This is a genomic window from Stenotrophomonas sp. 3(2025) (genome assembly GCF_052665395.1).
Map to the genome: position 1 here is coordinate 1 of NZ_JBQOIF010000003.1, position 56,363 is coordinate 56,363.

Sequence of the window (56,363 nt, forward strand, 5' to 3'; positions counted from 1 at the left end):
TCTGCAAGATGGACAATCATCCTTCCTGCAGGCGCCTTCACAAGATACCTGCGCATACTTTCAAAGATCAGGGGAAGTGGCCTCAGCGCCATTCCCGTGTGCTGCGAAGTTTCCTTCGTAGCGAGCCGCCCATTATAGCCGGCTTTTCTGCTTCGTCAACACCTTTTTTCAAGGCCGTCTCACCGAGGTGGACGTTGTTGCCGATGCTGCTTCGTCGTTGGACCCGAGGGTCTTTCGTCGTTGCGAGCCGCCTATTATGCCGGACTTTTCGAGTCCGTCAACACCTTCGTTCGATGATCTCGTTCGGCGGTGGTGGCGTTGCTGTTCGCGTTGCCGGCTTCCGAAGAAGTCGCCGCGCTGCAGCAAGGGAGCGAATTCTAGAGATCCTGCAGAATTCGTCAACACATTTTTTTCAGGAGCATGACAACGCATCGGCTCCTGCATGCACAACGGGCGTGCAACGATCACGGCGGCGTTGCCCGCGCGTTGCGCGGTCAACGCCGCAGGCGCTATCTATAGCCGGATGCATACAGGAAGGAAGACGATGGACACGACGGTACGACAGGGATGGTGGCGCGATCTTTCGATGCCGGCGATCGTCGCCGGCTTCATCACCGTGCTGGTCGGCTTCGCCAGCTCGGCAGTGATCGTGTTCCAGGCCGCGCAGGCCGTGGGGGCCGACCAGGCCCACATCGCCTCGTGGATGTGGGCGCTGGGGCTGGGCATGGGCGTGACCTGCATCGGCCTGTCTCTGCGCTACCGGGTGCCGGTGGTCACCGCATGGTCGACGCCTGGGGCGGCGATGCTGGTCGTCGGTGCGGGTGGCGCCTCTCTGTCCGAGGCCACCGGTGCGTTCCTGCTTGCGGCAGTGCTGGGCATGCTCGCCGGCTTCTCGGGCGTGTTCGCCCGGCTGATGAAACGCGTGCCCATGGCCCTGGCCGCGGGCATGCTGGCCGGTGTACTGCTGCGCTTCGGGCTGGACGTGTTCGTGGCGATGAACACCCAGCGCGTGCTGGCATTGGCCATGTTTGCTACCTGGCTGCTGGGCCGCCGCCTGTACCCCCGCTATGCGGTGATCGCCACCCTGCTGGTCGGCATCGCCATCGCTGCCAGCCAGGGGCTGCTGCATGCACAACAGGTGCACCTGCAACTGGCGGTACCGCAATGGGTCACTCCCTCGCTGTCGTGGACGGCGATGGTCGGCATCGCCCTGCCCCTGTTCGTGGTCACCATGGCGTCGCAGAACATCCCCGGTGTGGCGGTGATGCGCGCCTCCGGCTACGACGCGCCGGTGTCACCGGTGATCGGCTGGATCGGCGTGGTCAACACGCTGCTGGCGCCCTTCGGTGCCTACGCATTGAACCTGGCGGCCATCACCGCGGCGATCTGCATGAGCCGTGATGCCCACGAAGACCCGGCACGGCGCTACACGGCGGCGATTGCGGCCGGCGCCTTCTATATCGTCATCGGCCTGTTCGGGGCCACCGTAGCGGCCCTGTTCGCTGCCTTTCCCAAGGAACTGGTGGCCTGTGTGGCCGGCATCGCCCTGTTCGGCACCATCGGCAACAGCCTGGCCAGCGCATTGGCAGTGGAGCGCGACCGCGAGGCCGCGCTGGTCACTTTCCTGGTGACCGCCTCGGGCATGACGCTGGCCGGTGTCGGTTCTGCGTTCTGGGGCCTGGTCGCCGGAACGCTCTGCCTGTGGGTGCTGCGGCCGCGGCGGGCGGGCTGAAGGGATCAGCCGGTCAACACGGCGCCGAGGATGCCCAGGCCTACGGAAACGGCAATGGCGATCACCGCGCCGATCACGCTGGTGTCGCCACGTGCCGCCAGCGTACTGCGCACCGCAGCTTCATCGTCGCGGTTGAGCGCCTCGGCGCGCGCGATCTCCCGCTGGCAGTGCTGCAGGTACCAGCTGTTGGCGAGGACACCCACGGCGATGCTCATACCCAGGTTGATCACCAATGACAGGGCTTCAGGCACATCGAGCAACGCCTCGATCACGCTGGAAGCCAGCAGTACACCTACCCAGATGGCGGCCATGCGATACATCTTCCGGTACATCATCCAGATCACGCCAAACAGGAAACCCGGCCAGTGCCAGGTGCCTGCCGCGTTCGCGGTGCCCTGATCCAGGCGCCAGCGCTTGCGGTAGATCGGGAAGTTGCCGCCGACAACGGCTGCATAGAGCGCCATCCGGCCAGTCAGTCCGGCGCCCAGTGGAACGGCATCGGGCGTGGCGGGCGCAGCCGGTGCACGGTAGGGATCATCGCTGGCCGCTCTGGCAACGGCGGCCTCACCGACAGGCGGTGCTGCCCAGCCATCTGCGATACCGTTGCCGTCCGACGCAGGCGTTGCGGTCTGCAGCGCCTGCAATGGCTGCCAACCAGCCATGCCCTCGCACCAGATCAGCGTGTGCCCGGCGATGACACCGTCCTGCTGCAGCTTCTGCAGGCCGGCCAGGTCCACTGGACCTTCACTGCTGCCATTTCGAGCGTAGTACCACTGTGCTTCCTGCATTGAAGATCGTCCTGTGTAAGCGTTTTTCGGGTTACAGGGATGCGCTGGACAGCGTCTGCACCAGCGTGTGGCGACCGCCTGGTGCCACGGTGACCACATCGGGTCCGGCGTTGGCCGCTTCCAGGCATACATAGTCGCGCCAGCCATCGCCGACATCGGCCATTCTGGCGGCAGCTTCGGCGCCCGGGTTCCATGCCACCAGCGAGCGGCTGCCTTCGGTGCGGAGGTCGATGCGGCGCTTGAGCACCGGGTCGCGCAGCACATAGTGTCCGCCGGCCTGGGTGTAGATGCGGTCGCTGCGGCCCGGGTCACGCGGATCGCGCAGCGACCAGGGGCCCTGCTGGTGGCGCGGCTGGGCGTAGTTCTCGAACTTGTCGAGGTAGTCCAGGCCGTCGACGCCGTCGACATCGACCTTGCTGGCGTCACCGACACGGAAGTAGTTGTGCAGCGCCTGGGTGATGGTGGCCGGAGCCTTGCCGGTGTTCTCGGTGACCAGCTGCTGGCGCAGTTCACGGCCGACACGGACGGTCATGGTCAGGCGCAGGCCGAGGTTGTCCAACGCCGGCGGGGCCAGGGTCAGCTCGATGCTGCCATCGTCGAGCCGGCGCGCCTGCTGCAGTTCCCAGGGCAGGGTGCGCACGAAACCGTGGGCGGGCACGTCGTCGCCCTGCCCCTGGCGGCCGAAGTAGGGCCAGCACACCGGGCTGCCGCCACGGATCGGCGTGGGCAGCGCAGCACGCTTGGGCGAGAGCCACATCACATCGGGCTGGCCCTTGGGCACGAACGAGAGGAGTTGGCCGCCGAACACGCTGATTGCGGCGGTGGCCTGGGGAGTTTCCACCAGCCAGGCGTCGAGTCCCTGGAACTGGCCACTGCTGACACCTTGGATCTGTTGCACGCTGGATCGACTCCGGATGGCCGGCGACTGCACGGCACTGTAGTTGTTGGGAAGGCTGAAGCGGGTCGGCGCGGCTGGCGCCTGTGCCTGCGGTTGTGCCTGCAGCGCGCGCAGGATGCGCTGGCCGGCGCGACCGTCGGCGTCGGCCCATCCGAGCCGACGCTGCTCGACCTGGATGGCGCGACGACTGGCGGTACCGATCATGCCATCGGCGGCGCCGATGTCATGGCCGCGCGCGAGCAGCAGGGTCTGCAGCTGGCGGCGCTCGTCGCGGCCAAGGCCAGGATCATCGGTTGGCCAGGCGGTGACCAGGCCGTTGCTGCCACGCAGGCGGTCGGCCAGGGTGGCGATGGCCAGCGCATAGCTCTCGGCCGCGTTGTAACTGTAGATCGCGTCGTAATTGCGGAACACCAGCAGCGCCGGGCCTTTTGTCCCGGCCGGCAGCAGCAGCGCGGCGCGGGCATCGGCGGGCAGGCCGGACGGTGCCAGCGCGCTGCCGTCCAGGCCGGTCACGCCCAGTGCGCGCCAGTCGGCCAGTGACCGGCGCTGGGTGCGGCCCGCCTGGCTGGCGTTGAAACCGGCGGGGACACGGACTTCCATGCCCCAGGGTTCGCCGGTTCGCCAGCCGGCACGCTTCAGATAGTTGGCGGTGGAAGCCAATGCATCGGGAATGCTGCCGACCAGATCGCGGCGGCCGTCGCCATCACCATCAACGGCAATGCGTGCGTAAGTGCTGGGCATGAACTGGGTGTGGCCGAAGGCACCGGCCCAGGAACCGGTCAGGCCCTGCGCCTGCAGGTCGCCCTGGTCGATGAGCTTGACCAGCGCCAGCAGTTCGCCGCGGAAGAAGGGTTGCCGGCGGCCGGCACAGGACAGCGTGGCCAGCGACTGCAGCAGCGGGCGTTTGCCGAACACGCGGCCGTAGTCGCTCTCCACACCCCAGACGGCGACGATGGTGATGGGATCGACACCGTACTGCGCCGATACACGCTGAAGCAGGTCACGGTGCTGCTGCAGCATGGCGCGACCGTCGTCCACGCGCTGGCGATCGACCAGTGCGGCCAGGTAGTCCCAGATCGGCGTGGTGAACTCCGGCTGCGCATCGAGCAGCGGCAGCACGGTAGGGTCGGGCTGCAGTCCGGCGGTGATCGCATTGAAGCGGTCAGCGGCAATGCCCTGGCTGGCGGCCGTCGCCTGCAGGCCCGCCATGCAGCGGGCGAACGCGGGATCAGCGGTTGCCGCTGCTGCCGGCGGCGCGGCCGCTGGCATGGCAAGCGCGGCGGCCAGGCCGAGCGTGGTCAGAATGGGCATGGCGTCCTCCGTGTTGCCGGTGCTGCAGCCATGGTAACGCGGAGGGGCGACAAGGTTGGTCGAGATTGCCGGCCAGCGACCGGTACTACCTGTGCCTAGGGTGAGGGGCGCAGGAGGCGCAGGCCATAGGCGGGATCGTCCGCGTTCCAGGATGCCGCCACCTCCAGCCCTGCCTGCTGCAGCAGGTGGCCGAAGCTGGCATCGGTGTACTTGTGGCTGTACTCAACGCGGATCGGTTCGCCAGCGCTGAAGTGGAAGGTACGGCCGTCGATATGCACGTCCTGCTCGCGCTGGCTGACCAGATCGGTTTCGATGCGCAGGCGCGCGGTGCTGTAACGGGCCCGGTGACGGAAACCGTCGAGATCGAAATCGCTGCCGACCTCGCGGTTGAGACGCGCCAGCAGGTTCAGGGTGAAGGCGGCGGTGACACCGTCGGCGTCGTTGTAGGCGGCTTCGATCAGTGCCGGGTCCTTGTGCAGATCGATGCCGACCAGGGCCAGGCCGTGCTTGCCCATGGTCTGGCGCATTGCGCGCAGCAGCGCGATCGCATCCTCATCGGCGAAGTTGCCCAGCGTGGAGCCCGGGAAGAACAGCAGCCGGCGCGCGGCAGGCCGCTCTGGCGCGGGGACCTGCACAGGGCGGGTGAAGTCGGCACACACCGGCAGCATTTCCACGTCCGGCAGCGCCGGGGCCAGGTGGTCGATGCTGGACAGCAGGGCCGCGCGCGATATCTCGATGGGTGTGTAGGCCACTGGATCCTGCAGGGCAGCCAGCAGGCGCGCGGTCTTGCGGCCGCTGCCGCTGCCCAGTTCGACCACATGCACGCGCGGCCCCACCGCCTGGGCGATCTCCGGCAACACCCCATCCAGCAGGGCCAGTTCGGTGCGTGTGGGGTAGTACTCGCGGGTATGGGTGATCTGCTCGAACAAGCGCGAGCCGCGCGCGTCGTAGAAGTACTTGGAGGGCAGCTGGCGAGAGGCGTGCGACAACCCCGCCACGGCGTCGGCAAGGATCTGCTGGCGGCCGGGGGTAAGGTCGGTCAGCGCCTGCAGCGCATCCTGGACGGTACTCATGAAAGATCCCTTGCCAGGCGCACGCCTGAGAACTGCCAACGCGCCGGTGGCATGAAGAAGTTGCGGTAGCTGGCCCGTACATGGCCGCGCGGCGTGGCGCAGCTGCCACCGCGCAGGACCCACTGGCCACACATGAATTTGCCGTTGTATTCGCCGAGGTTGCCGGCGAAGGGACGGAAGCCGGGATAGGCGCCATAGGCGCTGCTGGTCCATTCCCACACGTCGCCGAACAACTGGCGCAGTCCGTCGCCCTGCCCTGCCATCGGGTGCAGATGGTCGTCATCGGCGAAGTGGCCTTCGACTGGCTGCGTGGTGGCGGCCGCTTCCCATTCGAATTCGGTGGGCAGGCGGGCACCGGCCCAGCGTGCGCAGGCATCGGCTTCGTAGTAACTGAGGTGACAGACCGGCGCATGCGGATCGAGCTCGCGCCAGCCACCGAGGGTGAACTCGCGCAGCAGGTCGTCATCCCAGTACAGCGGATGCTGCCACTGCTCGGCCTCGCGCAGCGCCCAGCCTTCGCTCAGCCACCAGCGCGGATCGCGGTAGCCGCCGGCGTCGATGAAGGCGCGGTACTCGGCGTTGCTGAGCGGGCGTTCGGCGATGGCATGCGCGGGAAGCAGCACGCGATGCACGGGCGATTCATTGTCATAGGCGAAGGCCGCGTGCTGCGGCCAGGCGGACGCACCGATACTGACGATGCGTTCGCCCTGTTCCACCCAACCCTGCGTGCCGAGGGCGCTGACGGGGATGGGCAGGTCTTCGCGGTACGGCGGCTGCAGCGGATTGCACCAGAAGGCGTGCTTGATGTCGGTGAGCAGCAGCTCCTGGTGCTGTTGTTCGTGCTGCAGCCCCAGCTGCAGGTGCTGCAGGGCGTCGCTGCCGAGATCGCCATCGCGCAGTCCTGCCAGCACCTGCTCATCCACATGCTGGCGGTAGGCGTGGACCTGCTGCAGCGAGGGCCGCGACAGCAACCCGCGCTGAGGCCGTGCGTGGGCGGGGCCGAGACTCTTGTAGTAACTGTTGAACAGATAGTCCCAGGCCGGATCCCAGGGGGTGTAGCCGGGCTGGCTGGCCAGCACGAAGCGTTCGAAGAACCAGGTGGTGTGGGCCAGATGCCACTTGGCCGGGCTGGCATCGGCCATGCTCTGCAGCAGGGCATCTTCCGGGCTGAGGGGTGCGGCCAGCTGCACGCTGCGCCCCCGCACATGGGTGAAGTGGCGGGCGAGGTCACGCTGCGGGGCAGCGACGGCGGCGGGTACGCTGTCCATGCCACCAGCTTCGACCGCAGCCGGTGAGCGCAATGTCATGGCCCGGTGCCACGGTGTTCACATCAGGCTGCGCCTATTCAAGAAGGTCGCTGCTGCGCCGCTAACGGCAGTGCTGCGGCCGCGTCGTGACCGCGCTGGAATTCCGTGTGTCCCATCATCCGCTTCGACAGCCTGTGCACTATCTGTTCGTGCTGCCCGCCGTGCTGGTCGCGCTGGTGCTGTGGGCGAGCCTGGAAAGCGATGATGTCGGCCGCGCCGGGCAGCGCATCCTGCCGTGGTTGCTGGCCTGCCTGGGTGCAGGGCTGGCGCTGCTGTACAACCAGGTGCGCACGCTGTGCCTGTTGCTGCTGGTGGCGCTGGCCTTCGCGGTGCTGCACCAGGACCTTGGGCACTACCTGCGCGAGGGCCGGGTGACGGCGTTGACGCCATTGCGCTTCCACGCGATCTCGACCTGGCTGCCGTTGCTGTTCGCCGTCCATGCGTTGTGGCCCGAACGTGGCCGGCGCCGCCAGGACCTGCTGCTGAGGGCCACGATCAGTGGTGTTGCGGTGGCGATCTTCATCCTGCTTGCCGCACAACAGCCACAGGGCATGCACGACCTGCTGTCGAACCGGCACTTCCCCTGGATACCGAGCGACTGGAACGCGCTGGCGCAGCTGCCTGCCGTGCTGTTCCTGCTGGCCACCGCGGCGCTGGGATGGCAGGCCTGGCGCCAGCCGCGGCCGCTGCACACGGCGATGCTGCTGGCCCTGCTATGCCTGTGGTGGATGCTGCCGCGGATCTTCCTGCAGCCGGTGCTGCTGCCGGCGCTGAGCGTGGCGGCACTGCTGCTGATGCTGGGCGCGACCCTGCAGGAATCCTTCCACATGGCCTTCGGCGACGAGCTGACCGGCCTGCCCGGTCGCCGTGCGTTCAACGAGACCCTCAAGCGCGCCACCGGCACTTACAGCATCGCGATGATCGACGTGGATCATTTCAAGAAATTCAACGACACCCACGGCCACGACACCGGCGATGACGTGCTGAAACTGGTGGCCTCACGGCTGTCGCGGGTCGGCGACGGCGGCCGCGCGTTCCGCTATGGCGGCGAGGAATTCGCCGTGGTGTTCCTCGACCGCCCGGCATCGGCCTGCGTGGATGCGGTGGAGGCGCTGCGACAGGGCATCGAACAGAGCCGCATGCAACTGCGCGACCGCAGCACGCGCACCCGCGACGATACGCTCGGCCAGCAGCAGCGCGGGCGCGGCGGTGGCGGTGCGGTGGTGCAGGTAACCGTCAGCATCGGCCTGGCCGACAGCCGGGTCGATCGGCGCCCTGCCGGGGTGGTCAAAGCGGCCGACCAGGCGCTGTATGCGGCCAAGGAGGAAGGCCGCAACCGCGTGTGCGCGCATGGCGGCCAGCGCGTGCTGGCCGTGCGCGGCAGCCAGGCTCAGACGGCGTCGAGGTAGTACCAGCGACCCTCGACGCGCAGGAAGCGGCTGTGCTCGGTCATTTTCACCGCGCTGCCGCCGCCGACGCGGTAACGGGCGGTGAAACGGACCTCGGCACTGTCGCTGCCGGTCGCCCGGTGGGCCTGCACGGTCAGGCCCAACCATTGGGTACGCTGGCCGGGGGCATCCTCGAGCGACAGTTCTGCCGGACGGGTGTCCGGGTGCCAGGTGGCACGCAGGTAGTCCGGCAGGTGGCGCACATAGGCGCTGTAACGCGAGCGCATCAGGCGCTCGGCGTCCGGCGCGGCGTCGCCGGCATGGAAGCGCCCGCAGCAGGCGGCGTAGTCGGCGGCCAGGCCACAGGGACAGGGATCGGGGGCGGTTCGGCTCATGCGGGTATTGTCGCGTGGGCGGCGGCAATGTGACAGGCGTATGCTGTCGCGCCCCCACTTCGATCGATCGCCGTGCTGGAACTGATTCCTCCTGAGTTGTGGTGGCTGGTGGTGATCGCCTTCATTGCCGGCCTGGTCGATGCGGCCGTGGGCGGCGGCGGACTGGTGCAGCTGCCCGGCCTGTTCACGGTACTGCCGCAGCAGACCCCGGCGATGCTGTTTGGCACCAACAAGTTCAGCTCGATGTTCGGCACCGGCGCAGCGGCATGGCGCTATGCGCGCAACGTGCGCTTCCCGTGGAAGCCGGTGCTGTTCGCTGCCGGTACGGCCTTCGTGTTCTCCTTCCTTGGCGCTACGGCGGTCAGCCTGTTGCCCAAGGACGCAGTGCGGCCGCTGGTGCTGGTGCTGCTGGTGGCGATGCTGGCCTACACGCTGTGGAAGAAGGACTTCGGCGCGCTGCACCGGCCGCAGGACATCGGCCGCCGCGAGCTGGTGATCGCGCTGGCGATCGGTGCGGCGATCGGCTTCTACGATGGCTTCTTCGGGCCCGGCACCGGCAGCTTCCTGATCTTCCTGTTCGTGCGCTTCTTCGGGCTGGACTTCCTGCGCGCGTCGGCCGCGTCGAAGGTGGTGAACCTGGCGACGAACGTGGCGGCGATCTCGTTCTTCGTACCGACCGGCAACATCCTGTGGCTGTTCGCGCTGCCGATGGCGGCGGCCAACATCATCGGTTCGGTGGTGGGCACGCGATTGGCGCTGAAGGGCGGCACGCCGTTCATCCGCAAACTGTTCGTGGGCCTGGTGGTGGTGCTGATCGCGCGGATGGCGTGGGATACGTTCCGTAGTGCGTAGACGCGGTTGCCGGCCAGCGGCCGGCACTACCACTATCGGGGTTCATGACCCGGTAGGTGCCAACCTTGGTTGGCACAGCGTTTCCAGAGCGGTCAGGCTTCGGCTTCTTCCGGTTCGTCGGCCTGCTGGCGGCTGCGCTCCGGCAGCTTCAGGCGCTTGCCTTCTTCGTCGTACTCGATGAGCAGCACGCCCGAATCGTGGCGGCCACTGATCTCGACGAAGCAGGCGCCACCGATGAACGGTTCCAGCGTCATCACCGATTTCAGCGGGGTGGCCACCACCATCTGGAAACCGAAGTTGTCGAAGATGTTCATCGCCAGCGCGGTGAACTCGTTGTCGGCCTTGTCGAAGGCTTCGTCGAGCACGACTGCGGCATAGCTGGGCAGCTGGCTGTCGGCGCCGCCGAGCTGGTAGCGCAGCGCCGCCGCCAGGCAGGTGGTGGCCAGCTTCTGCCGCTGGCCACCGGATTTGCCGGCGCCGCTGCGGTAGATCTCGACCTGCTGGCGCGTTTCCACATCCAGCTCCACGCCGATGAACTCCACGTGCAGGCGTACGTCCAGCACCACTTCGCGCCAGCGCTTGTCTTCGCCTTCCTGCGATCCGAGGCGGTTGACCAGCTGGCGCAGGACGGTGAACTGCGTTTCGGCAAGGTCGCGCTGCTCGGTCTGCTGCTGCGACAACACCTCGCGCAGCTGCTGGTGGAACTCCTGCACTTCCGGCAGGCGCCGGTCGTTCAGTTCGATGGTCAGCAGAGTGCCACGGTTGAAGGGCACCTGCTCCAGGCTGGCGTTGACTTCGTCCAGGCGCTGGCCAATCGACTTGCGGGCCTCGGCGCTGTGACGCTGCAGCGCGAGCAGGTTGTTCTTGCTCTGGTTCTGCAGCAGGTCGAAGAAGCGCTCTTCGTGCTGCGGCAGGCCATCGCGTTCAAGGCGTTCGAGGCGGGCCAGGAAATCCTCGGCCGAGGCCACCGACACGGTGAAGTCGCCCGATTCTTCCGGCCACTGCTGGATGAAGCGACGGAAGCAGCCCAGCAGCAGGTTCTCGATGCGGTTGACGTCCTGCTGCGAAGACGACAGCTGTTCGTTCAGCGCGTTGCTGACCTGGCGCATGTGCGCTTCCAGCGTTTCCAGGCTGAGCGGGCCCTGCTCCTGCAGGCGCTCGGCCAGGCCGGCTTCCTGGTCTTCGGCCAGCGCTGGCAGGACCAGTGCCCGGCTCTGCTGGCGGGCACGGTCCAGGCGGTCGCGTTCGCGCACCAGCTGGCCGCGCTCGACGCGGGTGTCTTCGTAAGTGCGGCGGGCCTGCTCGATATCGGCGCGGGTGGCGTCGATCTGCTGGGCGATCCTGGCCAGGTCGGCATTGCCTTCGCGCAGGGAGTGCAGGCTGGCCTCGATGTCGGCCAGGCGCTGCTGCGGCGCGGCGACGTCGATTTCGTTCCAGCTGATGCCGACCAGCTGGTGGCATGCCAGGCGACGTTCGTTGTCGCGGTCACGCTGGCTGCGCAGGCGCGCGATGTCGGTATCGCAGCTGGCGATACGGGCCGCCAGCTCCTGGGCTTCCTTCTCGAAAACGGCGAGCTTGTCGCGGTTGCTGAAGCCCAGCAGCCAGCGGCGGCGATCATTGACCGCACTGCGGTCGTCCTTCTCGAAGCGATCGCCCGGATGCTTGACCTGGCCTTCCCGGGTGATGCCGCGGTCGACGTTGCGCAGCTGCTTGGCGTCCACGCATTCGTAGTCGAAGCGCTTGCCCAGCTCGCGACGCAGCCAGCTTTCGAACACGTGATCGCGCAGTTCCAGCTTGTGCAGCAGCGACTTGGCGGACGGTTCGCGGGCGAACGCATCATCATTGCGACGCACGCGGTAGTAGGTGAAGCGCATCCCCAGGTGGGTGCGGTTCACCCACTCGGCGACGTCGTTGTAGTGCTTGTCATCGACCAGCAGCGATTGCGCGAAACCACCGAGCACGCGCTCGATCGCGCCCTGCCAGCTCTGCTCTTCCGAGCGGACCTGGATCAGCTCGCCGACGAACGGCAGGGCCGCTTCGGAGATGCCGGTTTCTTCGGCCAGGCGTGCGCGCAGCTTCTGCATCGGCGCCGGAATGCTGGAGGGCGTGCGCTGCATCGCCTCCAGTTCGCCGCGCACTTCGGAGAAGCGGCGCTCGTCGTCGCGCTTGCCGCCCAGCCGTTCGCTGATGGCATCGTCCAGGGCGCTCGACGCACGCTGACGGTCTTCCAGTTCGGACTGCGCCTGCTCGACCAGCTCGGCGAAGCCATGTGCATCCTCGGGCAGCGCGGCCTGCAGCTTCTGTGCGGCGTCACGCGCCTGCGCCTGCTTGGCCAGGCGGCGGTCGCGTTCGGCTTCGGCGCGGCCCTGCTCGCGCTCCAGTTCCTCGATGCGCTCGCCACCCTGCTGGCGGCGCTGCAGTTCCAGCTCGGCCAGGCGTTCGGTGTGGTTGTCCAGCGCCGCGCGACGCTGCGCTTCTTCGCCCAGCAGGCCACGGTCGCGCGTATCCATTTCACGCAGGCGCGCTTCGATCAACAACTGACGGCGGCTTTCGCGGAAGCTGTCGATGCCGAGCTTGAGCGCCTCGTCGTCGCCGCGACGGCGGCTCATCGCCTGCAGGTCACGGTAGTGGTCGCGCGCCGGCTGCAGGGTTTCGACCTGGCGCCGCGCAGTGACCACGGCCTGGTGCGCGCCATCAAGTTCGGCGAAATCGCTGACCAGTCGTTCGGCAGCGTCGAAGGTCTTCGGCGTGTCGAGCATGAAGTCGCGCAGGAAGACGTTCAGGTCACCCAGGTTCTTCGCCGACTGCGTCTTGTGCAGCAGGCGCAGCGCCATCTCGTTGTCGATGCCGAGCAGGTGGCGGAAGCGTTCGGCATAGCCGGAGAACGTGTCGAAGTGATGGACGTCGGCCAGCTTCTGCTTGAGCTTGCGCAGGTCCAGATCGAAGCCGCCCAGATCCTTGGCGATGTCGAACGGGCGCTCGGCGATCATGTAGTGCTTGCGCACGTCACCGGCGGAGGTGCTGCTGCCGGCGATCCACAGCAGGCGCACCAGGCTGACCACGCGGCCGTCGCCGGCGCGGTACTCCAGCACCAGCGCGGTCCAGGTCGCGCCCTTGCGCAGGTACTGGGTGGCGATTTCACCGGTGCCACTGTCCTGCTGGTCGGCCCACGCGCCGCGCACGTAGGACACCAGGTTGCGGTCGCGGCCGCTGCGTTCGGCTTCACGCGCTGCGGCGTTGAAGTCGACGATGGCCGGTGGCGTCAGCAGTGCGGACATGGCGTCGAGCAGGGTCGACTTGCCCGAACCGGAGCGGCCGACGAACAGGAAGCCGCGCTCGGCGATCGGCACTTCGGTCAGGCCGTTGAAGGTGCCCCAGTTGTGCACCTGCAGGCGGCGCATGCGGAACTGCTGCAGGCGCGGGTCCGGCAGGCCTTCGTTGAACAGGGCGGGAGTGTGCTTGGAAATGGCCATGCGGTGCTCGGGTCTCTCAGGCTTCAGCGGCCGGGGTTTCGCGCAGCTGGCGGTAAACCGCCGACAGCTGGGATACGTCTTCGGCGGAGAACAGCAGCTTCAACGCCGGCGAGACTTCGTGGCGGTCTTCCTGGCCGCCGAGGCGGGTCAGGATGTGGTTGTCCTTCATCTTCTGCACCGCCGAGGCGACACGGCGATTGAAGCCGGCGCGGTCGGTGGACAGGTTCTTTTCGTAGATGGCCAGTGCTTCGGCCATTTCAGCATCGGCGACCACGGCGCGGTTGCCACGCGCATCGGCTTCGCCCAGCTGCTGGCGCAGGTACAGCAGCAGCACCGAATCGATGAAGGTCAGCGGCGAGGTGCGCAGCAGTACCGGTGCATCGACATCTTCGGTGTCGGCCTGGCGGGTGAACGCCACGCCACTGTCACGGTCGAGCACCAGTTCCAGGAACAGGTCCGACAGCGCCGAACGGATACCGGCTTCGCTGCGGATCAGTGCCGGCCACAGCTTGGCGTGACGCAGCTGGTCGATGCTGGGGCCGATCAGCAGCTGGCACAGCGCGCGGCGCGCATCCAGCGGCAGGCGGCCGGTATCGCCCATGTAGTAGACGTCGTTGCCGCGCCGGGGCTGGGCCACGGTCGCCACCGGTTCGGACGGGTAAGCGTCTTCGGCCAGGTCGGCATGCGGTGCGTCGATGGGGTCTTCATGCCAGCTCATGGCGTCTCTCCTGGGTAAACCAAACCAGCGGGATGCGGGCACGACGGATCTGTCCGTCGCCACCTCGCCATTCGGCAAGCTCCTGTTCGCCGGCGATCACGCTGCCAAAGCGCGTGCCCAGCGAGAGGTAGCCGATGACACTGCCCAACCCCTGCGGCGCTTCGCGCTGCGACAGGGCCTGGGCGATGCTGAGTTTCGGCTGCCTGTCGAGCAGGTCGTGCAGGTCGCGGCGCAGGGTGCGGAAATCGATTTCCGACGACGCCACCAGATCGCCGACGCTTTCCAGGCTGATGCTGGCCGCATCGTTGTATTCGACGTTGCCATCGACCTGCGCGCTGCGCGGGTCGTGCAGCTTCCACTGCGACCACGAGCGCAGGCGGCTGGTGGTCAGCTGCAGGTCGCGGCCAATGGCGCGCTGCGCCGGGAAGTCATCGCGCAGTGCCAGTGCTTCGGACTGCGCCTGCTTCAACAGCTGGTTGAGGCGGCGCTGTTCCAGGTAGCCACGGCTCTGCACGAAACCACGCAGGCTGCGCGCGAAGTTCTGCAGCACGTCATGCACCTGGCCACCACGTTCGAGCATGGTGCTGGTGAAGCCGCGCAGGAAGTTGCGCTCGTTGCGATCCAGCCGCCGGGCAAAGCCACGGGCCAGCAGCGTCTCCAGCGCGGCATCGAGCTGGGCGCTCTGTTCGGCGTCGTTGAGCAGGCGCCAGAACGCCTGGAAACTACGGCCCGCGTCGCTCTCGCCGATCACGTCCACGCCTTCGAACAGCTTGGACAGCACGTCGCCGCGCTCGCCTTCGTCATCGATGATGCGTTCGCGGAAATCACGGTTGAGCTGTTCGAAGTCGTCGCGCACGCGGCGGAAGTCTTCGGTCAGCTCGTCGGCCAGGCCGATGATCTGCCGCGTACGTTCCAGTGCGCGCTTGCCGTCCAGGGCCGTCACGCGGCCAGCGCTGACACGGGCGATCTCGGCATCGATGCGGTCGCGCTCGTCGCGTAGTGCGGACAGGCGTGCGTCCGGGTCGGCCTCGGTCTGCGCGGCCAGCTGCGACAGCTGTTCGATCACCAGCGCCAAGCGGCTCTCGGTGGCGGCCACGCGGGCCTGCTCCATGCTGTCGGCGAAGCGGATCGCCTGCAGCGCCTGGGTCGAGAGCTCGTACTGCTCCTGGTCGGCGCCTTCAGGCAGCCGGCGTTCCAGCCAGCCCTGCGCGAGCCAATGGGCGACGTAGGCCTGCGCGGTCCGCGGCAGCTCGCGCGACAACTCGTCGCCGTTGAGCTGGTCCAGCGCACGCTGCAGGCGCTCGTTGAGGACCGATGCCGGCAACGTGCGATCGCCGTCCATCAGCAGGCCCTGCAGCAGGCCGATGATTTCCGGTGCGTGGTCGGCGGCGAGCAGCTTCCATTGCGGCTGTTCGCGCAGGTGGCGATAACGGGTGATGCGTTCGCGGTGCTTCATGCAGCGAGATCGGTCGGAAGGGCGCGGCGGCCAGCGCGCGCGCAAAGGCGCGGCGCAGGCACGGCGAAAGCGGCGGCCACGCGCGGCCGCCACCGGGAGGCGACGGCGCTCAGCGCTTGCCGCCCACTTCGATGAAGCGCAGGAACTCGGCGCGGGTGCGGGCGTCCTCGCGGAAGCTGCCCAGCATCTTCGAGGTGACCATGCTGACGCCGCGCTTGTGGATGCCGCGGGTGGTCATGCACTCATGGGCGCCTTCGACAACGACGCCGACACCGACCGGCTGCAGCACGTCCTGGATGCACTGGGCGATCTGCGCGGTCATCTTTTCCTGCACCTGGAAGCGGCGGGCGTAGGCTTCGACCACGCGTGCCAGCTTGCTGATGCCCACCACCTTGCCGGCCGGCAGGTAGCCGACGTGCACGCGGCCGATGATCGGCGCCATGTGGTGCTCGCAGTGGCTTTCGTATTCGATGTCGCGCAGGACGATCAGTTCGTCGTAGCCGGCCACTTCCTCGAAGGTGCGTTCCATGTAGGCGCGCGGGTCGTCGCGGTAGCCGCTGAACCAGTCGCCATAGGCTTCGGCCACGCGGCGCGGGGTATCCAGCAGGCCTTCGCGGGTCGGGTCCTCACCGGCCCAACGCAGCAGGGTGCGCACGGCATCCTCGGCCTGGACCTGGGTCACTTCGCCCTGCGGGGCGGCCTTTTCGTTGTTCTTGCTCATTGCATACAGCGCCCGAACGGGGGGCGAGCATCGTACCCGACCGGGGGGTGGGTCGTCCTCTGGGGACGGTTCATCGGGGGTCGTCGTGGTGCGTCATTGCTATCGGTCTGGAGGGGGTGAGGGGGCTGCGCAGGACACGCCGTGAACCCGTCCATGGGGGCTCGATGGCGCCATCCCTGGCGCCAACGGTCCTGCGCAGCCCCCTCACCCCCTCCCCGACAGTTTCCTGCGAGCGCGGCCGGACCGCCCGAAAGCGGGGGTCCAAAGCAGGGGTTCATGGCTTCGGAGAGTGCTCTGGTAGCGCCGGGCCATGCCCGGCGAGCGGAGCGGTGCCACCAGGAGCCGCCGGGCATGGCCCGGCGCTACCGCTCTTGTTCTTGAGGAGCCAACCCTCCGCCATCCCAACCGATGCCAGCAGGCGCAACGCTTTCCTCAGCACCCCACCCATTCAGCAAAATCTATTGATAGGAATGAAATTAGTAGTATCCTATCTATTACTTATGGACCGCCCCCTCGACGAGCGCACCGTGCTGCAGATGCAGCTCAGCTCCGGCCTGCTGTACGCAGGGCGGCAGTGGCAGCGCCTGGCCGACAGCCGGTTGGGCAGCTACGGCATCTCCACCGCCTGCACCATGCCCCTGCTGATGATCGGCCGCTCCGGCGGTGGCATCCGCCAGGTCGCCCTGGCACAGCAGCTGGGCATGGAAGGTCCTTCCCTGGTGCGCCTGCTGGACAAGCTCTGCGCCAGTGGGCTGGTCCGCCGCGAATGCGATGCCAGCGACCGCCGCGCCAACCTGCTGTGGCTGACCGAGGAAGGCCAGGCGTTGGTGCGCGAACTGGAAGACCAGTTGATCGGCCTGCGCCAGGACGTGTTCGGCGAGCTTTCCATGGATGAACTGCATGCCGTGCTGAAGGCATGGCGCCTGCTGGCCGAGGCTGCCGACCGCATCACGTAAGCCCGTTGTCGGTGAATACCGCCGCTGCCGTGCATGCGCCAGCGGCTTTTGCCCGTTGCCGTTGTCCTGTTCCACCTCCCCTTCCCCTACCGTCCCCGCCCCTACCGATGCCCGGTGAATTCAGTCTCCACGGAGTGTTCGTCCCGACCCTGCTCGGGTTGATGGTGTTGGCCTACCTGGTCAACAGCGGCCTGCACGCGCTGCTGCAGCGTGCCGGTGCCTATCGCCACGTATGGCACCCGGCGCTGTTCAACCTGGCCTTGTACGGGATCGTGCTGGGCCTGCTGTTCCACCTCCTGCGTTGGATGCAATCGTGAACAAGATCGTGAAGAAGACCCTGCCGGTGCTGCTTACCTGCGCAGCCGTGATCGTCGCCCTGCTGGTGCTGCGCCAGCTGTGGGTCTACTACATGGATGAGCCGTGGACGCGCGACGCCCACGTCGGCGCCGACGTGGTGCAGGTCGCGCCGGATGTGTCCGGCCTGGTCGAAACGGTGCAGGTAGCCGACAACCAGGCAGTGAAAAAGGGCGACCTGCTGTTCGTGATCGATCGCGCGCGCTACCGCATCGCGCTGGAGCAGAGCCGCGCCAGCCTGGCCGAACGCCAGGCATCGGTCGCGCAGCTGCGCCGTGAGATCGGACGCGACCGCAGCCTGCAGGATCTGGTCGCCGCCGAGGACGCCGAAGTGCGCCGGGCCAAGCTGCAGGCCGCACAGGCCGCATTGGCCACCGCACAGGCCGCGGTCGATCTGGCCGAACTCAACCTGGCCCGCACCGAAGTACGTGCACCGGCCAATGGCCGGGTCAACGACCGCACCATGCGCGTGGGCGACTACGTGGTGGCCGGCAAGCCGGTGCTTGCGCTGCTGGATACCGGTTCGTTCCGCATCGATGGCTACTTCGAGGAAACCCGCCTGCGCGGCGTGGCCCCGGGGCAGCGCGTGGACATCCGCCTGATGGGCGAAGACACCCCTCTGCACGGCCATGTCGAGAGCATCGCCGCCGGCATCGAGGATCGCTACCGCAGCAATGGCAGCACCCTGCTGCCGAACGTGACCCCGGCCTTCGACTGGGTGCGGCTGGCGCAGCGCATCCCGGTGCGCATCGCCATCGACGAGGTGCCTGCCGGCGTGGAGCTGATCGCCGGGCGCACCGCCACGGTGACCGTGGATACCGGCCGCCACGTGCAGAACAAGAAGGCCGGCGCTGCGCCGACACAGGCGGGCCTGTGAACGCCGCCCTGCCCCGCCTTGGCCTGATCGTCGCGCTGGCCAGCCTGGCTGCGTGCAGAACCGTCGGCCCGGATTACGCATTGCCCGAGGGCTCGGCGTTCAAGCGGCCGCAAGCGAATGCCGCGTTCATCGATACCCACAATCCCGAAGTGGCTGCCAACCAGGCACTGCCGGCACGCTGGTGGTCGCTGTACAACGACCCGGTGCTGGACGGGCTGATCACCCAGGCGCTGCGCGACAACGTCGAACTGAAGGCTGCCGACGCGCATCTGCGCCGCGCTGCTGCGGTGTACGAGCAGGCGATGGACGCCGGTGGCTTCGAGTACGAGGCCGAAGCCGGCGTCAGCCGCGCACAGTTGTCGGCCGAGTCGTTCCTGCAGGAGCACGAGCTGCCGGTGATCAACCTGGCCGACGGCAAGTTCGCGGTGAGCTACCAGTTCGACCTGTTCGGCAAGCTCAAGCGCGGTGCCGAAGCAGCCCGCGCCGACGAACAGGCGGTGGCCGCTGCACGTGACCTGGCCCAGGTGAGCGTGGTGGCCGAGGTGGCCGACAGCTACCTGGAGATCTGCCATGCCAACCATGAGCTGCATGTCGCCGAGCATTCCCTGCAGCTGCAGCAGCGCAGCCGTTCGGTCACCCAGCGGTTGATCAGCGCAGGCCGCGGCACGCCGCCGGAACTGGCGCGCGCCAATGCCCAGGTCGCGCTGCTGGAAGCCGCCTTGCCCCCGCTGCAGGCGCAGCGTTCGGCCGCCGCCTATTCGCTGGCGGCACTGCTTGGGCAGACCCCGGGCCAGCTGCCGGCCGGGGTGATCGACTGCGCGCACGCACCCACCCTCGCCCAGCCGCTGCCGGTCGGTGATGGCCGCGCGCTGCTGCAGCGCCGTCCCGACATCCGCCAGGCCGAACGCAAGCTGGCCTCGGCCACCGCGCGGATTGGTGTCGCCACTGCCGAGCTGTACCCGGACATCCGCCTGGGCGCTTCGGTCGGCGCCGCCGGCCTGCTGGAAGACTTCGGCCAGCCGATGACCCAGCAGTGGTCGTTCGGCCCGCTGATCTCATGGACGCTGCCGTCCTCGGGCACGCATGCACGCATCCACGCCGCCGAGGCTGGCGCCGATGCCGCGCTGGCCGAGTTCGACCATGCCGTGCTGCAGGCACTGCGCGAAACACAGACCGCACTGGACCGCTATGCGCAGGATCTGCGCCGCCTGCAGTCGTTGCGCGTGGCGCAGGAGCAGGCTGCGATGGCCGCAGAGCAGAACCGCCGGCTGTACCAGGGTGGCCGCACGCCGTACCTGTCCAGCCTGGATGCCGACCGCAGCCTGGCCAGCAGCGATGCCACCCTGGCCGCGGCCGAAGCCCAGGTCTCGCGCGACCAGATCCACCTGTTCCTGGTACTGGGCGGTGGCTGGCAGGACAGTGCCGCGTCTGCGGCTGCGCCGACGGCGGCGAGGTAAGCGATGAACGGGCTGACCGATCGCCAGGCCTGGCTGTTCTCGATCAAGACCTACCTAGCAGCGATCGTCGCGCTGTATATCGCCATGGCCGGCAACCTGTCGCGCCCGTACTGGGCGATGGGCACGGTGTACATCGTCAGCCAGCCGCTGCTGGGCCCGACCCGGGCCAAGGGCGTGTACCGCATCCTCGGCACCCTGGCCGCCGGCCTGGCCACCCTGCTGATGTTGCCCGCCCTGGTGGAAACGCCGCTGGTGCTGAGCGCAGCGATGTCGATCTGGCTGGCCGGCTGCCTGTTCCTGGCCCTGCTCAACCGTGGCCCACGTGGCTACGCGTTCCTGCTGGCCGGCTACACCACTGCATTCATCGGTTTCCCGGCGGTGACCTCGCCGGAGACCATCTTCGACACCGTGGTGGCGCGCAGCGAGGAGATCATCCTCGGTACGGTGGTAGCGGTGCTGTTCGCCTCGCTGCTGTTCCCGGCCTCGGTGCGGCCGATGCTCGGCGCGCGCATCGGCAACTGGATGGAGGACGCGGCGCAGTGGTGCCGGCAGATCCTCGAGCGCGGCCGCGCGCATGCCCCACGCAACCGGCTGGCCGCCGACCTGGTGCAGTTCGAGGCGCTGATCGAGTTCCTGCGCCGCGATGACCCACGCCATGCCGGCGCGGCTGTATCAATGGAGCGCCTGCGCGAACGCATGCTGTTGCTGCTGCCGGTGCTGTCATCGATCGCCGACCGCCTGAGTGCGCTGCGCAGCGATGGACAGACCCTGCCCGAGGGCCTGCCGACGCTGGTCGATGACATCCACGACTGGATCGACACGCCGTCCAGTGCCAGCGACTACGCGCGCCTGCGCGCACGCATCAGTGCGCTGAAGCCGCAGGTGGACCGCGATCTGCAGCACCTGCAGCTGGCCAGCCTGCTGCTGCGCCTGGAGGAGCTGGTGGACCTGTGGCAGGACTGCCGCACCCTGCAGCACGCGATCGACCAGGGCACCGCGCCGCTGGACCGTGCGCACTACCGCATCCGCACCGAACGCGCCGCCACCGACAAGCACGTCGACTACGGCATGGCACTGTTCTCCGCGCTCAGCGCCGGCGTGGCGCTGATGAGCTACTGCGTGCTGTGGATCGGCCTGGGCTGGGAGGGCGGTGGCAACGGCGCGATGATGGCCGCGGTGACCGCCGCGTTCTTCGCGGCACAGGACGACCCGGCGCCGAGCATGGTCTCGTTCCTGGTGTGGGCGATGGTGGCTTCGCTGGTGGCCGGCGTGTACCTGTTCGGCGTGTTCCCCGCCGTGCACGACTTCGGCCTGCTGGCGCTGGTGCTGGCGGTGGTGTTCCTGCCACTGGGCCTGCTGCTGCACCACCCGAAGAGCGCGCTGTTCGCGCTGCCGCTGACGGTCAACCTGGCCGCGCTGCTCAGCCTGCAGAACACCTACAGTGCCAACGTGCAGACCTTCGCCAACTCGTCGATCGCGATGTTCATCGGCATTGGCTTTGCGGTGGTGATGACCCGGCTGTTCCGCTCGGTGGGTGCCGAATGGACCGCGCGCCGGCTGGTACGGCAGGGCTGGACCACGCTGGCCGAGGCGGCCGAAGGCCGTGGCCAGCAGGATCGCCAGCGCTTCGCTGCGCGCATGCTGGATCTGCTCGGCCTGCTGGCACCGCGCCTGGCGGCGACCCCGGAAGGCAGCGACATCGCCTCGGTGGACATGCTCAACGAGGCGCGCATCGGCCTGAACATCCTGCAGCTGCGCCGCGCCCGCCTGGAGCTGCCGGAGCGCAGCCGTGAGGCGGTCGAGCACATCCTGGAGGAAGTGGCCGTGCACTATCGGCGGCAGATCGCCGCACGCAAGCCGATTGTGGCGGCCGAGGCGCTGCGCGAACGGCTGGACACCTCGTTGGGCCGGGTCGGCAGCGTGGCCGCCTGCAAGGCGCGCGACGAGGCGCTGATGGGCCTGGTCGGCCTGCGGTTTGCGCTGTTCCCGGAAGCGAAGGCGTTGGCGCCGGGACTGGCGGACACCGCAGCGCCGTCCGTCTGATGCGATCCACCGGGCATGGCCCGGCGCTACCATCGTCATCCGGTAGCGCCGGGCCATGCCCGGCGTCCTTACGCCACGGCAACAGGATGGTTCAATGAGTTACGACATGATGGTGTTCGAGGCCAGCGTCGCCCCGCGTGAAGCGGCGGCGTTCATCGCCTGGTTCGAGAAGCAGGCGCAGTGGGGCGAGAGCCACGAGTACGATGACCCGGCGGTCAGCAGCCCGGCGCTGCAGGCATGGTTCGCGGAGATGGCGCAGGAGTTTCCGCCGATGAACGGCCCGCTGAGCAATGACGATGATGATCGCGCCGAGGTGACCGAGTACAGCATCGGCCGCCATGTGATCTATGGCGCGTTCGCGTACTCGGTGGCCGAGCGCGCGCATGGGCGGGTGCAGGACCTGGCCGAGAAGCACGGCGTGGGGTTCTTCGATGTCAGTGCGGATGAAGCGGCGATCGTGTATCCGGATGGGTTGGTGTTGATGCCGGAATAGATTTGGCGGCAGGGCTGCGCCCTGCACCTGCCGATTCAACGGCAGCGGCAACGTCAAAAGCGGGCGATCCGTGGGAATGGCATGGCCTGCTTCTGGTGGGTGTCGACCTTGGTCGACACGGTGGATCCACGCCGTGCGTGGAAGAAGATGACCGACGTGATGGTAAGGGCGGCGTTAGAACAACGTGCCCTGCACGGTGGGTTCTTCGCAGCGCGCCGGTTCCTCGGTTACCTCTTCCGCACCCAGCCGCCACGCCAACCCACCAAGGCGGCTGGCGTGTCGTTTCAATGCCGCGTCCAGCACCTCGGCGCTGCCGGCCACCTGCAGGCGCTGGCGGGCGCGGGTCAGGCCGGTGTAGACCAGTTCGCGCGACAGCACGCGGCTGTCCTGCCTCGGCAGCTGCAACCACACTTCATCGAACTCCGAACCCTGCGCCTTGTGCACGGTCATCGCGAACGCGCTCTCGTGTGCGGGCAACGCTGCCGGGTGGAAGGCGCGCGGCTGGTCGGCGGTCTCGCCGGGGAACCAGGCCACCATCGCACCGCTGCCATCGCGCAGGCAGATGCCGATATCGCCGTTGAACAGGCGGTGGCGGTAGCTGTTTTCGGTGATCAGCAGCAGCCGGCCCTGGAAGTAGCCCGGAGTATTGCCAGCCAGCAGCTGTTCAATGCGGCTGTTGAGGCCACGCGCGCCCTGCGGGCCTTCGCGCAGTGCGGTCAACACGCGCAGGCGGCCGGCCTGCTGCAGTGCCTGCGCCGGGTCCACTGCGTCGGCCAGTGCGCGCCAGTGGTCGAGCAGATGCTCGCGCTGGCCGCGCAGCGGGTCCGCCTCGCCTTCATGGAAGCGGACGCCAGCCAGCCCGCCACTGCGCAGCAGGCGCAGGGCGGTACCACTGTCACCGCCACGCACGGCCTGCGCCAGCGGCGCCAGGTCCAGCGCATCACTCTGCCGGTAGCCACGCTGCAACTGCACGCGGCGGCCTGCGAACGCGCGCGGCGGTGCCTGCGGCTGCAGCGTCGCTGCTGCCAGCAGTCCATGCAGCGCCTGCGCATCGTCGGCACGGGTGCCGATGCCATCGCCGCTGGCGCGCAGGATGGCGCTGAGCACATCACCGGCTTCCACCGACGGCAACTGGTCGGGATCGCCGAGCAGGATGAGGCGGGTACCGCTGGCGATCGCGTCGACCAGCTTGGCCATCAGCGGCAGGTCGATCATCGACGCTTCGTCGACCACCACCACGTCCACCGGCAACGGGTTTTCGGCGTGATGGCGGAATCGCGGTGAATCGGGAATCACCCCGAGCAGGCGATGCAGGGTGGTGCCTGTGCTGGGCAGCGCGGTGCACAGCGCCGGGTCCAGCCCCTGCTCCTGCAGCCGCTGTACGGCCAGGCGCAGGCTTTCGGCCATGCGCTCGGCAGCGCGGCCGGTGGGTGCGGCCAACGCTACCTTCGGCACGGGCAGGCCCTGGTGCTGCGCCTGTGCCGCCAACAGCAGCAGCAGGCGGGCGATGGTGGTGGTCTTGCCGGTACCGGGACCACCGGTGACCAGGGCCAGCGGGTGGCGCAGGGTTACGCCAGCCGCACGGGCCTGGTGGTCCTCGCCCGTTGCGGCGTGCGGGAACAGACGCGCGAACAGGGGCGCCACGGCGGCCATGTCCGGTGCAGGCAGCGGATGGCGGCCGATGCGTTGCAGGCCGACAGCCAACTGCCGCTCGTATTCGCGGTAGCGGCGCAGGTACAGCAGACCGTTCTCCAGCACCAGCGGCGCTTCCGCGGCGGCGGCGCTGGCATCCATCGGGGTCGCCACCCAGGGCGAGGCCTGCAGCTGCGCCAGCCACTGCGCAGGTTCGGGCCATGCCGGAATGCCATCGATCACGCGCTGGGGCTGGCGCGGATCGAAGCCAGCGTGCCCCTGCGCCACGGCCAGCGAGGCCAGTGCGGAGGCCAGTGCCACGTCGTCCGGCGTGTCTTCGCGCAGGCGCTTGAGGCTGATGGCCAGGGCGTGGTCCAGGGTGCGCAGCTGGCCGCTGCGATGCAGATCGCGCAGCAGGTTCATGCGGTTTCTCCGCGCGCGCGCGCCGCCATCTCGGCCTGGGCTGCTTCGCCGCCCGCAAACAATGCATCCAGCGCATCCACCAGCTCAGGCGCGAAGCGCTGCACGTGCACGCCGTTGCCGGCGATATCCAGGCCCCGGCAGAACAGATAGCGGATACCGCCCATGTCGCGCGCGTAGTCGTATGCCGCGCCCAGGCGGAAGCGCAGCCAGCGATGCAGGGCCACGGTATAGATCAGCGCCTGCAGGTCGTACTCGCTGTGGCGCATGGCGATCTCCAGCAGGTCCGGGCTGTAGCCCGGCAGCCGGTTGGATTTGTAGTCCAGCACATACCAGCGGCCATCACGCACGTAGGTCAGATCGATCTTGCCGGTCATCAGGCCTTCCAGCCTTCTGCGCAGGCCGAAACCGCGCCGTGCGCTGGAGATGCCGTGCTCGTGCAGCAGCTGCAGCAGCACCGGTACTGCGGTCGGCTCGATGGCGAAGTGGAACTCGATTTCGGCCCGGCGCTCATGCTCGGGCACGCTGCACAGCGCACCGCCTTCGGGCAGCGGTACGGTGAGGGTGTGGCCGACCAGCGGCACCAGCACCGCCACGCCATCGTCCAGATCCTCGTCGGCATAGCCTTCGTCGTGCAGCGAGCGGCGCAGCACGTCGCCCTGTCCCTCCGGTGCCGGTTGCTGCGGCTGCCAGTGCGACCACAGTGCGAAGTCGACGTTCTCCAGTGCATCGTGCAGCACATTGCCGAAGCGGCTGCCCATGAAGCGCGGATCCGGCGGTGCTGTGTCTTCTGCGGCAGCGTCCGGCAACGCCGGTTCCAGCGGCAGCTCGGCACCGGCAGGTTCGTCGGCAGCCGGTGCCGGCAGTTCGGTGGCCGCCGCTTCGATATCGTCGCCGTTGCCAGCGTCGGCATGCGCCAGCTGGGTGAAGCTGTAGACCCACCAGTCATGTGGCACACGGCGGGTCAAGGCACGCACCGCAGGCAGCTCACCTTCGGTTTCGGCCAGCAGCTGCGGCAGGCGGCCCGGCGGCGCACTGTCATCCAGGTCTACGTCCGCGTGCGCTCGCAGCGCCTGCAGGTCGCCCAGCAACGGCGCCAGGCGGGTCTTCGCATGGCCTGCCAGATCGCCGGTGGCGATCCACAAGGCATGCTCGGCGCGGGTCAGGCCTACGTACAGCAGGCGCGCGTCTTCTGCACGCTGCTCGCGCTCGCGCTGGCTGCTGGCCGCGTCCCAGGCGTCGTCCCTGTCCAGCTTCCAATGCAGCTGGCGCTCCCCCTGCAGGTGCACGGTGCAGTGGGTGGCGGTGTTCGGCGCGCCGCCATCGATGCCCACGAACGGCAGGAACACCAGCGGGTATTCCAGGCCTTTGCTCTTGTGCAGGGTGATGATCTGCACCCGTCGGGCGTCGGACTCCAGCCGCAGCAGCTGCTGCTCGTCATCCTGGTCGGCGTTGGCCATCTGCCCCTGCAGCCAGTCCAGCAGGCCGTGCATGCCCAATGCCTGCGCGGAGGCTTCCTGCAGCAGTTCGCCCAGCTGCAGGTAGTTGGTCAGGCGCCGCTCGCCATCGATCAGCGCCAACAGGCGCTCGCCCTGCGCGGCGCAGACATCGGCCACCACCGCGAACGGGCCGCCACGCTGCCAGCGCTCGCGCCAATGCAGCAGCTGTGCCTGGAACCCGCGCTGCAGGTCCCCCTCACGCTCCATGCTGGCAATCGCACTTGCGCCCTGCCCCAGCAGCACCGTTGCCAATGCAGTACGCAATCGCCCTTCGTCGGCCGGTTGCAGCAACGCCAGCAGCAACGCACGCAGGTCACGGGCCTCGCTGGTGGCAAACAGGCTCTGCTTGCCGGCCGCCACCGCGGGAATGCCGACGGCGGCCAGCGCACGCTGCACCAGCGTGGCTTCGCGATGCGAGCGCACCAGCACGGCGATATCGCCGGGTTGCACCGGGCGCCCACGCAGCAACGCGGTGCCGGCACGCGCCTCCAGCAGGATCTGGTGGATCGCGGCCACGCAGGCCTGGGTCGCCGCGTCGCGCGACGCATCGGCGCCAAGGGCTTTTTCACCGTCGCTGCGCAGCAGGCGCAGGGTCAGCGCCGGTGCGGCCCGGCCATCGCGCAGGTAGTCCTCATCGACACGCACGCCACCGGGCCGCACCGGCTCGAACTGGATGTCGCGTTCGAGGAAGGCATCTTCGCCAGCGTTGTCGTACAGCGCCTGCAGCGCGCGCAGCACGGCCGGGCGCGAGCGGAAGTTCTGGTCCAGCGCCGGTGCCTGCTCGGCCACCTGCTTGGCTTTCAGGTAGGTATGGATGTCGCCGCCGCGGAAGCCATAGATGGCCTGTTTGGGGTCACCGATCAGGAACAGCGCCGGCTGCAGCCCCAGTTCGTCCACCTCCGGCGAGGCACCGAACACGGTATGGAAGATGCCCCACTGGCGGTCATCGGTATCCTGGAATTCATCGACCAGGGCGATGCGGTATTGCGCCCGCAGCTGCTTGACCAGGGCCAGCCGCTGCGGGCCTTCCAGCGCGCGGGCGACGCCGTCGATCAGATCGTCGTAGGTCTGCACGCGGCGCACGCGCTTCAGCGCCGACAGGCGCTGGGTGGCTTCCCCGCGCAGGGCGTGCAGGAAGTTCAGTGCCGTGGCACGCAGCCATTGTTCGCGCTGGGCCAGCAGTGCCACGTAGCGCTCAAGCGGTGCCTGCAGCGGCGAGGACGGTGTGCGGTCGGCGAACTTCTTGTTGGTCTTGGCCACCAGCGCATCGGGCAGCAGCGCCGGCAAACGGTCGCTGGACAGCAGTTCGGCTGCATCGCCGCGCTCGGCCCAGCCCAACAGCTGCCGGCCCAGCGGGTGCAGCCAGCCCAGCTTGTAGGAAACGCCGTTGATCCACTTGTTGTCGACCGCTTCGCACAGGTCCAGGAAGAAGCGCTCACCATGCTCGCGCACGGCCATCGACAGTTCCGCCGCCGCACCCTGCAGCGCGGGGCGCGGATCGTCCACGGCCAGCGGCTGCAGTGGCGGATGCAGCGGTGGCGATGCCAGCAGCGCGCGCAGGTCAGCCGCCAGCGCATCCGGGTGGGACCACAACCAGGTCAGCGGTTCCAGCGTTGCCGGGTCGTTGGCATGCACCCGCCACAGATCGGCCGCCAGTTCTTCCAGCAGCTCGCGATCGCTGGCCAGCAGCTCGGGCGGGTCGAAGGTATGCCCGCTTTCGAGCGCATGTTCGCGCAGCACGCGGGTGCAGAAGCCGTGGATGGTGAAGATCGCAGCCAGGTCGATCTCGTCGGCGGCTACCTGCAGGCGCCGCTTCAATGCTTTTGCGGTTTCCGTGCCGTCCTGCAGATGACGTTGCAGCACCTGCCGGGTCAGCAGCGCATCGGGGGTTTCATCGTCGCCGGGCGACAGATCGACCAGGCGCGCAGCCAGGGCCAGGCGCTCGCGGATGCGCTTGCGCAGTTCCTGGGTGGCGGCGTCAGTGAAGGTCACCGCCAGGATCTGGCCGATACGCAGGCCCTGCTCGACCACCAGACGGGTGAACAGCGTGGCCAGGGTGAAGGTCTTGCCGGTGCCGGCACTGGCTTCGATCAGTCGCGTGCCGTGCAGCGGCAACGCCAGGTAAGGGTCGGGGAAATGCGTGTTGATGGGAGCGCCCTCGGCACCGCTGCTCATGCGTGGCCCGCCTGTGGATCATTGCCGAAGCTGCGCCCTTCGCGCACGGCGCTGAAGACCACCTGGCTGTTGCGCAGCAGGTCGGCGTAACTGGCGTCGTCGGCGAACGGATCGGCGCCACGCAGCAGCAGCTGCCAGGCATCACTGTTGGCTTCACCCCAGCTGCGGTCGCTGCCATGCCATTGTTTCCAGCCTTCGCTGCGCTGCTTTTCCACCGGCGCGTTGAACAGCACCCAGCCGGTATAGGGCGCAAAGCGCAGTGGTTCGCGCAGCCCACGCTGGCGCAGCTGCAGCAGCGCGCGCAATGCCGCGCGTGCTGCGGGCACGGTCAAGGCAGGCAATGCATGCGGACCGGGGCCGGCATCACCGCCGTCGTAGAACTGCACCAGCGGCAAGGCATCGCCGGCGGCGTTGGCCAGCAGCCAGTCCAGCCCCTGGCGGATCACCGCGTTGCCGTTGAGGGCGCCGGCGCGCAGGCGCACCAGGCCCTCGGGATGGCGATCACCGACCCGGCCATGCAGGCGCACGCCGTCGATCTCCACTTCATAGCGGCGGCTCTCCAGCGGCGTGCCTTGCAACCAGCCCAGCATGGCCGTGGCATACGGTCGGGTCTTGAGCCGCTCCACTTCAAACTGGCGCTCGCCGAAGATGCCCGACGGCAGCAGCCCGCGTGCGCGCAGCCGCGGGTACAGCGGCTCGCTGTCACCGGCCAGGGTGGCCTGCACCACGGCCAGCTGCACACTGCGCTTCTCCGGCCCACGCGAGGACAGCACCAGCGGCTCCAGGTCGTCGACGTCCTCGACGTCGTCGGCCAGGCGCAGGCCCAGCGACTGTGCGAGGAACTGCCCGGCCGGATCACACACGAAACGACGCAGGCTCTCCAGCGAGACCTCTTCTTCCACCGCGTCGTCCACCGGCGGCGGCAGTGCGGTGTCGAACCACGGCTGCAGGCCGCCGCGCTGCCCGCCCAGTCGCCCGGCGGCCGGGTGCCACTGCCGGCGGTAGCTGAAGCGGCGTGGATCGCCGTCACCGAAGGCGGCCGGCGAGAACGGCTGCAGCGCGTGGCGCACGGTGAAGTCCCGCGTGGCGGTCGACGGATCGAGGTGATAGGCCGCGGCGGCATCGATCAGTTCGCTGACCAGCACCGAGGGTTCGCGCACGCTGCCATCGCGCGGGTCCGCGCCGAGGTAGCTGAGGTAGAACACGTCCTGCGCAGCAGCAAACAGCTGCAGGAACAGGAAACGATCGTCTTCGCGGGTGGAGCGGTCGCCGGGACGGCGGCGCGGCGTATCCAGTTCGGCGGTGAGCTGGTTGAGGCCGGCGGCCGGGTCGCGACGCGGGAAATCACCATCGTTGAGGCCGAGCACGCAGATCACCCGGAACGGCAGCAGGCGCATCGGCACCATGCGGCCGAAGCTGATGCCACCGGTCAGCAACGGCGCGCGCGTATCGGCCTCGGCAAGCGCACCGGCGAAGTGCGCACGCACCACCTCCGGTGGCACGCCATCGGCGAACCCGGCCTTGTACGCATCCTCGGCGAACTGGTTGAGCAGCTTGCGCAGGCGCTCCAGCGCGCGCTGGCTGTTGGGCGAGCTGGGTGGTGTCGGCAGCAGGGCATCGAGCAGCGACAGCAGGCGCTGCCGCCACTGTGCCGGGGTCAACAACTCGCCCAGCCGGCGCTGGTAGACGGCCAGCACGCGCAGCAGGCGCAGCAGCCGGTCCAGCGCATCCAGCGCCCCGCCTTCCAGTTCGATCCAGGGCGCCACACCGGCCAGGTCCACCTCGCTGCCGGTGGCGTGGCCCAGCAGCAGGCGATCCAGCGCGAACTGCCAGGTGTAGGCGTCATCGCTGGGGGCCTGCAGCTGGTCGCGATGCTGGGCATCCAGGCCCCAGCGTGCGCCTGCCTGCTGCAGCCAGCCATGCAGTCGGTCGAAGTCCACCGCTTCCAGGCCGGCGGCCTCGGCCAGGGGTGCACTGGCCAGCAGATCCAGTACCTCGTTCAGGCCGAAGCGCGAAATCGGCAGGCCAAGCAGGTGCACGAACACATCGGCCAGCGGCTCACCGGCCAATGGACTGCTGTCGGCCAGCGCGTAGGGAATGTGTTCGTCCTCGCCCCCCCGTCCGCCGAACACCGCTTCCAGATAGGGCACATACGGATCGATGTCCGGCGCCAGCACGGCGATCTCGCGCGCCTGCAACGGCGGGTCGAAGCGCGGGTCCTGCAGCAGGCTGCGCAGCTGGTCGTGCAGCACCTGCAGCTCGCGCAGGCGGGTATGGCAGGCGTGCACCTGCAGGCTCGGGTCGTCGCTGCGCAGGCCATCGCGCAGTTCACCGGACGGCAAGGCACGACGGTGGAACAGGTCGCGCTGCAGGCGATGCAGCAGGCTGTCGGACAGCCCGCCCTGGTCCATCGTCGGCCGCGTGTCTTGCTCCGGATCGGAATAGGCCGCGATCTCGCCGGCCGGATGCACCACTTCATAGCTACCCAGCACCGCCATGAAATCGCGGCCGGCCGCACCCCACGCTTCCAGCAGGCGGTTCTCGCCGGCGGCCTCGCCGAACGGGTCCGGCGCACCGCTGCGCAGGCGCTCTGCCAGGGTCTGCAGGTCGCCCCAGTAGGACTGCACCGGCGTGGGCAGATAGAAATGCAGTTCGCCCACCCGCGACTGGGTGGCCATCACCCGCAGTACATCGGGCGAGATGTTGAGGGTGGCGAACGCCGACATCCGCGGCGGCAGGCCCTGCGGCAGCGGATGGCCGGCGCCTTCGAAGCGGTCCAGGTACGCCTGGATGCGGCGCGCGCGGTAACCATGGCCGGCGGCGATGCTGCGCCACAGGATGGCCTGCGGATCGGCCGCGTCGGCGCCGGCTTCCCAGCGCAGCAGCCAGTCGCGGCGCCAGGCCTGGTACTTCTCGAACACCGAGGCCAGTTCGCCGGCCAGCGCCCAGGGTTTGAGCGCGTCGCCCCCGGCAAGATAGGACTGCAGCGCGCGCATCGGTGGCTGCGCCAGCAGCTGCGGATCGCGCAAGGCCTGGTACAGGCGCCAATGCAGGGCGGCCGCGTCCAGGTCGTCGGCTTCGCCCTCGACATTGGCGTTCAACGCACGGGCGACGAACTCACCGGGGGTCAGGAATTCCAGGTTGGCGGCCACGCCATACTCGGCGGCCAGTGTCGCCTGCAGCCAGCGCCGCATCGCCACCTGCGGGATCAGCACCACCTCCGGCGCCAGCAGCGGCTGTCCCGGCACCGGCACGCGCACGTTGCGCGCCAGCAGGGCAGCCAGCACGTCCAGCGAATTGGAATGGTAGAGGCGGAAGTCGCTGCCCGGGTCACTCATCGTGCACAGTGTGCAGCACACCCGCCCGTATTCAATCCCGGGGTACGGTGATCGCGACGGATTGTTCCGGTCGTTTTCGGCATTGTCCCGGTCTGGCGACGGTCCGACCGTGCAACAATACTGCACCGTCCAGTCTGCTTATGTTCAGCAGTCTGACCCGATGCTTCAATGTCGAAAAAACGTTAAGGGTGCCCATGTCGGCTTCCACTCCCAGTCTGGTGCAGTTGTCCAACGTCCGCATCGACCGGAGCGGGCGCACGATCCTGCGCGACGTTTCGCTGCAGGTGCCCAAGGGCAGCATCACCGCGGTGCTCGGTCCGTCCGGCAGCGGCAAGTCGACCCTGCTGGCGGCGCTGACCGGCGAACTGCGTCCGGTTGCAGGCGACGTCACCCTGTTCGGCAAGCCCATCCCGCAGCGTACCGCCGAGCTTCTGGAGATGCGCAAGAGCGTCGGCGTACTGCTGCAGGGCAATGGCCTGCTGACCGACCTGACCGTGGCCGAGAACGTCGCCCTGCCGTTGCGCACCCACACCCGCCTGCCGGCACCGGTGCTGCGCCGGCTGGTGCAGATGAAGCTGCATTCGGTCGGCCTGCTGGCCGCCGCCGATGCCTGGCCGCGTGAGCTGTCCGGTGGCATGGCCCGGCGCGTGGCACTGGCCCGCGCGTTGGCCCTGGACCCGCCGCTGATGATCTACGACGAGCCGCTGACCGGGCTGGACCCGATCGCCTCGGGGGTGATCATGAGCCTGATCCAGCGCCTCAACCACAGCCTTGGCCTGACCAGTATCATCGTCAGCCACCACGTGCACGAGACCCTGCCGATCTGCGACCAGGTAATCGCGATCGCCAATGGCGGCATCGTGTTCCAGGGCACGCCGGAGGCGCTGCAGACCAGCCAGGACCCGCTGCTGCAGCAGTTCCTGCATGGCCAGCCCGATGGTCCCATCCCGTTTGATGCCGCACCGCGCGCGAGGGTTGCCTGATGCCGTTCGTGCAAGCCACCCGCTCGCTGGGTCGTGCCGGCCTGTTCTCGCTGACCGTGCTGCGCGGTTCGCTGCCGACCCGTGATTTCCTGGCCGAGCTGACCCGCGAGATCTACAAGATCGGTGCGCGTTCGCTGCCGATCATCGCCGTGGGCGGCGCCTTCGTCGGCCTGGTGCTGACCCTGCAGGGCTACCGCACGCTGACCACCTTCGGTGCGGCCGACGCGCTGTCCACCCTGCTCGGCCTGTCGCTGTACCGCGAACTGGCACCGGTGCTGACCGCGTTGCTGTTCATCGGCCGCGCCGGCAGTTCGATCGCCGCCGAGCTGGGCCTGATGCGCGCCACCGACCAGATCAAGGCGCTGGAACTGATGGCCATCGATCCGGTGGCCAAGGCCGTGGCGCCGCGCTTCTGGGCGGCGGTACTGACCGTGCCGCTGCTGACCGGCATCTTCTGTTCGCTGGCGATCAGTGCCAGCTACTTCGAAGCCGTGCACGTGCTGGGCCTGGACAACGGCGTGTTCTGGTCGGCGCTGCGTGGCAGCGTGGACTTCTGGGATGACTTCGGCGTTGCGATGCTGAAGTCGGCGATCTTCGGTGGTACCGCGGCCCTGGTGGCCGCCTATGTCGGTTTCCACGCCGAACCGACCATCGAAGGCACGTCCGTCGCCACCACCCGTGCGGTGGTCAACGCCTCGCTGCTGGTGCTGATGTTCAACTTCGTACTGTCGGCAATGTTGTTCACCTAACCCCTCCATCGGCGGTGCGCATCGGCGCGCGGCCACCACGACTGATCAGGTAATCCACATGGCCATCCGCGGTCCCAGACTCGAATTCTCCGTCGGCGCCTTCCTGCTGCTGGCCCTGGCCTCGCTGATGGTGCTGGCCGTGGCCTCGACCAACCAGCGCTGGAGCTGGGGTGGCGAAGGCTATGAACTCAAGGCACGCTTCTCCCAGGTCGGCCAGCTGCGCAAGCAGGCGCCGGTGAAGATCGGTGGTGTCACCGTCGGCCAGGTCGCAGCGATCGATCTGGACCCGGTGAAGTTCGAATCGATCGTGACCCTGCGCATGGACAGCAAGGTCAAGGATCTGCCGGCCGATACCTCGGCGGGCATCTTCACCAGTGGTTTGCTCGGCGAGAGCTATATCGGTCTGCAGCCCGGCGGCGATCCGGACGTGCTCAAGCCCGGCGAGGAGATCGTGTTCACCCAACCGGCCGTGGACCTGATCCAGCTGGTCGGCAAATACATGTTCAGTGGCGGCGCCGGTGGCGGCGCTGCCCAGAAGCCCAACGATGGCGCGCAGGCGCCTGCAACGGAACCGCAACCATGAAGATGAAACTGATCCCGGCCCTGCTCGCCTCGTCGCTGCTGCTGGCCACCCCGTTCCTGGCCCAGGCACAGGCTGCCGCCCCCGCTGCTGCCGCCCCCCAGGGCCAGGCCGGCAAGGTGGTGATCGACGCCAGCACGCGCATCCTCACCACCCTGCAGCAGCGCCGCGCCGAGTTCAGCGGCAACCCGACCAGCCTGCGCAGCTATATTGACAGCGAGCTCAACCGCACCTTCGACCGCGACTATGCCGCGCGCCTGGTGCTGGGCACGCACGCCCGCGGCGCTGCGGACGCTGACATCAAGCTGTTTGCCAATGCGATGGCCGACAACCTGATGCAGCGCTACGGCTCGACCCTGCTCAACATCCAGGGCAAGCCGAGCTTCCGCCTGAAGGGCGAAAGCCCGCTGCCGGGCAACCGCGGCGTGCGCGTGAGCACCGAGCTGGTGCGTGCCGGCAGCGAGCCGACGCCGGTCGAGTACTGGATGCGCAACGAAGGCGGCCAGTGGAAGATCTTCGACGTGAACATCGAAGGCATCTCCTACGTGCAGACCTTCCGCAACCAGTTCGATGCCCCGCTGCGACAGAAGGGCATCAAGCAGGTGGCCGCCGAACTGCGCAGCGGCAGCATGCAGGCTGGGCCGGCCGGCAATGGCAAATAAGGCGCTGGCGCTGCTGGAAGGTGACACCCTGCGCCTGCGCGGGGTGCTCGACCGTGCAGCGGTGATCGCGCTGTGGCCGCAACTGCAGGCCCTGCCGGCGCAGCTGTCGCGGCTGGAACTGGCGGAGGTCGAGCGCGTGGACAGCGCCGGCCTGGCGCTGTTGGCCGAGCTGGCCGCGCGCGCGCGCCAAGGCGGCCATCCGCTGAAAATCGCCGGCGCCCCCGCCGGCTACAACGAGCTGAGCGCGGCCTACCGGCTGTCGCCCGACCTGGACTTCAACGCTACTTCTGCTGCGAGCTGACATGAACGTCGTGCGCGTTTTCCCTCTGATCCTCCTGGCCGCCGCGCTCAGCGCCTGTGCCGGCAAGCCGGCGCGCAGCGACGCGCCGACCGCCGACACCGTGGTGCCGGCGACGAACACCACCACGGTCGACAACGCTGCTGGTGCGGATGCGCCTGCTGCGAGCGTCGCAGCCGACGCCCCGGCAGCGCAGGCAACCGCGCCGGCACCGGCTACCGCCTCGCAGGGTGCAACCGGCAGTGAGGCCACCGCCGCCGCACCGGGCGGCGATGACGACTTCGACGCGCTGTACGGCGCCAATGGCAGCACCACCAGCACCACCGCGTACGACCCGTGGGAACCGTTCAACCGCAAGGTGCACGGGTTCAACAACGCCGTCGACCGCGGTATCGCCCGTCCGCTGGCAACCGCCTATACCCACGTGGTGCCGCGCTTTGCCCGTACCGGCGTGAGCAACTTCTTCAGCAACCTGCGTGCGCCGCTGACCATCACCAACCAGCTGCTGCAGGGCCGCCCGGCCGACGCCTGGGACAGCCTGGGCCGGTTCCTGATGAACAGCACGCTGGGCATCGGTGGCCTGTTCGATCCGGCCAGCAAGGCGATGGTGCCCCGTCGCAACGAGGACTTCGGGCAGACCCTGGGGGCCTGGGGCTGGCGTCGTTCGCGCTACGTGGAACTGCCGTTCTTCGGCCCGCGTACCGTGCGTGATGTGTTCGGCCTGGCCGGTGACATCCCGCTGTCACCGATCCGCCGCATCGAAAGCGACAAATACCGTATCGGTCTGCAGGGCCTGCAGCTGGTCGATACCCGCGCGCAGCTGCTGGCGATCGACGACCTGCGCGATACCGCGGTGGACGAATACGCCCTGGTCCGCGATGCCTGGATGCAGCGCCGCAACTACCAGATCGAGAACGACCTGCGTGGCAAGCGCGAGCGTGGCAGCGACGATGCGAACTCGCCGATCCCGGTCGATGCGATGCCGATGCCGCAGTGGACCAATTGACCGCTGCCGGCAACGCATGAAAAAACCCCGCCTCGGCGGGGTTTTTTGTTTTACCGGCAGGTGCCAACCTTGGTTGGCACGTCGTCTTCAGGCCGCCAGCGCCGCCTCGACCGCTTCGCGCAGGCGCGCGTCATCGGCAGCAACGTCCGGGGCGAAGCGGGCGATGACCTTGCCATCGCGGCCAACCAGGAACTTCTCGAAGTTCCACAGCACCGCCGGTGCCGGGTGGATCGGAATCTCCTTGCTGGCAAGGCGCTCGCGCAGCGGGCCTTCGCCGATCGCCTGCGGCTGCGCGGCGGTCAGCTGCTGGTACAGCGGGTGGGTATCTTCACCGGCCACGCTGATCTTGGCGAACATCGGGAAGCTCACATCGTAGGTCAGCTGGCAGAACTGCTGGATCTCCGCCTCGCTGCCCGGCTCCTGGCCGAGGAAGTTGTTGGCCGGGAAGCCCAGTACTTCCAGCCCCTGCGCGTGCTTTTCCGCATACAGCGCCTGCAGGCCTTCGTACTGCGGGGTCAGGCCGCACTTGGACGCCACGTTGACCAGCAGCAGCACCTTGCCCTGATAGTCGGCAAGAGAGGACGGCTGGCCGTCGATGGTGGTGAGGGGAATATCCTGGATCGAGGTGCTCACGCGGGGCTCCGGCTACAACGGGGAAAGGCCACCAGCATACCGCCGCACGCGACCGGTAGTGCCGGCCGCTGGCCGGCATCCTCATGAATCTTCGGGAACGGTCGTGCAGCTGCCGGCCAGCGGCCGGCACTACCCTCAGTCGACGCAGATCGTGCCCTGCGCCTTGCCACCGTCGATACGCTGGCGGCACCCGAAGTTCTCGCTGACATCACGCTGGCAGGTGCCAGTTGCCACCGCGCCTGCGGTCACTTCGGCGGACGCCAGGCACTGGCCGCTGCAGTCGCTCTTGCTGCTGCAGGACTTGCCGGCGTCGGCATAGGGAATCACGCACTGCACCCGTTGCAGGCGACCCAACGGCTGCAGGGTACCGCCCGCCGCGCGGCAGTCCACATCGCGCGCCTCTTCATAGGCTGCAGCAGCTTCAGGGCTGTCGGCCGCCGTGGCTACCGTGCCTGCGTCTTCACTGGCCGGTGGGGTGCTACTGCAGGCGGCAAGCAGTACGCCCAGGGCAAGGCTGGCAAAGAGATGGAAACGCATGGCGGTACCTGATCGAGGTGGGCGCCGGCCAGCATACGCACAGCGCCATGCATGCGGCGTGTCAGCCCCGCTCAGGCCTCTTCGCCCTCATTGCCTTCTTCGCTCCCCTCCTCGGGCAGCAGGCTGTCGGGAAGCAACTGCCGACTCTGTTCGGCCGGCAGCGACTCTACGTCCCGCAGCTTCCGGGCAATGGCACGCGTGCGTACCCCCGTCTGGTCAATCTGCTTGCTGGCCTGGTCGAGCTTGGTCTTCACGCTGTCGAGCACGCTACCGAATTTACCGAACTCGGTTTTGACGGCGCCCAGCAATGTCCACACTTCACTGGACCGCTGTTCGATGGCCAACGTACGGAAGCCCATCTGCAGGCTGTTGAGCAACGCGGTGACGGTGGTCGGCCCGGCCACCACCACCCGGTGCTCGCGCTGCAGCAGGTCGACCAGGCCCGGGCGCCGGATCACTTCGGCATACAGTCCTTCGGTCGGCACGAACATCACCGCGAAATCGGTGGTGTGCGGAGGCACGATGTACTTTTCGCAGATCGACTTGGCCTGCACGCGGATCGCGCGTTCCAGCTGGATGCCCTGCAGGCGCACGCCCTCGACATCGCCCTGTTCCTGCGCATCGAGCAGGCGCTCATAGTCTTCGCGCGGGAACTTGGAATCGATCGGCAGCCAGACCGGCGTGTCGTCGCCGCGACGGCCCGGCAGGCGCACGGCGATGTCGACCATCTCGTTGCCGTCAGGACGTACCTTCACACCGCGTGCATACTGTTCCTGGGTAAGAGTCTGCTCGAGGATGTTCTCCAGCTGTACTTCGCCCCAGCTGCCGCGGTTCTTGACGTTGGTCAGTACCCGCTTCAGATCGCCCACGCCGGTCGCCAACTGCTGCATTTCACCCAGCCCGCGCTGCACCTGCTCCAGCCGTTCGGACACCAGCTTGAACGAATTGCCCAGCCGTGTTTCCAGCGTGGACTGCAGCTTCTCGTCGACGGTGTGGCGCATCTGCTCGAGCTTCTGCGCGTTGTCGGCCTGCAGCGCGCGCAGCTGTTCTTCCAGGGTGGCGCGCATTTCCGAGATGCGCTGTTCGTTGCGCTGGGTCAGTTCCTGCAGGCGCAGGCCCAGGCTCTCGGTCAGGCGCTGTTGCGACTGCGCACCCTCTTCGCGGCCCTTGCGGGCATCCTCTACCAGAGCCTGTCGGAGCGCACCGAACTGGGTGTCGGTACGCGCGGTCAGTTCCTGCAGCTGCTGACCGAAGGCATGGATACGTGCCTCCTGCTGCTGGCCGAATACATCCAACTGCACGCGCAGTTCCTGCAGGCGTTCGCCCAGTGAGGCGGCACTGCGCTGCTGGCTGTCGGCCGCCTCGGCGCGGGCCTTGCGTGCGTCTTCGCTCAGCGCTTCACGCAGCAGGTCCAGGCGCTGGTCGGTGCGGGTGGACAGATCGGTCAGCGCGCGCGCGAACCCATCAAGCTGCTCGCGCAACTCGCTGCGCCCGGCACGTGCTTCATCACGCACGGCCTGTTCCAGCCGGTCGTGGGGCGGGCGGCGCAGCAGCGCCACCAGTTGCAGGATCAGCACGACCAGCAGCAGGCCGGCGACAAGGAGGAATTCGGTTTGCATGTGGCAAGTGTAGGCTGGCCCAGTCTCACGTGCTGAAACGAACCCATGTTTGTACTGTACGGAAAGCCCACCTCGATCAACGTGCGCAAAGTGCTTTGGCTGTGCGCCGAACTCGATCTGCCGTTCTCACATGATCCGGCACCTGCGCCGGAGCGCTTGGCTGCGCTGAATCCGAACCGACAGGTACCGGTGCTGCGCGACGGCGACTTCCTGCTGTGGGAGTCCAACAGCATCTGCCGCTACCTGGCCACCCGCCAAGGACGAGTCGATCTGCTGCCGTGCGCTGCACAGGCCCGTGCCTTGGTCGAACAATGGATGGACTGGCAGGCCAGCGACCTCAACAGCGCCTGGCGCCACGTGTTCATGGCCCGCGTGCGCCAGCACCCCGACTTCGCGGACGACGCACGCGCCGAGGCAAGCGTGGAGCAATGGAACCGCCTGATGACCGTGCTCGACCACCAGCTTGCCGCCAGCAATGCCTACGTGGCGGGCACCGGCTTCAGCCTGGCCGACATTGTCCTCGGCCTGTCGACACAGCGCTGGCGCAGCACCCCCGGCAACAAACCTGTGCTGCCCCACATAGACGCCTGGTTCGAACGCCTGCGCCCCCGGCCCGGCTTCGCCGAGCATGTAGACAACGGCGTGGCGTAGCACGCTTGCTTGGCTTCATCCACGCATGGCGTGGAGCTACTGTGTCGACCAAGGTCGACACCTACCAACAGCGGCGGGAAACCGTCGAAGGCGGGGCGGTGTGGGTTGGCAGGACCGTTGGCGCCATGGGCCCGAGGCATGCCTCGGGCGGGTTGGGCAGGACGCCCAACCCCGGTCTTGCCGTGCGCGCAGGACAGCGCACACGAGCAAGGCGCCATCGAGCCCCCAAGGACGGGTTTACGGCGTGTCCTGCCTGCCCACACCGTCCCGCCAACCCGCAGGAGCCCCGCTTTGGCTTTGGCTGTTGCTGTCGCCTCTGCGGGTGCCGGGCGCAGCCCGGCGTTACCAGCCTTCCAGCACGATCTTGCCCTTGGCCCGGTGGCTCTCCAGCAGCGCATGTGCGCGCCGCAGGTTGGCCGCGTCAATGCGCCCGAAGTGCTCGCCCAGCGTGGTCTGCAGCACGCCGGCATCGACCAGATCGGCCACCCGGTTCAGCAGTTCGTGCTGGCGCTGCATGTCCGCGGTCCTGTACAGCGGTCGGGTGAACATGGATTCCCAGTGCAGCGACAGCGCCTTGCGCTTGAGCGCCATCACATCGATCTGGCCCGGATCATCGATCAGCCCCAGCTGCCCCTGCGGTGCCAGCAGCTCGACGAGCTGCGCATAATGCTGGTCGGTGTGGGTCAGGCTGGCCACATGGTCCACCTGGGTGATGCCCAGCCGGGCCAGGCCTTCGGCCAGCGGCCGACTATGGTCGATCACATGGTGCGCGCCCATCGCCTGCACCCAGTCCTGGGTCTCCGGCCGGGAGGCGGTGCCGATCACCGTCAGCCGGGTCAGACGGCGCGCCAACTGCACCAGGATCGAACCCACGCCGCCTGCTGCACCGATCACCAGCAGGGTCTGGCCGTCGCCGCCGCCTTCGGCGATGCGCAGGCGGTCGAACAGCAGTTCCCATGCGGTGATCGCGGTCAGCGGCAGCGCCGCAGCGGCGGCATCGTCCAGGCTGGCCGGCTTGCGGCCAACGCTGCGCTCGTCCACCAGCTGGTATTCGGCGTTGCTGCCCGGGCGATCGATCACACCGGCGTAGTACACCGCATCGCCGGGCTGGAACAGGGTCACCTCGCTGCCGACCGCATCGACCACGCCGACCGCATCCCACCCCAGCACGCGCGGGCCGTCGGTGGCGGCGCCGCGCCGCACCTTGGTGTCGACCGGATTCACCGCCACCGCACGCACCGCCACCCGCAGGTCGCGCGGGCCCGGCTGGGGCAGGGGCAGGTCGAGATCGATCAGGGCCTGCGGGTTGTCGATCGGCAGGCCGGCTTGGGTGTAGGCAATGGCACGCATGGGGGAATATCCAGGGAGGAGAGGCCACAGCGTGCGCCGTGCGCAGGGGGGCGGAAAGGCGCAGAATCGGTCAACACTTTCACTGCAGCAATGAAAATGGTCCGCTTCGACGATCTGCAGCTGTTTGTCCGTACCGCCGCGCTGGGCAGCTTCTCCCAGGCCGCGCGCGAGGCCGACCTGCTGCCGGGCCAGGTTGCCGCGGCGGTGGCACGGCTGGAACGCGAACTGGACCTGCGCCTGTTCGTGCGCACCACCCGCAGCCTGCGCCTGACCGCCGAAGGCGCGCTGTACCTGCCCTACGCACAGGAGGTTCTGAGCACCCTGCGCGAAGGCCAGGCGCGGGTGCAGGGCGAGGACGCCGAACTGCACGGCACCCTGCAGTTGTCGGCGCCGTCGGACTTCGGCCGCAACCTGCTGCTGCCGTGGCTGACCGCGTTCCGCGCTGCGCATCCGCGGCTGCGCCTGCACCTGCGCCTGTCCGACGAAGTGGCCGACGTGTTCCGCGACCCGGTCGACGTGGCCATCCGCATCGGCCACTTCGACGACGCCAGCTACGTCGCCCTGCCTTTGCTGGAACAGAACCGGCGGGTGCTGGCTGCGTCGCCCGGGTACCTGCGGCGGCGTGGCACGCCCAGCCGCCTGGAAGATCTGCGCGAGCATGATTGCCTGGTCTACCAGCTCGGCGGCCGCGCCTACGATCGCTGGTCGTTCGAGCTGGAGGGGCGCCGCGTGGTGATCCCGGTGCGCGGGCCACTGGTCTGCGACGACGCCGACGTGGTGCGGCGCTGGGCGGTCGCCGGCGAGGGCATCACCTACAAGTCCTGGCTGGACGTCCGCGACGACGTGCTGGAAGGGCGCCTGCAGGTGCTGCTGGATGGCATCGGCAGCCACATTCCCCTGCAGCTGGTCTGCCCCCATCGCAAGCAGTTCTCACCGGCGGTGCGGCAACTGCACGCGCAGCTGCGCCAGCATCTGCAACCGCTGCTGTCCGCCATGCCCGGCACTGGCGACACGCCCCTGTCGCCTGCGCCAGCACTGGCCGACAATGGCGCTCCCCCGTTGTAAGAGAGTCGCGCCATGCCGTGGATGGGCATCCAGGACCTGTGGACCTTCCTGCTCGCTGTGCTGGTGTTTCTGGCGCTGCCCGGGCCGGGCACCTTCACCCTGCTGACCGCTACCGGTCGCGGCGGTGTGCGCGGCGGCTACACGGCGCTGGCCGGCCTGCTGGTCGGCGACCAGATCCTGATGTGGCTGGCACTGGCCGGCGTGGCTGCGCTGCTGAAGGCCAATCCGACGGTGTTCCATGCCGTGCAGTATCTCGGCGCGGCGTATCTGGTGTGGGTAGGCATCAGCCTGCTGCGCACGCCCAAGGGTGACGGTGCCGACGTTGGCCCGGTGCGCATGCAGCCCGGACGCTACTTCCACCAGGCGATCCTGGTCAGCCTGCTCAATCCGAAGGCGATCCTGTTCTACATGGCCTTCCTGCCGTTGTTCATCGACCCGAAGGCCCACCAGGGCATCGCCACGTTCGCCGCGCTGGCCGGGATCATCTTCGTGGTCAGCATCGCCTACTGCTCGCTGCTGATCTGGGTCGGCAACCTGGCCCGCCGCCGGTTGATCCAGCACCCGCGGGTCAGCGATGCGCTACGGCGCGTGGCCGGGCTGTTCCTGGTCGGCTTCGGCATCCGCCTGGGCCTGAACGGCTGAGATCCCGTCGGCCTGGCAGGCCGCGCGCAGGTGGTCGATGAACACCCGCAGCTTGGGCGCCATATGCTCGCGCGCCGGGTAGTACAGATGAAAGCCGGGGAACGGCGGCTGCCAGTCCTCCAGCACGCTGCGCAGGCGGCCAGCAGCCAGGTCGTCGGCGACCAGTGAGGCGAACCCCTGCGCCATGCCCAGCCCAGCCAGCACCGCCGCATAGGCCAGTTCGGCATCGTTGAACACCAGCCGGCCCTCGACGGCTACGTCCAGGTCACGCCCCTCACGGCTGAATTCCCAGGGCATCAGCCGGCCATTGGCGCGGCGATGGACGATACAGTCGTGGCCCTGCAGCTCCTGCGGGCTCTGCGGCTCACCGTGGCGCGCGAAGTAGCCCGGCGTGGCCACCACCACCTGGCGCTCGGGCGGCCCGATCGGCACCGCGATCATGCCCTGCGCCAACGATTCCCCCAGGCGGATGCCTGCGTCGAAACCCTCGGCGACCAGATCGGTCAACGCCGGTTCCACGCACAGTTCCACCTCCACCTGCGGATACCGGGCCAGGAAGGACGGCAGCGCCGGCAGGACCCGGCGCTCGGCAACGATGCGTGGCAGGGTGATGCGCAGCCGACCGGCCGGCACGGTCCGCGCGCTGTCCAGGTCTTCGAAGGCCGATTCGATCTGTGCCAGCCCGCCACGTACGCGCTGCAGGAAGCGTTCACCGTGTTCGGTCAGCCCCACCCGGCGCGTGGTCCGTTGCAACAGGCGCACGCCCATCCGCGCTTCCAGCGCACGCACGCTCTGTGACAGTGCCGAGGTCGAGACACCAAGCGCATCTGCGGCGCGGGTAAAGCTGGCGTGGTCGGCCACGTGGACAAACGCGACCACCGCCGACAGCGGTGCGGAGGGATCCATTGTGAAGCCTTCCTTCATTGTCAGTTCGGCTGTGTCCAGTTTATCCACAGGATCATCGGGCGGATGCTTTCCCTCCCGGCGGCACGCCCGCCTCCTCCGATGGAATGCCACATGTCACTTGATCACTACCGCCTGCTCGGTCGCTCCGGCCTGCGTGTCAGCCCGATGGCGCTGGGCACGATGACCTTCGGTGCCGACTGGGGGTGGGGCGCGGACGAAGCCGAGGCCCGCCGCATCTTCGATGCCTACGTCGAACGCGGTGGCAACTTCGTTGATACCGCAAACAACTACACCAATGGCAGCGCCGAGACGCTGCTCGGGCGATTCGCCCAGGGCCGCCGCGAACGGCTGGTGATCGCCAGCAAGTACACCCTGGCGACCGTGCCCGGCGATCCGAACAACGCCGGCAACCACCGCAAGAGCATGATGCGCTCGGTGGAGGACAGCCTGCGCCGGCTCGGCACCGACTACCTTGATCTGCTGTACCTGCACGCTTGGGACGACACCACCGGGGTGGACGAGGTGATGCGCGGTTTCGATGATCTCGTGCGCAGCGGCAAGGTGCTGTATGCCGGCATCTCGGACACGCCGGCCTGGCAGATCGCCTGCATGCAGACCCTGGCCGACCTGCGCGGTTGGGCGCCGCTGGTGGCCCTGCAGATCGAATACAGCCTGATCCAGCGCAGCGTCGAACAGGAGCTGCTGCCGATGGCCGAGGCGCTCGGGTTGGGCGTGGTGGCGTGGTCGCCGCTGGGCAGCGGGGTGCTGACCGGCAAGTACAGCGCGGCTGATCTCACCACGGCCGAGCCGCCGGAGGCTACGCCGGGCGGTTCCCGGCGCAACGTGGCCCTGATCAATGGCGCGTTGACCCCGCGTTCGTTGAACATCGCCGGCGAAGTCGCTGCCGTCGCGGCAGAACTGTCGCACTCGGCTGCGCAGGTCGCTCTGGCCTGGCTGCTGCAACGACCCGCGGCCGGGGCCATGCCGATCGTCGGTGCACGCACCCTGGACCAGTTCGAACACAACCTGGCGGCGCTGGAACTGGCGCTGCCGGCTGAGGCGTTGGCACGGCTGGATGCGATCAGCGCGGTGGCGCCTGCCTTCCCGCACGACTTCCTGCAGATGCCGCTGCCACGCATGCTGATGAGCGGTGGTACGCGTCTGCAGCCACGTGCGCTGGGCGGGTAACAGCGGGGGCGCGCTATGCTGACGCCCCTCGTTGGACAAAAGCGCCATGGCCGCAACACCAACGCTCGCGGTCGCAGCAGCCCTGGTGCTGCTGCTTGCCAGTGCTCCGGCCACGGCCGCACCGGAGCACCGCTGCCTCAGCGGTGGCCGCGACAACACGATCCACCTGGAATGGCGCTGGCTGGACGATGGCCGCGCCGATGTGCGTTATGCCGGGCACAGCGAGCGCCTGCCGCTGCGCCGGGTCTCCGAACAGACCACGGTGCTGGACGAGGACCGCCCCTACCAGTTCGATACCGTCTGGGAAGAGCGCGTGGACGGTCGCATCAACGGTCACTACACACTGAGCACGCAGGGCGCACGGATCTACAGCTTCAGCTACGTGCGTGCCCGGGACGGTCGCCGCACGGACTTCGACGAAGACGTCAACGCCTTCCAGGACGACGGCTGTCACTGGTAGGCGCCTGCGCTGAGGCCGTTTGTGCCGTTTCCGGCAGAGTGCCCAGCGTCCAGCGCGCGCTGTGTCGGCCATGACCCCCGTCAGTGGCAATGCTGCGCTGCGTTCGGTCACACTCGGGGACTTGTCGTTCTCAGTCACCCCTTCCGAGGCCTGCATGTCCCTGCTCCGGCGCAAGTCCCTAGATTCCGTCACCGTCCATGAAGCCGGCCGGCGTCTGGTCCCGACCCTCAGCTGGCCGCACCTGATCGCGCTGGGCATCGGCGCCATCGTCGGCACCGGCATCTATACCCTGATCGGCGTGGGTGCCGACCGCGCTGGCCCGGCCGTGCTGATCTCCTTCGCCATCGCCGGCGCGGTGTGTGCCTGCGCGGCATTGGCCTACGCAGAGCTATCCACGATGATGCCTGCCGCCGGCAGCGCCTATACCTACAGCTACAGTGCCCTGGGCGAAGTGTTTGCCTGGGTGGTCGGCTGGAGCCTGATCCTGGAGTACTCGCTGGTGGTGAGTACCGTGGCGGTCGGCTGGTCCGGTTATTTCGTCGGCTTCCTGGAATGGGTGCATACCCAGTTCGGCTGGGACCTGCGCCTGCCGGCGATGCTCGCGGCAGGCCCGCACGTCGATGGCGGCATGATCAACCTGCCCGCCATCGTCATCACCTGGCTGGTGGCCCTGATGCTGATGGCCGGTACCAAGGAAAGCGCCACCCTCAACGCGATCCTGGTCGTGTTCAAGCTGATCGCGCTGGCTATCTTCGTGGCGGTGGCCCTGCCGGCGTTCGACGCCAACAACCTGCAGCCGTTCATGCCTTACGGATTCGCCAAGACGCTGGGCCCGGATGGCGTCGAGCGCGGCGTGATGGCGGCGGCGGCGATCATCTTCTTCGCGTTCTACGGCTTCGACGCGATCTCCACCGCCGCCGAAGAAACCAAGAACCCCGGGCGCGACCTGTCCATCGGCATCATCGGCTCGATGGTCGGCTGCACCATCGTGTACGTGCTGGTGGCGCTGGCCGCGATCGGTGCGATGAGCTACACCGTGTTTGGCCAGAGTGCCGAGCCGCTGGCATTGATCATGCGCCAGCTGGGCCAGCCCACCGCCGCGATGCTGATCGGCGTGATCGCGATCATCGCCCTGCCGACCGTGCTGCTGGCCTTCCTGTACGGCCAGAGCCGCATCTTCTTCGTCATGAGCCGCGATGGACTGCTGCCGCGTGGCCTGTCCAAGGTCAACGCACGTACCGGCACGCCGGTGGCGACCACGCTGTTCACCGCCCTGGTGGTGTCGGCACTGGCCGGCGTTGCACGCCTGGACGAGATCGCCGCACTGGCCAATGCCGGTACCCTGGCCGCGTTCACCGCCGTTGGCATCTGCCTGGTGGTGCTGCGCGTGCGTGAGCCGAACCGCGAGCGCACCTTCCGCACGCCGTTGGCCTTCATTGTCGGCCCGCTGGCGGCACTGGGCTGCATCTACCTGTTCATCAGCCTGCCGCACACCACCCAGCTGTACTTCCTGGCGTGGAACGTGGTCGGCCTGGTGCTGTACTTCGCCTACAGCCGTCGCAACGCGCTGATCGCGAAATAAACGGATCACCGGTAGCGCCGGGCCATGCCCGGCGGAATCCCGGATGCACGCAGGGCGGTCAGCCGCCCTGCTTTGCCGCGTAGTCCTGCGCCTGGCGCATCACCCGCAGCAGGTTGCCGCCCCAGATGGCGGCGATCTGTTGTTCGCTGTACCCCTTGCGCAGCAGCCACGCGGTGATCTTCGGCAGCTGGCTGACATCGGGCAGGTCGCTCAGGCCACCACCGCCATCCCAGTCCAGACCGATGCCGACGTGCTCGGGGCCGACCACCTTCAGGATGTGCTCGAAATGGGCGAAGAAGTCGTCCAGGCTGGCGTGGCGCACCGGGTGTTCGTGGTCCAGTGCCTGCTCGGCCTTCTGCAGCGCCACGCCCTGTTCGATGGTCATGCCTTCCCAGCCACCCAGCTGCTTGCTCAGGGCTTCTTCGGCCTGCTTGCGCTCGGGCGACTTGGCGGTGTCGATCAGGTAGCCGCCGTACGCGTTCACCTGGATCACCCCGCCAGCCTTGGCCAGCTTGCGCAGGCGCGCGTCATCAAGATTGCGTGGGTGGTCGTAGATCGCCTTGGCCGAACTGTGCGACAGCACGAACGGCACCGGCATCATCGCCAGCAGATCGTCGAACACGGCATCGGAGGCGTGCGACTGGTCGATGACGATGCCCAGCTTCACCGCCTCGCGCACCAGGTCCTTGCCAGCCGGGCTCAGGCCCTTCCATTCAGCCCCCTTGGGATCGGTGGCCGAATCGGCGAACTCGTTGTTGGCAAAGTGCACGGTGCTGAGCAGGCGCAGGCCCGCACGGTGATAGAACGACAGCAGGCTGGGGTCGGCCACCAGCGGACTGGCGTTCTCCATGCTGATGTAGACCACGCGCTTGCCGGCGGCCTTGATCCGCGCCGCGTCATCGGCAGTCAGCGCCAATGCGAAGCGCTCGGGATTGGCGGCCAGCATCTGCCGGATCTCCAGCAACCGCTGCAGGCCGTGGTCGCGCTCGGCCAGATGCGCGGCGGCCGTGCGGTCGCCCTGGTCGGTATAGATCGCCCAGAAGCCGCCATCAAGCGCACCTTCGACCATGCGCGGGTAGTCCACCTGCGAGAGTGCGTTGCGGTCGTGCCGCTGCTCGATGTCGAAGCCGGTGCGGCCGAAATTGGCCGGCGTATCCAGATGACTGTCCAGGGTCAGCAAGCGCTGCTGCAGTGCCTTGGCACGGGCCAGCTCCTGCGCGCTGAAATCGATGGCATGGGCGGACAGCGGCGCATTCAGCGCCAGAGCGAGCAGCAGGGACAGACGACGCAACGACGGCATGGGCATCCACCGGCAATGGGAAGGACACGACCATAGCGCCGCGACGGCCAACGCCGGTAGTGCCGTATTGATCCGCCAGCTCCATTACACTCGCCGGCAGCCGATAAATCAGCGTGCAGCACCGCGTGCTGCGTCGACCATGGAATGGAAGCATCGATGTCGAACTCCCAGCCTCCAGCGCTGCCCGCGCAGGGCCAGGCGCCCGTCCCCGCCAGCACGGTCACCGTCGAGCAGCTCAAGCGTGATGTGCTGCCAACGTTGTTTGCCGGGCGTACCGACATCGGCCGCTATGGCCCGGCCGACCTGGCCAGCGCCAGCGCCGAGCCGGCCTGGCAGGATGGCAGCGCCAACGCACTGGCCCAGGCGCTTGCCGAACTGGTCAGCCGGCTGTCCGAACATGATCCCAATGCGCTGCTGCAGCGCGCGGGATGGTGGGAGCGGTTCACCGGTGCCGATATCGAAGAACGCCTGCGCCGTCGCATTGCCATGGGCAGCAACGGCGACGTCCTGGCCAGGATCGAGCGCGAAGCCATCGCCGTGCGGGCCAGCGTCGATCGACTGGATGCGCAGCTGCTCGAGCATGACGTGCAGGGGGTGCGACTGCAGGTGTACATCGATGCAGGCGTGCAGTTCCTGCAGGAGCTGCCAGCGGCCGTCGACAGCGGCGATGGCGCGCCGGTGCTCGACCGTCCGGTCGAGCGGCTGCAACGCCGCGTAGGCAACCTGACCGCGCTGCTGGCCAGCCATTCGATGAGCCGGATGCAGGTGCAGCTGGCACGCAGCCATGCCATCGACCTGCTGGACCGTTACAGCGAGACGGTGCAGATCCTGTTGCCGATCTGGCGCCAGACCATCCAGGCGCTGCACAACAGCGACAACGCCAGCCCGCAGATGATCGCCAGCGCGGCCCAGGCACAGGACCAGCTGAAACAGGCCCTGCAGCAGTTGCTGCGCACATCGGCGGTGCCGGCATGAGCAAGCCGGTACGCGATCCGCTGCAGATCCCGCCGGATCTGCAGGCGCGGGTGGAGGCTGTTCCGGGCCTGCGCGCGTTCTACCGGCGGGCCTCGCTGCTGCGGGTCTTCGGCCTGGCCTGCCTTCCGCTGGCGGCAACGGCGCTGTCCTACATGGCGCTGGCATTTACCGGCACCGAGCTGGGCCCCCCGTCGTGGGCACAGGTGCCGGCCGGCTATGGGTCGAAGGACACGGGCAGGCAGTTGCTCATCCTGCTGGTCATGACCCCCTTGCTGCTGGTGTGGATGTTCTTCGGCGTGCGCGACCTGCTCAGCCGCCATCGCCTTCGCCGCTTCGCCTGGTCATTCGCGCTGGGTTCGATGCTGCTGTGCGGTGCCTGGGGAAGCATGGGCATCACCGCACCCGCCATCGGCCAGGGCGATCGCCTCGACCATCGCCAGCTGGACGCGCTGATCGCCAGTCCAGACTTCAGCGGCTTCAGCCCCCAGTGGCAGGCCTATCTGCGTGCACAGCAGGAGCTTCCCTACGGCGTCGCCTCGTCGGCCGTGGTCGCCACTGCCCGTGCGTTGGCCAATGGCGAAGACATCGGTGTTCCGGTATCGCCGGCAATGCAGTCCCGCTTCGAGAAGGCAGCAGGGCTGCCCCGCTCTGAACGGTCGCAGCGATGGCATCAGCAGCGTCTGCTGGGCTGGCTTCTGTTCGACGTCGGCTGGGTGCTCGCGCTGCTCGCGGTTCCGGCGCTGCTTGCGCTGGGCGCGGTGGCGATCGTGCTCGGCCACCATCTGCGGCGCAGGTCCGAGGTGATCAACGGGTTGCTGCAGCAGCTGCAGCCGGTTCCTGCGCCGCCACGCGCGCAGCCCTGAGGCTGGCGCGCGGGGGCAGTCTTCGGCGCTGTGTGGGGGAGCCGGGGCATCGCCCGGCTCCACACCCCGTAGGTCAGTCCACCACGCGGCAGAACACGGCCTTCAGGTAACGCGATTCCTGCACGTGTGCCATGAACGGATGGTCCGGGCCGGCGCCGGCCACCTTCAGGATCTGGATGGTGCGGCCGGAGAAGTACGCCGCACGACGCAGCATGTCCAGGAACTGGTCCTCGGCCACCAGGCCGGTGCAGGAGAACGTGGCGAACAGGCCACCGGGCTTGACCACGCCCAGCGCCAGCTTGTTCATGTCCAGGTACTTCTTCAGCGCGGTGATCACCTGGTCGCGGTCGCGGGTCATCTTCGCCGGGTCCAGGATCACCACGTCGTACTGCTCACCGCGGTTGGCCGCATCGCGCAGCCACGGGAAGATGTCGGACTGGACGAACTTCGGGCGCACGTTGTTCAGACGTGAATTGCCCTTGGCAATCTGGATGACGTCCTCATCGATGTCGATGCCGACCACTTCCGATGCACCGCGCGCGGCCGCGTACACGGCGAAACCGCCGGTGTTGCAGCACAGGTCGAGCACGCTCTTGCCTTCCACCTGCTGGCTCAGCCACTCACGGTTCTCGCGCTGGTCGGCGAAGAAACCGGTCTTGTGCGCACCGGCCGGGTCGGCGCGGAACTTGATGCCGTACTCGGTGATCACCGACGCTTCGGTGGTGGTGTTGCCGTGGAAATCGAAGCTTTCCTGCTTCTGCACGTGTTCGTCGGCGAAGCTGTGGAAGCGGCAACCCGGGAACTGTTCACGCAGGGCGTCGTAGATCCATTCGCGATGGCGGAACATGCCGGCGGCGAAGAACTCCACCACCACCAGGTCGCCGTAGCGGTCGACCACCAGGCCGGACAGGCCATCGCCCTCGCTGTGCACCACGCGCCAGGCGTCGGACACCGCATCGAGCTTGAGCACCTCACGACGCAGCGACACCGCCTGGGCGATCTTGCGCGAGAACCAGCCGGCATCCAGCGGGATCTGCGGGTCGGTTTCGAGGATGCGTACGGCAATACGCGAATGCCCGTTGTAGAAGCCACGGCCGATGAACTCGCCCTCCACGCCGACGACATCGACGAGGGAGCCGGGCTTGGGCCGGACGGTCGGCTTCTCGACCAGTTTCTGGAAGATCCACGGGTGGCTGGAACGCCACGCGTTCTTGAGGCGGACAACGGGAAGGGGGGTAGTCATCCACCTATTGTAGCCGGGGGGCATGGGGCGCCGGAAATCCGGTGAAGGCCCGGCATTTGACGCCGGCCCGGCCAGGCCGCAGAATCGGCGGCAGAAGGGGAGTAGCTCCCAGACGTTGTCGCCGTCAATTCGAGCCTGCAGGCTCCGGTGCAACGGCAGTTCCGGCCCATCGGAACTGCGAGCGAGACCTTCGCCGTACTGGCGAAGCTCTGTCCCTGGATCCCCTCCCGATCCTCCGTTGCAGATCCTCGCCGTCCGGCTTGAGGCTTTTTTCATTTCCCAACGGACAAACCCATGCAGACGATCGGTAATTTGTGGTTGTGGGGCGGCTTCGCAGCGGTGGTGGTCATCGCCCTGCTGGTCGACCTCGTATTGATGCGCCACGGTGGCCCGCACAAGGTCACTTTCAAGGAAGCCCTGTGGTGGTCCATCGGCTGGGTCGCGCTGGCCCTGGCCTTCAACGGCGGCCTCTGGTTCTACCTGAACGAGACCGCCGGCCAGGTCGTGGCCAACAAGGTCGGCCTGGAGTTCCTGACCGGTTATCTGGTCGAGAAGGCGCTGGCGGTGGACAACATCTTTGTCTTCCTGATGATCATGAGCTACTTCGCGGTGCCGGAGGAACAGCGCCAGAAGGTGCTGATCATCGGCATCCTGGGTGCGATCGTGCTGCGTACGATCATGATCTTCGCCGGTAGCGTGCTGATCACCCAGTTCCACTGGCTGCTCTACGTATTCGGCGCCTTCCTGCTCTTCACCGGCTGGAAGATGTGGTTCGCCGCGGGCCAGGAGCCTGACCTGGAAGCCAACCCGGCCCTGCGCTGGATGCGCAAGCACCTGCGCCTGCTGCCGGACTACGAAGGCAACGCGATGAGCGTCAAGCGCGACGGCGTGCGCTGGTTCACCCCGCTGTTCGCGGTGCTGATCCTGATCGCAGTGACCGACGTTATCTTCGCGGTGGACAGCATCCCGGCGATCTTCGCGATCACCACCGACCCGTTCATCGTGCTGACCTCCAACGTGTTCGCGGTGCTCGGCCTGCGCGCGATGTTCTTCCTGCTGGCCGGCATGGCCGACCGCTTCCACCTGCTGCCGTACGGCCTGGCCCTGGTGCTGGCCTTCATCGGCATCAAGATGATGATCATCGACCTGTTCAAGATCCCGACCCCGATCTCGCTGGGCGTGGTCGCGGTGATCATCGCCGCCACGGTGGTGCTGAGCCTGAAGAACCCGCCGAAGGAAGGCGGCGCCTGATCCTGGCCGATTGAACGCTGCGGCCGGTGGATTGTCCCGCCGGTCGCAGCCACTCTCCCGCGGCGGTGGCCTTGGTTTCGCGCCGGCCACCGCCATTGCTGAGGGTATGAACACGAACGCGCCCCTGCCCGCCGGCGACGCGCCGGCCGCCCGCAACGACCGCACGCGCATCCTGCGCGCCTTCAATGCCAGCCTGGCCGCCGTGCTGGTGCTGGTGGCCGTGTTCGCCCTGCAGGACCATTTCGACTGGCGGCCCTGGGCGGTCGCACCGCTGGAAGCCAAGGGCCTGCTTGGCCTGATCGGTGGACCGCTGCTGCATGGCTCGGTCGAACACATCGCCGCCAACAGCTTCGCCATCCTGATCCTCGGCACCCTGGCCGGCAGCGTCTATCCCAGAGCCACGCTGCGCGCCCTGCCCCTGCTGTGGCTGGGCTCGGGCATCGGTGCGTGGATGCTCGGCAACCCCGGCAGCTTCCATCTCGGCGCCAGTGGCGTCACCCACGGCCTGATGTTCCTGCTGGCCAGCCTTGGCCTGCTGCGCCGCGACCGCGCGGCGATCGCCACCGGGCTGATCGGCATGCTGTTCTACGGCGGCATGCTGATGACCGTGCTGCCGCATGCCGACGGTGTGTCCTGGCAGTCGCACATGGGCGGAGCCTTCGCCGGCATCATCGCCGCGCTGCTGTTCCGCAACGCCGATCCGCGGCCGCCGCGCCCGCGTTACAGCTGGGAGGACGAGGAGGACGAGGTCGAGCCGCTGGCCGATGACGAACTCGAACCGCCATCGCCGCAGCGCGTTCCGGTGCTGTGGCAGCCACGCGAAGGGCAGGACTATGTGGTGATCCCGTTCCGCCGGCCGGAAGACCCGCGCGGTTGATCGGGTGGATACGCCGGGCATGGCCCGGCGCTACCGCTTCTGGATGCATCTGGTGGCGCCGGGCCATGCCCGGCGGCATTGACGCCGGTCAGTTCGCCGCGTTCGCTGCCGCGCCCGTTCCATCCACCGCCTGCCGGCCCAATGCCGGGTCATCGGTGAAGAAGGCATCGATGCCGGTCGCCAGGTAGGCACGCATCTCCGCGATCGACCCCTCCGCGTTGCGCGCAGTGTCCGCGCCCTTGCGCAGGTTGCTGGCCTGGAAGTGGTTCTCCGGGCGGAAGGTGTACGGAATCACCATCAGGCCCACCGCGTGCGCATCGCGCACCAGCGCCGTCGGCGTGCCCAGCGCACCGTTGGCATCCAGCGGGATGATCGAGCGCAGCTCCGGGCCGATGCCGTCGGCATAGGCCGCGATGTCCCTCAGTCCCGCCGGAGTCATCATCTGCGCATAGGTCAGCGCGCCGCCGGCCTTGGCGACATCGGCCGGCTGGGTGTCGCCCTTCCACAGCAGCTGCAGCAGGCGGATGTTGCTGCCGCGCGGGATCTTGCCGCGCAGGTAGCGCAGGTTGGCCGTCTCGAACGACTGGATGGTGACCGGGCCGACGTTGGTATAGGCGTTGCCGCGCAGCGCGGCCAGCAGCGTGTCTTCCATCGGCAGGCCGATCGACTGGAAGTAGGTCGGGTGCTTGATCTCCGGCACCAGGCCGATGCCACGGTTGGCACGACCGGCCTGCTGGACCAGGAACGCCAGGATCTCGTCCAGGCTGGCGATCCGGAACTGGCCGTCATAGGCGGTGCTGCGGAACTCCGGCAGGCGCTCGCGGGCGTACAGCGTCTTCAGCTCGGCCAGGGTGAAGTCTTCGGTGAACCAGCCTTCGACCGTCTGCCCGTCGATGACCTTGCGGGTCTTCCGCTTGGCGAATTCCTCGTGCTCGGCCACATCGGTGGTGCCACCGATCTCGTTCTCATGGCGGGCCACCATCACCCCGTCCTTGGTCATCACCAGGTCCGGTTCGATGTAGTCGGCGCCATCGGCGATGGCCTGCGCATAGGCCGCCAACGTGTGTTCGGGCAACAATGCGCTTGCACCGCGGTGGCCATAGACCGACGCCTTGGGCGCGGCCGGAGGGGAGGATTCAGCACTCATGGCCACCGATGGTGCCACGGCCAGCGACAACAGCAACGCACGACCCCACGACTTCACTGCAACTTCCCCAAGCGGTTTGTGATGGGCGTCAGTATGCGGCGGGAATGTGACAGGTTGGGGGAGCTGGGGGCCGGCTGCCTGCGGTTGGCCAATGATCGCGGTGACCGCCATTCGGATTGGATTCTGCAATTTTTCCGATTGAACCGCCGAAACGATGGGTCATAGCCTCGACTGACCAACACCGATGTTGGCGGAGGATCGGACCATGGAGAAGACAATGTACGTGCCTATCCTGAAATGGCGACAAGGTGAGTACCTCGCGGTAGGTCGTACACGCGAGACCATAAAGGACTGGATGTATCCCCTGTTCGAGATCCCGGTCGAACAGTGGGACTTCGAGAACGAGACGCCCGCCAAGTCGCTCGATGACCACCTGAAGAATGTCGGCAAGCGACTGAGCACCAATTGGAAGAAGCGCCGTTGCCTGTTCGATTCACCGCATCTTGGCGGCGACGACACGATGGCCAATGGAGACCATCACCTCGCGCGCGTCTTCGATCTCGCGCGGGCGTCGGGCTGCCAGGCCATTCCGGTAACCGGTATCGGCCGGCATCTGGCGTATCAGCAGGCAGTTGCCAGCATCATCGCCCAGGATGATCGTGGGTGCGGACTGCGTCTGGTTCCCGATGATCTGGAAGGTAGTCCTGTGGCGAAGATCGACGGCTTGCTGCATCTCCTGGGTGTAGCCCCGGAGCAAGTGGACATCGTCCTGGACAGTACGGCAGATGTCGCAGATTCTCCGACCCTCCAGGCATCGATCTGGCAGGCATGGATCGCTGGATTGCCCTACATCAGCCGATGGAGATCGCTCACCGTGGCCGGTGGCAGCTTCCCTGCAAGCCTGAGCCCGTCAGCAGGCTATCGCCCTCATGGTGACGTTCACCGTCGCGAATGGCGGGGGTACACCCGACTGACAGCCGGTGCCCTGCAGCGTCAGCCATGGTTCGGTGACTACGGATGCGCGTCACCACAGACGGAGATGATGGACCCACGCCTGTTCGACCCGAATGCAAAGATCAAGTACACGATCGATGACCAATGGCGGATCATCGTCGGCACCCAGGTCAAGCGCAATGGCCGCGACCAGTATCGCGACCTGTGCAGGCACCTGATTTCTGATCCCCCGGTGGTATTCATGGGACGAACTTACAGTGCTGGCGACGAGTACATCGAAGATTGCGCCAACAACGTCGCCAGTACGGGCGGAAGTTCGACCTGGCCAACGGTGGCGACCAATCACCACCTGACTAAGGTTGTTCGCGACCTCGCCAATCTGTCCGGCGCTTCAACTGTTCCCTGACCAGCGTGCGGATCTCGGCGAGGCTGTATACCTCTCCAAGCCGCTCACACAGCGCTGTGCGATTGCCGCGCAGCGCTGCCTTGTCCGGGTTCCTTGCACAGATCAGTGTCGTGATCTCATCACGCCAGAGAAGGGCGGCAACGTCCATCCCATTGACCGACGGATTGAGCCTGGCGGGTCGCAAAAGCTCCATTCGCACCGCATTACGCGCGCCGCGCGATACAGTGCGAACGCCCCACCACTCCGGCAGGACGTCCAGCGCGTGGTCAAGATGCCGCTGCCCCACAACAATCGTCGCTTTGTCGAGAACGTTTGAATAGAACTGCTGCTGCATGGGAAGCCTGCGCAGCGTGTCCACGTCGCTCTTGATCTCGTAGCCGTGCAGGTGACCGTTGATGACGCAGACATCAACCCGACAGGCACCGCGAGCAAGCCCCATCTCCTCCACGACCAGCGTATTGGGATTGGCAACGTGCTCAGCGATCACCTTCCGAAGTAGCGCGGATCTGACGTCGCTGTCGGTTATCGGGTCCATTGTCGAATCGTACCAAGAGGGAGTCGCTGTACTGCATGAAATCCAGGCATGTCGCAGTTCATCGCGGCACTACTTGCCGATGCAGAAGCTGGAGAAGATCCTTCCCAGCAGGTCATCGGCACTCATCTGCCCGGTGATTTCGCCCAGCGCGTCGTGCGCCAGACGCAGCTCCTCGGCCGCCAGCTCCAGGTGCTCGTGCACCAGCTCGCCATCGGCCCGCTGCGCGTGTTCCTGCGCGCGTTCGATTGCATCCACATGGCGGGTGCGTGCGGAGAATTCGCCCTCCACCTGCTCCCCTGCCCCGGCCGAAGCGATCGAACGCAGGCGCGCGTGCAGCTCGTCCAGTCCCGCGCCGGTGGCAGCGGAGACGAACACGCGGTCCGGGTCGTCCCGCACCGGCATCGCATCCAGCAGATCCGACTTGTTGTGGATGTAGACCTTGTGCGGCACCGCCAGTACCGCTTCGCCGATCGCGGCTTCGCCGGCTGCCGGATCGCGTGCATCCAGCACGATCAACGCCAGGTCGGTGCGCTCGATCTCCGCGC

General features: G+C 67.7%; 48 protein-coding genes (1 of these 48 running past the window's edge). 26 read left to right on the forward strand and 22 right to left on the reverse strand.

Annotated features, from left to right (window positions below):
* Positions 1-544 precede the first annotated feature (544 nt).
* Positions 545-1,732 (forward strand): benzoate/H(+) symporter BenE family transporter, encoded by a 1,188-nt coding sequence (locus tag ACUXVE_RS02955; RefSeq protein WP_445513796.1) that lies wholly within the window; start codon positions 545-547, stop codon positions 1,730-1,732.
* Between the two features lie 5 nt (positions 1,733-1,737).
* Here the strand turns inward: ACUXVE_RS02955 and ACUXVE_RS02960 are convergent, their stop codons facing one another.
* The 4 genes from ACUXVE_RS02960 to egtB form a co-directional block, all read right to left on the reverse strand.
* A complete protein-coding gene (locus ACUXVE_RS02960; RefSeq protein WP_093820440.1) occupies positions 1,738-2,520 on the reverse strand; it encodes a DUF2628 domain-containing protein in 783 nt (260 codons plus the stop codon).
* Positions 2,521-2,551: 31 nt separating this feature from the next.
* Positions 2,552-4,687, reverse strand: a complete 2,136-nt coding sequence (locus ACUXVE_RS02965; protein ID WP_445513890.1) for a lytic murein transglycosylase — start codon at positions 4,685-4,687, stop codon at positions 2,552-2,554.
* Between the two features lie 137 nt (positions 4,688-4,824).
* Positions 4,825-5,802: an L-histidine N(alpha)-methyltransferase gene (gene egtD, locus ACUXVE_RS02970; RefSeq protein ID WP_445513797.1), complete on the reverse strand. Its 978-nt coding sequence runs from the start codon at positions 5,800-5,802 to the stop codon at positions 4,825-4,827.
* Positions 5,799-7,070, reverse strand: coding sequence for an ergothioneine biosynthesis protein EgtB (gene egtB / locus ACUXVE_RS02975; protein ID WP_445513798.1), 1,272 nt, complete (start codon positions 7,068-7,070; stop codon positions 5,799-5,801). The genes egtD and egtB overlap by 4 nt, the downstream gene beginning before the upstream one ends.
* 146 nt (positions 7,071-7,216) lie before the next feature.
* Between egtB and ACUXVE_RS02980 the strand changes: the two genes are divergently transcribed.
* The gene (locus ACUXVE_RS02980; protein ID WP_445513799.1) at positions 7,217-8,518 is read left to right on the forward strand and encodes a diguanylate cyclase; all 1,302 of its coding nucleotides are present in this window, start codon (positions 7,217-7,219) and stop codon (positions 8,516-8,518) included.
* On the opposite strand, the gene ACUXVE_RS02985 is transcribed toward ACUXVE_RS02980, so the two are convergent.
* Positions 8,500-8,892, reverse strand: coding sequence for a YchJ family metal-binding protein (locus ACUXVE_RS02985; RefSeq protein WP_222388097.1), 393 nt, complete (start codon positions 8,890-8,892; stop codon positions 8,500-8,502). The genes ACUXVE_RS02980 and ACUXVE_RS02985 overlap by 19 nt on opposite strands.
* Before the next feature lie 72 nt (positions 8,893-8,964).
* Here ACUXVE_RS02985 and ACUXVE_RS02990 point away from each other — a divergent pair, with 72 nt between their 5' ends.
* Positions 8,965-9,744 carry a sulfite exporter TauE/SafE family protein gene (locus ACUXVE_RS02990; protein WP_025875666.1) on the forward strand — a complete coding sequence of 260 codons (780 nt, stop codon included), beginning with the start codon at positions 8,965-8,967 and terminating at the stop codon, positions 9,742-9,744.
* Positions 9,745-9,836: 92 nt separating this feature from the next.
* Here ACUXVE_RS02990 and ACUXVE_RS02995 read toward each other — a convergent pair whose 3' ends face one another.
* The 4 genes from ACUXVE_RS02995 to folE form a co-directional block, all read right to left on the reverse strand.
* Positions 9,837-13,217, reverse strand: a complete 3,381-nt coding sequence (locus ACUXVE_RS02995) for an ATP-binding protein (protein WP_140226721.1) — start codon at positions 13,215-13,217, stop codon at positions 9,837-9,839.
* A gap of 16 nt (positions 13,218-13,233) precedes the next feature.
* Positions 13,234-13,935 carry a DUF4194 domain-containing protein gene (locus ACUXVE_RS03000; RefSeq protein ID WP_093820430.1) on the reverse strand — a complete coding sequence of 234 codons (702 nt, stop codon included), beginning with the start codon at positions 13,933-13,935 and terminating at the stop codon, positions 13,234-13,236.
* Entirely contained in the window at positions 13,922-15,391 is a 1,470-nt protein-coding gene (locus tag ACUXVE_RS03005; RefSeq protein WP_025875659.1) for a DUF3375 domain-containing protein, read from the reverse strand. The genes ACUXVE_RS03000 and ACUXVE_RS03005 overlap by 14 nt, the downstream gene beginning before the upstream one ends.
* 109 nt (positions 15,392-15,500) lie before the next feature.
* Positions 15,501-16,112, reverse strand: a complete 612-nt coding sequence (folE, locus tag ACUXVE_RS03010) for a GTP cyclohydrolase I FolE (protein ID WP_025875657.1) — start codon at positions 16,110-16,112, stop codon at positions 15,501-15,503.
* Positions 16,113-16,612: 500 nt separating this feature from the next.
* On the opposite strand from folE, the gene ACUXVE_RS03015 reads away from it, so the two are divergent.
* The 6 genes from ACUXVE_RS03015 (at position 16,613) to ACUXVE_RS03040 (ending at position 22,292) form a co-directional block, all read left to right on the forward strand.
* Entirely contained in the window at positions 16,613-17,068 is a 456-nt protein-coding gene (locus ACUXVE_RS03015; RefSeq protein WP_025875653.1) for a MarR family winged helix-turn-helix transcriptional regulator, read from the forward strand.
* Positions 17,069-17,175: 107 nt separating this feature from the next.
* The gene (locus ACUXVE_RS03020) at positions 17,176-17,385 is read left to right on the forward strand and encodes a DUF1656 domain-containing protein (RefSeq protein ID WP_025875651.1); all 210 of its coding nucleotides are present in this window, start codon (positions 17,176-17,178) and stop codon (positions 17,383-17,385) included.
* Positions 17,382-18,299 (forward strand): efflux RND transporter periplasmic adaptor subunit, encoded by a 918-nt coding sequence (locus ACUXVE_RS03025; protein WP_025875649.1) that lies wholly within the window; start codon positions 17,382-17,384, stop codon positions 18,297-18,299. Before ACUXVE_RS03020 ends, ACUXVE_RS03025 begins: the two co-directional genes overlap by 4 nt.
* Entirely contained in the window at positions 18,296-19,756 is a 1,461-nt protein-coding gene (locus tag ACUXVE_RS03030) for an efflux transporter outer membrane subunit (RefSeq protein ID WP_301910363.1), read from the forward strand. The genes ACUXVE_RS03025 and ACUXVE_RS03030 overlap by 4 nt, the downstream gene beginning before the upstream one ends.
* A gap of 3 nt (positions 19,757-19,759) precedes the next feature.
* Complete coding sequence (locus ACUXVE_RS03035) at positions 19,760-21,799, forward strand: FUSC family protein (RefSeq protein ID WP_218788213.1); 2,040 nt, start codon at positions 19,760-19,762, stop codon at positions 21,797-21,799.
* A 94-nt stretch (positions 21,800-21,893) separates the two neighbouring features.
* Positions 21,894-22,292 carry a hypothetical protein gene (locus ACUXVE_RS03040; protein ID WP_032978532.1) on the forward strand — a complete coding sequence of 133 codons (399 nt, stop codon included), beginning with the start codon at positions 21,894-21,896 and terminating at the stop codon, positions 22,290-22,292.
* 174 nt (positions 22,293-22,466) lie between these two features.
* Here ACUXVE_RS03040 and recD read toward each other — a convergent pair whose 3' ends face one another.
* Genes recD through recC form a run of 3 tightly spaced genes read right to left on the reverse strand, consistent with a single transcriptional unit; the run spans position 22,467 to position 31,356 of the window.
* A complete protein-coding gene (recD, locus tag ACUXVE_RS03045) occupies positions 22,467-24,347 on the reverse strand; it encodes an exodeoxyribonuclease V subunit alpha (RefSeq protein WP_445513800.1) in 1,881 nt (626 codons plus the stop codon).
* Positions 24,344-28,018, reverse strand: a complete 3,675-nt coding sequence (recB, locus tag ACUXVE_RS03050) for an exodeoxyribonuclease V subunit beta (RefSeq protein WP_445513801.1) — start codon at positions 28,016-28,018, stop codon at positions 24,344-24,346. Before recB ends, recD begins: the two co-directional genes overlap by 4 nt.
* The gene (gene recC, locus ACUXVE_RS03055; protein ID WP_445513802.1) at positions 28,015-31,356 is read right to left on the reverse strand and encodes an exodeoxyribonuclease V subunit gamma; all 3,342 of its coding nucleotides are present in this window, start codon (positions 31,354-31,356) and stop codon (positions 28,015-28,017) included. Before recC ends, recB begins: the two co-directional genes overlap by 4 nt.
* Positions 31,357-31,550: 194 nt before the next feature.
* Between recC and ACUXVE_RS03060 the strand changes: the two genes are divergently transcribed.
* The 6 genes from ACUXVE_RS03060 to ACUXVE_RS03085 are packed head-to-tail and all read left to right on the forward strand — an operon-like array spanning position 31,551 to position 35,634.
* Positions 31,551-32,339, forward strand: a complete 789-nt coding sequence (locus tag ACUXVE_RS03060) for an ABC transporter ATP-binding protein (RefSeq protein ID WP_025875633.1) — start codon at positions 31,551-31,553, stop codon at positions 32,337-32,339.
* Complete coding sequence (locus ACUXVE_RS03065) at positions 32,339-33,088, forward strand: MlaE family lipid ABC transporter permease subunit (RefSeq protein WP_006404088.1); 750 nt, start codon at positions 32,339-32,341, stop codon at positions 33,086-33,088. Before ACUXVE_RS03060 ends, ACUXVE_RS03065 begins: the two co-directional genes overlap by 1 nt.
* A 58-nt stretch (positions 33,089-33,146) precedes the next feature.
* Positions 33,147-33,671 (forward strand): outer membrane lipid asymmetry maintenance protein MlaD, encoded by a 525-nt coding sequence (gene mlaD / locus ACUXVE_RS03070; protein ID WP_093820416.1) that lies wholly within the window; start codon positions 33,147-33,149, stop codon positions 33,669-33,671.
* On the forward strand, positions 33,668-34,330 hold the full coding sequence (locus ACUXVE_RS03075) for an MlaC/ttg2D family ABC transporter substrate-binding protein (protein ID WP_222388089.1): 663 nt from the start codon (positions 33,668-33,670) through the stop codon (positions 34,328-34,330). The genes mlaD and ACUXVE_RS03075 overlap by 4 nt, the downstream gene beginning before the upstream one ends.
* On the forward strand, positions 34,320-34,631 hold the full coding sequence (locus ACUXVE_RS03080; RefSeq protein ID WP_093820414.1) for an STAS domain-containing protein: 312 nt from the start codon (positions 34,320-34,322) through the stop codon (positions 34,629-34,631). The genes ACUXVE_RS03075 and ACUXVE_RS03080 overlap by 11 nt, the downstream gene beginning before the upstream one ends.
* Before the next feature lies 1 nt (position 34,632).
* Positions 34,633-35,634: an MlaA family lipoprotein gene (locus ACUXVE_RS03085; protein WP_222388088.1), complete on the forward strand. Its 1,002-nt coding sequence runs from the start codon at positions 34,633-34,635 to the stop codon at positions 35,632-35,634.
* A gap of 87 nt (positions 35,635-35,721) precedes the next feature.
* On the opposite strand, the gene ACUXVE_RS03090 is transcribed toward ACUXVE_RS03085, so the two are convergent.
* From ACUXVE_RS03090 to rmuC, 3 genes are all read right to left on the reverse strand, one after another.
* Complete coding sequence (locus tag ACUXVE_RS03090) at positions 35,722-36,267, reverse strand: glutathione peroxidase (RefSeq protein ID WP_093820410.1); 546 nt, start codon at positions 36,265-36,267, stop codon at positions 35,722-35,724.
* Between the two features lie 135 nt (positions 36,268-36,402).
* A complete protein-coding gene (locus tag ACUXVE_RS03095) occupies positions 36,403-36,804 on the reverse strand; it encodes a hypothetical protein (protein ID WP_445513803.1) in 402 nt (133 codons plus the stop codon).
* A 71-nt stretch (positions 36,805-36,875) separates the two neighbouring features.
* Positions 36,876-38,423, reverse strand: a complete 1,548-nt coding sequence (gene rmuC / locus ACUXVE_RS03100) for a DNA recombination protein RmuC (protein ID WP_445513804.1) — start codon at positions 38,421-38,423, stop codon at positions 36,876-36,878.
* A 45-nt stretch (positions 38,424-38,468) separates the two neighbouring features.
* Here rmuC and ACUXVE_RS03105 point away from each other — a divergent pair, with 45 nt between their 5' ends.
* The gene (locus ACUXVE_RS03105) at positions 38,469-39,074 is read left to right on the forward strand and encodes a glutathione S-transferase family protein (RefSeq protein WP_222388086.1); all 606 of its coding nucleotides are present in this window, start codon (positions 38,469-38,471) and stop codon (positions 39,072-39,074) included.
* Between the two features lie 342 nt (positions 39,075-39,416).
* Here ACUXVE_RS03105 and ACUXVE_RS03110 read toward each other — a convergent pair whose 3' ends face one another.
* Positions 39,417-40,424: a zinc-binding alcohol dehydrogenase family protein gene (locus ACUXVE_RS03110; RefSeq protein ID WP_445513805.1), complete on the reverse strand. Its 1,008-nt coding sequence runs from the start codon at positions 40,422-40,424 to the stop codon at positions 39,417-39,419.
* 90 nt (positions 40,425-40,514) lie between these two features.
* Here ACUXVE_RS03110 and ACUXVE_RS03115 point away from each other — a divergent pair, with 90 nt between their 5' ends.
* Both ACUXVE_RS03115 and leuE read left to right on the forward strand, forming a co-directional pair.
* Positions 40,515-41,489 (forward strand): LysR family transcriptional regulator, encoded by a 975-nt coding sequence (locus tag ACUXVE_RS03115; RefSeq protein ID WP_222388084.1) that lies wholly within the window; start codon positions 40,515-40,517, stop codon positions 41,487-41,489.
* Between the two features lie 12 nt (positions 41,490-41,501).
* Complete coding sequence (leuE, locus tag ACUXVE_RS03120; RefSeq protein ID WP_025875614.1) at positions 41,502-42,131, forward strand: leucine efflux protein LeuE; 630 nt, start codon at positions 41,502-41,504, stop codon at positions 42,129-42,131.
* Here the strand turns inward: leuE and ACUXVE_RS03125 are convergent.
* Positions 42,069-43,037 (reverse strand): LysR family transcriptional regulator, encoded by a 969-nt coding sequence (locus ACUXVE_RS03125; RefSeq protein ID WP_445513806.1) that lies wholly within the window; start codon positions 43,035-43,037, stop codon positions 42,069-42,071. The two genes, leuE and ACUXVE_RS03125, sit on opposite strands and share 63 nt — an antisense overlap.
* A 111-nt stretch (positions 43,038-43,148) precedes the next feature.
* On the opposite strand from ACUXVE_RS03125, the gene ACUXVE_RS03130 reads away from it, so the two are divergent.
* The 3 genes from ACUXVE_RS03130 to ACUXVE_RS03140 all read left to right on the forward strand — a co-directional run bounded on the left by ACUXVE_RS03130 (position 43,149) and on the right by ACUXVE_RS03140 (position 46,267).
* The gene (locus ACUXVE_RS03130) at positions 43,149-44,225 is read left to right on the forward strand and encodes an aldo/keto reductase (RefSeq protein WP_445513807.1); all 1,077 of its coding nucleotides are present in this window, start codon (positions 43,149-43,151) and stop codon (positions 44,223-44,225) included.
* A 46-nt stretch (positions 44,226-44,271) separates the two neighbouring features.
* Positions 44,272-44,685 (forward strand): hypothetical protein, encoded by a 414-nt coding sequence (locus tag ACUXVE_RS03135; RefSeq protein WP_222388082.1) that lies wholly within the window; start codon positions 44,272-44,274, stop codon positions 44,683-44,685.
* Between the two features lie 154 nt (positions 44,686-44,839).
* Entirely contained in the window at positions 44,840-46,267 is a 1,428-nt protein-coding gene (locus ACUXVE_RS03140) for an amino acid permease (protein ID WP_093820395.1), read from the forward strand.
* Positions 46,268-46,325: 58 nt separating this feature from the next.
* Here ACUXVE_RS03140 and ACUXVE_RS03145 read toward each other — a convergent pair whose 3' ends face one another.
* Entirely contained in the window at positions 46,326-47,567 is a 1,242-nt protein-coding gene (locus tag ACUXVE_RS03145; protein WP_445513808.1) for a dipeptidase, read from the reverse strand.
* Between the two features lie 156 nt (positions 47,568-47,723).
* Between ACUXVE_RS03145 and ACUXVE_RS03150 the strand changes: the two genes are divergently transcribed.
* Both ACUXVE_RS03150 and ACUXVE_RS03155 read left to right on the forward strand, forming a co-directional pair.
* Complete coding sequence (locus ACUXVE_RS03150) at positions 47,724-48,542, forward strand: protein klaA (RefSeq protein WP_445513809.1); 819 nt, start codon at positions 47,724-47,726, stop codon at positions 48,540-48,542.
* Entirely contained in the window at positions 48,539-49,405 is an 867-nt protein-coding gene (locus tag ACUXVE_RS03155) for a hypothetical protein (protein WP_445513810.1), read from the forward strand. Before ACUXVE_RS03150 ends, ACUXVE_RS03155 begins: the two co-directional genes overlap by 4 nt.
* A 73-nt stretch (positions 49,406-49,478) precedes the next feature.
* On the opposite strand, the gene ACUXVE_RS03160 is transcribed toward ACUXVE_RS03155, so the two are convergent.
* Positions 49,479-50,648, reverse strand: coding sequence for a class I SAM-dependent rRNA methyltransferase (locus ACUXVE_RS03160; RefSeq protein WP_093820390.1), 1,170 nt, complete (start codon positions 50,646-50,648; stop codon positions 49,479-49,481).
* Positions 50,649-50,942: 294 nt separating this feature from the next.
* Between ACUXVE_RS03160 and ACUXVE_RS03165 the strand changes: the two genes are divergently transcribed.
* On the forward strand, positions 50,943-51,899 hold the full coding sequence (locus ACUXVE_RS03165; protein ID WP_025875596.1) for a TerC family protein: 957 nt from the start codon (positions 50,943-50,945) through the stop codon (positions 51,897-51,899).
* A gap of 106 nt (positions 51,900-52,005) precedes the next feature.
* Positions 52,006-52,776 (forward strand): rhomboid family intramembrane serine protease, encoded by a 771-nt coding sequence (locus tag ACUXVE_RS03170; protein ID WP_445513811.1) that lies wholly within the window; start codon positions 52,006-52,008, stop codon positions 52,774-52,776.
* 88 nt (positions 52,777-52,864) lie between these two features.
* On the opposite strand, the gene ACUXVE_RS03175 is transcribed toward ACUXVE_RS03170, so the two are convergent.
* Positions 52,865-53,980: a glycerophosphodiester phosphodiesterase gene (locus ACUXVE_RS03175; RefSeq protein ID WP_445513812.1), complete on the reverse strand. Its 1,116-nt coding sequence runs from the start codon at positions 53,978-53,980 to the stop codon at positions 52,865-52,867.
* 208 nt (positions 53,981-54,188) lie between these two features.
* Here ACUXVE_RS03175 and ACUXVE_RS03180 point away from each other — a divergent pair, with 208 nt between their 5' ends.
* Complete coding sequence (locus tag ACUXVE_RS03180) at positions 54,189-55,283, forward strand: beta family protein (protein ID WP_445513813.1); 1,095 nt, start codon at positions 54,189-54,191, stop codon at positions 55,281-55,283.
* On the opposite strand, the gene ACUXVE_RS03185 is transcribed toward ACUXVE_RS03180, so the two are convergent.
* A complete protein-coding gene (locus ACUXVE_RS03185) occupies positions 55,231-55,818 on the reverse strand; it encodes a sce7726 family protein (protein ID WP_222388076.1) in 588 nt (195 codons plus the stop codon). The genes ACUXVE_RS03180 and ACUXVE_RS03185 overlap by 53 nt on opposite strands.
* Before the next feature lie 69 nt (positions 55,819-55,887).
* Positions 55,888-56,363, reverse strand: partial view of a tRNA uridine-5-carboxymethylaminomethyl(34) synthesis GTPase MnmE gene (gene mnmE, locus ACUXVE_RS03190; RefSeq protein ID WP_117311808.1) — the end only. The gene runs 874 nt beyond the window's last position; only the last 476 of its 1,350 coding nucleotides appear in the window; its start codon lies off the right edge, out of view — the gene reads right to left on this strand; it ends in the stop codon at positions 55,888-55,890.

Excerpts from the sequence above, each read along its gene's own strand:
- ACUXVE_RS02955 (WP_445513796.1), top strand. The coding sequence starts at position 545 with ATGGACACGACGGTACGACAGGGATGGTGGCGCGATCTTTCGATGCCG.
- ACUXVE_RS02960 (WP_093820440.1), bottom strand. The coding sequence starts at position 2,520 with ATGCAGGAAGCACAGTGGTACTACGCTCGAAATGGCAGCAGTGAAGGT.
- ACUXVE_RS02965 (WP_445513890.1), bottom strand. The coding sequence starts at position 4,687 with ATGCCAGCGGCCGCGCCGCCGGCAGCAGCGGCAACCGCTGATCCCGCG.
- egtD (WP_445513797.1), bottom strand. The coding sequence starts at position 5,802 with ATGAGTACCGTCCAGGATGCGCTGCAGGCGCTGACCGACCTTACCCCC.
- egtB (WP_445513798.1), bottom strand. The coding sequence starts at position 7,070 with ATGGACAGCGTACCCGCCGCCGTCGCTGCCCCGCAGCGTGACCTCGCC.
- ACUXVE_RS02985 (WP_222388097.1), bottom strand. The coding sequence starts at position 8,892 with ATGAGCCGAACCGCCCCCGATCCCTGTCCCTGTGGCCTGGCCGCCGAC.
- ACUXVE_RS02995 (WP_140226721.1), bottom strand. The coding sequence starts at position 13,217 with ATGGCCATTTCCAAGCACACTCCCGCCCTGTTCAACGAAGGCCTGCCG.
- ACUXVE_RS03000 (WP_093820430.1), bottom strand. The coding sequence starts at position 13,935 with ATGAGCTGGCATGAAGACCCCATCGACGCACCGCATGCCGACCTGGCC.
- ACUXVE_RS03005 (WP_025875659.1), bottom strand. The coding sequence starts at position 15,391 with ATGAAGCACCGCGAACGCATCACCCGTTATCGCCACCTGCGCGAACAG.
- folE (WP_025875657.1), bottom strand. The coding sequence starts at position 16,112 with ATGAGCAAGAACAACGAAAAGGCCGCCCCGCAGGGCGAAGTGACCCAG.
- ACUXVE_RS03015 (WP_025875653.1), top strand. The coding sequence starts at position 16,613 with ATGGACCGCCCCCTCGACGAGCGCACCGTGCTGCAGATGCAGCTCAGC.
- ACUXVE_RS03020 (WP_025875651.1), top strand. The coding sequence starts at position 17,176 with ATGCCCGGTGAATTCAGTCTCCACGGAGTGTTCGTCCCGACCCTGCTC.
- ACUXVE_RS03035 (WP_218788213.1), top strand. The coding sequence starts at position 19,760 with ATGAACGGGCTGACCGATCGCCAGGCCTGGCTGTTCTCGATCAAGACC.
- ACUXVE_RS03040 (WP_032978532.1), top strand. The coding sequence starts at position 21,894 with ATGAGTTACGACATGATGGTGTTCGAGGCCAGCGTCGCCCCGCGTGAA.
- recD (WP_445513800.1), bottom strand. The coding sequence starts at position 24,347 with ATGAACCTGCTGCGCGATCTGCATCGCAGCGGCCAGCTGCGCACCCTG.
- recB (WP_445513801.1), bottom strand. The coding sequence starts at position 28,018 with ATGAGCAGCGGTGCCGAGGGCGCTCCCATCAACACGCATTTCCCCGAC.
- recC (WP_445513802.1), bottom strand. The coding sequence starts at position 31,356 with ATGAGTGACCCGGGCAGCGACTTCCGCCTCTACCATTCCAATTCGCTG.
- ACUXVE_RS03060 (WP_025875633.1), top strand. The coding sequence starts at position 31,551 with ATGTCGGCTTCCACTCCCAGTCTGGTGCAGTTGTCCAACGTCCGCATC.
- ACUXVE_RS03065 (WP_006404088.1), top strand. The coding sequence starts at position 32,339 with ATGCCGTTCGTGCAAGCCACCCGCTCGCTGGGTCGTGCCGGCCTGTTC.
- mlaD (WP_093820416.1), top strand. The coding sequence starts at position 33,147 with ATGGCCATCCGCGGTCCCAGACTCGAATTCTCCGTCGGCGCCTTCCTG.
- ACUXVE_RS03075 (WP_222388089.1), top strand. The coding sequence starts at position 33,668 with ATGAAGATGAAACTGATCCCGGCCCTGCTCGCCTCGTCGCTGCTGCTG.
- ACUXVE_RS03080 (WP_093820414.1), top strand. The coding sequence starts at position 34,320 with ATGGCAAATAAGGCGCTGGCGCTGCTGGAAGGTGACACCCTGCGCCTG.
- ACUXVE_RS03085 (WP_222388088.1), top strand. The coding sequence starts at position 34,633 with ATGAACGTCGTGCGCGTTTTCCCTCTGATCCTCCTGGCCGCCGCGCTC.
- ACUXVE_RS03095 (WP_445513803.1), bottom strand. The coding sequence starts at position 36,804 with ATGCGTTTCCATCTCTTTGCCAGCCTTGCCCTGGGCGTACTGCTTGCC.
- rmuC (WP_445513804.1), bottom strand. The coding sequence starts at position 38,423 with ATGCAAACCGAATTCCTCCTTGTCGCCGGCCTGCTGCTGGTCGTGCTG.
- ACUXVE_RS03105 (WP_222388086.1), top strand. The coding sequence starts at position 38,469 with ATGTTTGTACTGTACGGAAAGCCCACCTCGATCAACGTGCGCAAAGTG.
- ACUXVE_RS03110 (WP_445513805.1), bottom strand. The coding sequence starts at position 40,424 with ATGCGTGCCATTGCCTACACCCAAGCCGGCCTGCCGATCGACAACCCG.
- ACUXVE_RS03115 (WP_222388084.1), top strand. The coding sequence starts at position 40,515 with ATGAAAATGGTCCGCTTCGACGATCTGCAGCTGTTTGTCCGTACCGCC.
- leuE (WP_025875614.1), top strand. The coding sequence starts at position 41,502 with ATGCCGTGGATGGGCATCCAGGACCTGTGGACCTTCCTGCTCGCTGTG.
- ACUXVE_RS03125 (WP_445513806.1), bottom strand. The coding sequence starts at position 43,037 with ATGGATCCCTCCGCACCGCTGTCGGCGGTGGTCGCGTTTGTCCACGTG.
- ACUXVE_RS03130 (WP_445513807.1), top strand. The coding sequence starts at position 43,149 with ATGTCACTTGATCACTACCGCCTGCTCGGTCGCTCCGGCCTGCGTGTC.
- ACUXVE_RS03135 (WP_222388082.1), top strand. The coding sequence starts at position 44,272 with ATGGCCGCAACACCAACGCTCGCGGTCGCAGCAGCCCTGGTGCTGCTG.
- ACUXVE_RS03140 (WP_093820395.1), top strand. The coding sequence starts at position 44,840 with ATGTCCCTGCTCCGGCGCAAGTCCCTAGATTCCGTCACCGTCCATGAA.
- ACUXVE_RS03145 (WP_445513808.1), bottom strand. The coding sequence starts at position 47,567 with ATGCCGTCGTTGCGTCGTCTGTCCCTGCTGCTCGCTCTGGCGCTGAAT.
- ACUXVE_RS03150 (WP_445513809.1), top strand. The coding sequence starts at position 47,724 with ATGTCGAACTCCCAGCCTCCAGCGCTGCCCGCGCAGGGCCAGGCGCCC.
- ACUXVE_RS03155 (WP_445513810.1), top strand. The coding sequence starts at position 48,539 with ATGAGCAAGCCGGTACGCGATCCGCTGCAGATCCCGCCGGATCTGCAG.
- ACUXVE_RS03160 (WP_093820390.1), bottom strand. The coding sequence starts at position 50,648 with ATGACTACCCCCCTTCCCGTTGTCCGCCTCAAGAACGCGTGGCGTTCC.
- ACUXVE_RS03165 (WP_025875596.1), top strand. The coding sequence starts at position 50,943 with ATGCAGACGATCGGTAATTTGTGGTTGTGGGGCGGCTTCGCAGCGGTG.
- ACUXVE_RS03170 (WP_445513811.1), top strand. The coding sequence starts at position 52,006 with ATGAACACGAACGCGCCCCTGCCCGCCGGCGACGCGCCGGCCGCCCGC.
- ACUXVE_RS03180 (WP_445513813.1), top strand. The coding sequence starts at position 54,189 with ATGGAGAAGACAATGTACGTGCCTATCCTGAAATGGCGACAAGGTGAG.
- ACUXVE_RS03185 (WP_222388076.1), bottom strand. The coding sequence starts at position 55,818 with ATGGACCCGATAACCGACAGCGACGTCAGATCCGCGCTACTTCGGAAG.